This window comes from Prevotella sp. P2-180, assembly GCF_002251435.1.
Taxonomy (GTDB): Bacteria; Bacteroidota; Bacteroidia; order Bacteroidales; family Bacteroidaceae; genus Prevotella.
Genome location: NZ_NPJI01000110.1, coordinates 173,015 through 230,685 on the forward strand (window position 1 = coordinate 173,015; position 57,671 = coordinate 230,685).

A 57,671-nucleotide genomic window follows, 5' to 3' on the forward strand; every position below is an offset into this window, starting at 1 on the left:
AAAGGCACTGTTCAATACCTTTCAGACCTTAGTTAAACTATACTACAATATTAACTTCTGGTGGTGGAGGAGGTAATTCACTCATTGTTGTTGCTTCACAAGCAGTATCCTCTACAGATTTACTGCTTGTACTAATTGAAGCAGACACCCATTTGAAAAATGCCTTGATTGTGGCACTGTCAGCTGTATCAAGCTGTACGACATTCTCCGTGATTTGTTTAAGAGTGTCAGTGCTTGCTCCTTGTCCTGCGGCACAGGCCACAACCATACCACATTTTCTCTTCTTAAACTCAGCTAGTCCACTTGAAATATTATCAGTAGGCACACCATCAGTCATTATAAATATCAATGGACGCCAATCACCCTTAACCTCAGCTGTAGTTTTAGTGATTTCTGAATCCATTTTCTGTGAAAGCAGGTTAAGGGCCTCACCAAGAGCGGTGCAACCACTCGCCTCAATGTTTGGTTGTTGGAAAGCAGCCAATTCAGTCAGCGGTGTAACTTGTTGTGCTGACGAATTAAAAGTAATAATACTAATGTATGCCGTTTCCAAAGCATAAGGATCACTTCGCAATGTTGAAATCAGTGTCTGGACACCATTTTTCACTGCCTCAATTGGCTCACCATACATCGAACCAGATGTATCGAGCAAAAGATAAACGGGTAATCTTCTCATATATAATTCTTTTTATTTTGAATAATCTCTCATTACACGTCCAATAGTGTTTACTATTGAAGTATCTGGGAATGCATCACCAATTGCGGCAAATTTCCATTCACCATTTCTGCGATACAATTTGCCCATTACAAGAGCGCGCATACCCACACACTCTGTTTTCGTTGCAACATCGTATTGAGCGAACACTTGTTTTGGAGCCTTGTCTGGTGTACCCTCAAACATACGAATTGAAGCATAAGGAATACCGGAGAAGTCACCACTATAATCCTCATTATTATATATATTGAGGAAGAAAACAATAGAGTTTACATTACTGTCCACTCTGTTCAAGTCAACAGTGATAATCTCATTGTCAAGTCCGTCATCACCGTCTTGATCACCAGACCTATCATCTCCTGTATGATGCAAAGCCCTGTCTATTGAATCGAGTTTTCCATTGGGCAATCCTACATTACTATCTCCAAAGCGATACAAAGGAGACCATATATGGTCTATTGGTTTTCCATCAATGTCAAACATCAGACAGCTTAAGTCCAAGTCAACATCAACATTACTTGACAAGAGCCCAAATAATGACTTCTTTACTATAGCTCCCCAATTACAACCCACACAAAAGTTTGTGAGTTTCGCACCGCTTTCTTTTACAAGATTAATACGATGTCCTTTTTCTAGTCTTATTGCCATAATTTTTTTTTTTAATCTTTACTACCTGGTGAATAATTAAATCCCCAACCATAACATTTGTCGCAATCGCTATGAGAGTCATGGAATGTCAATAGTTTTTTTACTGTTATAGTGTTTTCTCCGCCAAAATCAAGTTCTGCAATTGCACAAAATCTCTTATCACTTGTTTGCTGACCCATTTCGACAATTACTTCCTCACTTCCTGGCACTTGAACTTTTACAACAGCATTGGTCTCCGACCACTTTGCAACACCTTCATAAATGAAGGTATAAACAATGATGCGCTTAATGTCATTAACTCCCTTCGGATTAACCAAAATGGTTTCACCTGACGAAGAACCACCTCCACGATCATCTCCCTTATGCCATATAAATGGAGTTTGGTCATAACAACCTTGTCGTGTCTGATGATGACGGTCACCACCCCTTCCATGAGAAAACTGCAAACCATCAATCAGCATCTTTTGCCCATTCCGCATCTCATAAAAACAACCTAAGTCCAAGTCGATGGCATTACCCCAAAGAGTCTTCCAAAAGCCGCCTTTGTTCCAGTCAAGATTAATAACTATCTCTCCAGTTAGGGTGTTACCGGTTTTCTTGTCTAGATTGATTCTATGCCTGTCACCACCTTTTTTGAGAACTATTGCCATACTACATAAATTTTGATGCGTATTTTCTACATATAGGTTCCAATCCATCCGCATGAGCTTCTCCTACGGCTTGGAACTTCCATTCAGAGCCTCGACGGTATAGACGTCCAAACTCAACTCCCTTATCGGTGGAGAAGTCTTCATCGAGATCATATCTGCAAATCACGTCTCCCGTTACGGCATTTTTGATTTGGATAAAAGCATCGCGCACCTGACCAAAGTTATACTTTCTACGTGGATCATTGATATTTGTTGGATCCCAATAAATACTAACGGTGAAAAGAATCTCCTTTACCGAATCGGAAGTTTTAGTGAGATCAACTTCGATTTCCTCATTGCCTTCGCCTTTATCATCGTCATCATCTCCCAGGTCATCTATTGAACCTATCACACTCTTATCCAAAGAACATGGACGTGTTTCACCATTTATCACAATTATATTTGTAGAGCCATAGAACACAAAATCTGCCTCATTTTCTATTTGTCCACTATTACCCAACAGAAATGTAGAAGCATCCAAATCGTATGGTGGGTCAGCATTCGGATTCACCTTCCAGCCCATTTCAACTACAAGCAGGGAGAGATTTGGCTCTATCTCAACTCTCTGCCCTTTTATCAGATTAATAGCCATACGCTAACCAACATATTTGTCAACAAAGAACTGCAAGCCTCCCTTATATCCTTGACCAACAGCTTCAAATTTCCACTCTCCATTTCTCTTGTAAAGTCTGCCAAATTCAACGGCCGTTTCAACGGAAAAGTCTTCATCAAGATCATATCGTGCTATTTCCTCATCGGAAACTGCATTATATATCCTAATGTACGAATTACGTACTTGACCAAAGTTTTGGCGACGTTCTTCTGCCTTATGAATTGTAACAGTAAAGATGATTTCCTTAATTCGAGCATCAATTTTTGTCAAATCAACAGAAAGAGTCTCGTCATCACCACCATCACTATTTCCACCTGTCATATCATCACCTGATGATTCTACTGCACTATCTGGAGATAATGGATTGTTGTAGAATACGAAAAATTCGTCTTGTGGCAATTTCCCGTTTTCACCCAACATGAATGCCGAAGCATCCAAGTCAAAATCATAACCTGTACTTTTGTTGGGATCCCATCCCAATCCTACACCTACTTTTGACAAACCAATTTCGATGCGTTGTCCTTTTTGAAGATTAATCATAACTATCTGTTTATTTAATAATATCTATCTGCAAAGATACAATAATCTTCAATATCCAATATCAAGAAGCAAAGGTTGCAACGATTCGCCAAGGTAGCATCTATGATATGGTTGCAAGGTTACAACGCCACAATACGGCGCCAAAACTCAGACTCTGCCGCATGCACTACGTCAGCATCATTACTACTTCTAAATAAACAAAGAGATGTATTCACATTGATACAATAATTTCCATATATGTTCCTTTTTATTAGATAGTCTTCCGCATGAGACAGGACACCATCTAATTTCATAATTTGGCGTTTGATTAAGGCAAACATTGGAAGCCTTATCTCGGGAATCTCTATATTCGGAGCTTTTTTTCTATCACCACCAAATTTTTCATATATCATCCCGTATTTTTTCATAACAATAGCCATCCTTTTATTGTATCTTTCCAATAGTTTTGCAGTCTTGGGTTTACTGAAGTTTATTCCTCCACTTGCAGATTCTAATATCAACAATGCATACAATGCCTTTTCTCTTCTATGTAGCTTATCCACTTTTACATCTGCATCAGGGAACGATATTTCCTCTTTAATTGTATCAATTAGTATAGAACTAACTATTCCCTTCTGAAGCATATGTATATCAAGAATCTGCTTGTAAAAGCCCGCATATACAAAACGTCCCTTTTCTTCCCGTAGATAATTTATCTCACGGGAATGGTATAATGTAGAAAATGTGTCTATGAATAATCTTATAGTATTAATTGCATCATTATCTAATCCAAGAATAAGAAAATTTGCATATTCCTTGTCATTGGCAGATGTTTCTCCTATTTTAATAAATAACGAAGGTTGCACATCATACATTTCATGAATAGTTAGTTTTGTCGATAACTGTTCTTTACAGAATTCTGACGTTGATAATGAAAAAAGTTTATCAATCACCATATTTAATTTATTCTCACTCGCGCTAGGATATAAAAACGAAATAATCTGAAATAGTTGTTCATGGCTTATAGAACGATAATGCTCTGATATTTGTGGCAAATAAACAAAATCAAATCCTGCCAAACGTGACTCTGATATTATTTCCCTATAATTTTCTCTAATGGATTTATTAGCCAATTCATCTTCACTACTTTCAACATACAACATTTGTGCATTTTCAAAAGTCAACCCATTATGTTCAACAGAAACCACATCAGCATCAACATTTAGTTTATCGGTCATAGTCGCCAACAAAGAAACTATTATCAAGGCTTCTGTCCTTGCACAATAATCATCAGAGAAGGCAATATTCATACAATCATTCAGAAAATCACGTTTCAAATTCTCTGGAGCTTGTACCAGTATTCTGATAGCTTGCGACAATGTCATATTTGAGACATACCTTTCATCATCTTTTTTTATGCCATACTTTTCCTTAATTGACATAAGAAACTTTATTTCCCTTGTGTCAATTATTGCATCCGCTTTTATCAAATCAGATACTATACGCATAATACTGGTACGTTCTTCCTGTTTCATATTTGAAAAAGTATAATGAGCCCGCTCCTAAACCCAATTGTTTTTAGTTATCTCATATACCAAAAAAAACGTGGAGCAAGTCCTCTGTCACTCGTTCCACGATCTATAGGCCTTCGCATTGCCCTTCTTGTCGAAACGAGCAACGCTGAAAGCCCCACGTATGTGTATATATAGAATACCAACATTAGCACTATAGTAAACTAATGCCAATGAGGGCTGCATATAATACACCCCATGAGGCGTTTCCGTTGCTTTGTTTTTGACAAGAAGTCTTGAAGGTGCGAAGTTCATAGATCGTCAAAACCAAAGCGTACAGTTACGCCTTTTATGTATATGTGTCTTGCCCGCCTCTACCCTATTGTGGGCTTTCAGCAAGCCTAAGACTGGGGGCAAAGTTAATAAAATTATTTAGTACAACAAAGAAAATTCCCAAAAATCTGCTCTTGTCAATAAAAAAAGACTATCCCATAATAAGTTCCTTAAGTTTCCCACCCCTTATGAGTGGTCTAAATATTTGTTTTGTGGTGCGACCGTCGAAAATACAATTAGGGTTATTCGCCTAATTTTTTGATTGATGGCAAATAAATATAAGGATGAATGTCGCTAAAACCCTACACCCTACATTGTTTCGGGCTAAATACCTGCCACTCAGATAATTACAGAATGTAGGGTACCTCTCAACCCTACATTCACCTTACACAAATTGAAATGCCAATGAATTGATCGGGCTATCGAAATGAAAAAATCGGTCATCGTGGAGACGCTTACAACCTACAGCGCGGATTCAACTAGCAAGTGCAAATTTACAACATCTTTTTGTAAAAGCACTCATTAGGAGTTAAGGAGTTATCGCTCCCTTTGGTCGCTGGAAGTTAAGACAATAGTTTTGATCGCAGAGTTCTAAGGCTTGGACATTCGTCTTAACTCCTTAACTACCAGTAATTTCCCTTACTTCCGAAAGTTGAGTTCATAATTTAACTTTCGGAAGTAAGGGAAGTTGAGTCTGTACATTAACCTGTTTTGGGGATTTTATTCCAAAAAAAAGTTATGACTTTTGGGGAATCTTATCCCATCAGAAAGAGGAGAAGGCACAGGACGTCGGACGACAACGACTCACGAAGCGTGGCTATTGCCTTTCGTTTCAGCGACTTCACCGTTTCGGAGGAAATCTGTAGTTGCTGGGCTATCTCGCGGTTCTTCTTTCCTTCCATACACAGCAGGAGCACCTCGCGCTGGCGGCGGGGTAGGGAGTTGATGGACAGGAGCAGCATGCGATAGACTTCCTCGGAGAAGAATTGCTCCTGACCGTCGTCGGTGAGTAGAAACTCGGTGTTCTCGTTTTTGTATGCCTGGGCATAGTTGTTGAGCACCGTTTCGTGGCGCAGGCAGTTTTTCACGGCATTGCCGACACTGTTGTAGAGATAGGACTTCAGCGAAGCCAATGACGAGAAGTCGAGCCGCCTTTCCCACAATGTGGAGAAAAGTTCCTGCACGATGTCTTCCGCCATTTCCTTTTCCACGCTCTGCATGGCATAGACAACCAAGGCAGCATAAAAATGGTCATAGAGCAACGCTATGGAATTGTTGTTCCACATGCAGATGTCGGTTATGCTTATGCCTTGATTCTTCATATTGTCGTGTATCCTTCTTCGCTTCTCAGTTGCAAAGTTAATGGAAAAGTTTCATATAATTGTCAATTTGACATTATTTTATATAAAAAGCATTAAAAATACCACAGCTTTGGTATATTGTCTAACCTTTTGTGCCATTTCAGGTGTTATAAATAATAGAAGCATGAACTAATGAAACAGAAAATGAAGAAAATGAAAACAATTCTTGCGGCATTGGTGTTTTCCGCCACTGCCGCACTGGCTCAGAACGGCCAGAAATTCACCTTCTCCGGTCAGCTTTCCGACGTAAACGACTCGCTTGAGATATGGGCGGTGACCGTTGGGGAGAACGATTTCGGAAAGTTTGCGGAGATTCCCTGCGAGAAGGGCAAGTTCTCTTTCACTACCGACATTGCCAAGGCGAAGTCTATTCAATTTTTCATTCCCTTGGCGCAGCAGCGCGCCAAGGGCAACCGAATGCTCGTAAGAGGATTGGCAACGGCAATTCCAGGTGAGCACCTGAATGTGGAGGGAAAATTGGAGGACTTCACCTTCGGAGGTTCGAAGATTTACCAAGACTACAACGAGGTGAACAGAATATTCACTGCGGCAAACAAGAGAAACATGAAGTTCTATGAGACTTATGTTGCCGCCATAAAGGCAGACTCGACGAAAAAGGACGAGGCTATGGAAACCATGAACAAGGCCTACGAGGCATCGGAGGCACAGACAGCTGCAGAACTGATGCAGTTCGTGCGTGCCAACGGCAACAACGAGGTTGTGGCATTGGCTCTTAACTCACTGAATGTTGACAGCATTCCCGCTGCCTTGAAACTGATTTCCGCCGATGTGAAGAACGGACGCATGGGCGTGTTTATAGAAAATGCCGAACAACGATACAAGACAAAGGTGATGAAGGACGAGGCGAAGAAGAAGGTGGCTGCTGGCAAAGAGGCTCCCGACTTCACGCTCAACGACATCAACGGCAAGCCTTTCTCCCTGTCGTCGCTGCGCGGCAAGTATGTGGTTCTCGACTTCTGGGGATCGTGGTGCGGATGGTGTATCAAGGGAATGCCCGACATGAAGAAATACTACGAGAAATACCGTGGCAAGTTTGAGATCGTGGGCATCGACTGCAACGACACCGAGGCAAAATGGAAGGATGCCGTGAAGAAGCATGAACTGCCATGGATTCACGTGAAGAGCGAGAAGGCAGACGCAACGCCTCAGAAATATGCCGTGGAAGGCTATCCCACAAAGGTTATCCTAAATCCCGACGGAACCATCTACAAGGTGATAGTAGGCGAAGACCCACAATTCTACAAAGAACTCGACTCTCTCTTTGGTAAGTAGTTGACAAGTGACGAGTTGACAAGTTAATAGTCCAACCGCAAAACAGCGGCAAAGGTATCACCTTGTCACCTTGTCAACTCGTTAACTCGTAAAGCGAAACTTAAAGTAATAACGAATAACAATGAAGAAAACAACTATTTTGGGGCTGTTGCTTGCCTTTGCCGCAAGCACGGCATCAGCGCAGAACACAGTTACCATAAACGGCAAGGTGGAGTTTGTGGGCAACGACAAGAAAGTGTCGGTAACGACCTACAAAGGTTTTGAGAAAATTACATTGGGAGAAACAGAGATAGCTCCCGATGGCACATATTCCCTCTCAGTGACAGTGGACAAGCCAACGAGAGCCTTCGTGACCTGCTGTCTTGAGCAGAGGGCGACAGCGTGGCTTGAGGACGAGAATCTCGGCATCGACTTCCGAGGCATAGACACGGCAAAAATAAAGATAAAGAATCCTCCTTACGTATATATAAGAGGTGGAGAGAAAAACGAACTGATGAACCTCGCCAACTTCATCGACTTCCGTGGTTACCAGATGGGCATCGCCGCCTCGCAGAACATCTACAAGCAGGACAGCCTCAGTTCAAATGTGAAGCAGAAGGTGTTTATGGAACTCTATGACGCAGTGAACGAAGACACCAAGGCATACTACAAATACTTGTTGGAGCACTACAGCCATCTCACCAGCTGTGTCTCGCTGCTTTCGCGCTTCAACTTCGACAAGGACTCGACACTGATCTTAAACGCACTCGCCAACATAGAGAAGAACAATCCCGGCACGACTGTGGCAAAGGACTGGTTGGCAGACTTGAGAGACCGTCAGGAGAAGACACGCCGCGCCGCAGTGGGTGCAATGGCTCCCGACTTCACCTTCCCTAACGAGAAGGGAAAGAATGTGTCGCTCAGCGACTTCAAGGGCAAGGTGGTGCTCGTGGACTTCTGGGCAAGCTGGTGTGGTCCGTGCCGTGCTGAGATTCCAAACGTGAAGAAATACTACGAGGAGTTTAAGAAGAACAAGAACGTGGTGTTCCTCAGCGTTTCCATCGACAGCAAGAAGGAGGCATGGGAGAAGGCTCTGAAGGAAGAGCAGATGCCGTGGCGACAGTTGCTCGCTCCAAACTCAGGACGTGACGCGATGGACAAGTACCAGTTCAACGGCATACCATATATCATAGTAATAGGCAAGGACGGAAAAATATTCCGCAACCATCTGCGTGGCGATGCCATCAGACAGGCAATCGTAGATGCGTTGGCAAAGTAAGCAGCCAGCATATTATAGCCAAGCCAAGGGTGTTAGGGAATGTACCTTAACACCCTTGTTCTGTTAAAAATGATATTTTTGTCGGTTTTTGTGGCTTTTTTCTAAATTCTTGTCACCTTTTTCGCCATTTAAGGTGTATTAAGGTTAAAAGGACAAATATATGAACGACAAAAGTAACATAAACGAACTTGTTGCAAGACACATTCTCGGAGTTTCAACTCCGGAAGAGGACAGGCTGCTCGAAAGCCTGCTCGACGAAGATCCCGAACTGAAGTCGAAGGTAGAAGGTATGTTGGACAACAAGGCTTTCGTCATGCGCTACAGGCAGTTTGCCTCCATAGACAAGAGGAAAGCCAAGAAACGGTTTTACGACAAACACGAGTCGCGTCCCGCATCAGCCGTTACCCATGCCGCAATCGTTTGGCTGAAGCGAATAGCAAGCGTGGCTGCCGTTGCCGTTGTAGGCATCGTGCTGTGGCATTTGGCTATGGCTGACAGGAAGACAGCAACCCCGCAGATTGACGAGGAGGCAATCGTAGCGATGGAGAAACTGGAGAAATCGGGCATCAACGAGGCTACGCTCCTCATCAAGGGTGCCAAGGCATCAAACGTCAGTTCTGCCACTGCCGCCGCCGAAATAATGCAGAACAACAGGGACGCGGCTGAGGAAGTGCAGGAAACAGACACACCCGAAGCAACGCTCGTAACCCACCACGACAAGGAGTTTTGGATGGTGCTCGACGACGGCACCCACGTACATCTTAACTACAACTCAAGCCTTACCTACCCGATGCACTTCAACGGCAAGGAACGCCGTGTGTTTCTCGAAGGCGAGGCATACTTTTTTGTGGCAAAGGACAACAGCCACCCGTTTGTTGTCTCCACTCCCTACGGAGACATACGCGACTACGGCACCGAGTTTTGTGTAAACACCAAACCACGACAGGGCTGCGCCAGCGTGGTGCTCGTGAAAGGAAAGGTGGGCGTGGTGACAAGCAATGGCAGGGAGACAATACTTCGCCCCGGCGAGAAAGCCGAGTTTACAGGCAATCACCGCGTCACGGTGTCGAAGGTGGATGTGGAGCCATACGTGGCGTGGAACACAGGACAGTTTTTCTTCGACGGCTGCTCGCTTGAGGAACTTACCGATGTATTTTCGCGGTGGTACAACATAGGCGTGGTGTTTGAGTCGGACGACATAAAGACGATGCGCTTCACGGGCGACATTAACAAGTATGACGACATACTTCCCACCATCCACGCCATAAAGGAAGTGACAGGAGTGGACATCACCCTTCGCGACGGAGTGATGACAATAAAGGGAAAGGAATAACGACAAGATACATTTATTTACAAAAAAGAGAGAATATGAAGCATTTCTTAACTTCCAAAAGGACGCTATGCTCGCTGCTTTTCGCATTGTGCGCCATGGCTCCATGGACTATTGAGGCTACGGCACAACGCAGCCCCAATGTGACGATCAAAATGACGTCAGCCACAGTGAAGAACTTTTTCGCCGAGCTGAAAAAGCAAACCGGCCTCGACTTCATCTGCAGCACCGACCTTGCCGAGTCGCTGCCAAAGGTGTCGCTCAACGCACAGGACAAGCCGGTACGCGAGGTGCTCGACGAAGTGATGGACAAGCTCAACTGCAGCTACTCCATTGAAGGAAACATAGTGACCATAAAGAAACGTCAGGCAGGCAACATGCTCACAGGACGCGTGGTTGACGAAAACGGCGAGGCACTTGTGGGTGTCTCCGTCACCATTCCCGGCACCAACGTAGGCACTGTTACAGATAGCGACGGTCGATTCGCCCTACGTGTGGCTCCTGCACAACGAGGAAAGAACGTCAGCGTTTCCTATCTCGGCATGAAGACCCAGACCTTGCCCATGCGTCGCCTGCAGACATCGAAGGTGATTACACTCGAACCCGACGCCAACATCATGGACGACGTGATTGTGACTGGTTATCAGACCATATCGAAGGAACGTGCCACGGGATCGTTCGGCACCATGACAAGCAAGCAGATTGACGGAAAGCTCAACGCCGACCTCACGCAGAAACTCGAAGGACAGATAGCAGGTGTGGTTCTCGACAAGGACGGAAATCTCTCTATCCGTGGTATCGCCACCTTGAACGCCGCCACACAGCCTCTCATCGTTGTCGATGGATATCCTACAGAGTGCCAGCTCAGCGAGCTCAACCCCGACAACATCGAGAACATCACCGTGCTTAAAGATGGTGTGGCAGCCTCAATCTACGGTTCTCGTTCTGCCAACGGTGTCATCATCGTCACCACGAAAAACGGTGCCGAGGGAAAGACAAGGCTCAGCTACCGAGGAAGCTTTAAGTTTGAGTCGAAGCCAAACCTCGACGACCTGCACATGGCGTCAACATCAGACTACATCGACGCCGAACTTGCGCTCTACGACCTCAATCCCAACAGCTCATCTTACAACATTGCCTACAGAACCGCTAACCAGAGCGACGTTGACTACCTGCTGACTCAGCGCAAGGCAGGAAAGATTAGCGATTCGGAATTTAATTCTGCCATCGACAAACTGCGTGGCAACAACGTGCTGCGCGACATGGAGAAATATATGTTACGCACTGCATTCACACAGACCCACAACATCGGCATCAGCGGCGGCAACAAGGTGAACAAATACAACCTTGCGGTAAACTATACAAAGAACCGTGCGTCTTACATAAACACCGACAACGACCGACTGCTCGTTGACCTTAGGAACGAATGGAATCCATATAAGTTCCTGACCGTAGGCGTGGCAGCCAACGTCAACTACTCACGTTCTAATTCGCCAAGAAACTCATTCCAGTCGTTCACCGACTATACCAGTTATCTGAAACCCTACTCCCGACTGGCAGACGACAACGGTAACCTCCTGAACATACGTACTGTCAGTGCCGCTACTGCCGACCTCTACAGTTCGGTCAGCGGACTTAAGGACACCGACTACAACCCCGTGACCGATGCCTACGAGGACTACAACAAGACCACCAGTTTCGCGGCACGCTTCAACGGTTTCCTGCGCTTCAAAATCATCGACGGGCTTACCGCTGAGGTGGGAGGCAACTGGACTCGAGGCAACTCTACGAGCAAGACCATATCGACAGCCAACAGTTACCGCATGCGCCTTGCCTTCAACAACGGTACCTCGATGAGCAACATCTCAAACCACTATGTTCCCGACGGCGACATGATTGACGAGACCCGCTACACCAACGAAAACTGGACAGTGCGCACACAGGTGAACTTCAACCGCACGTTCGGAAAGCACCGTGTAACTGCACTTGCAGGTAACGAGGTGCGCCGCATAACCTACGACAACAACACCTACGCCACTCGTCTCGGCTACAACTCAACGGCAGGCTCGTTCACGCCAGTCAACATCAAGGACTTCGTGTCAGGTGTTTACAACCAAGACATGCTCAACGGCAACGACCTTGCATGGTATCTCAAATATGGTAGCTACGGCATCAGCGACAACCGTTTCGTGTCGTGGTATTTCAACGGATCATACGAGTTCGACGACCGCTATATCATCAGCGGAAGTATTCGTGAGGACCTCACCAATTTCTTCGGCACCGACCCGAAATATCGCCACAAACCAATGTGGTCTGTGGGTGGAACATGGAAGGTGAAAAACGAGAAATTCTTCAACGTTGAATGGATCGACCGCTTGAATGTCCGTGCATCCTACGGCGTGAACGGTAATATCTCGCTCACCGACGGTCCTTACCTCATCCTCTCTGCCGGCTCCTTCAGCCCTATTACCGGCGGTGTGTCAAACAGTATATCTTCCTTCCCCAACAACTCCCTTCGCTGGGAGAAGACCACGACCAAGAACATCGGTATCGATATCAACGTGCTCAACAACCGATTGGGCTTCAGCTTCGACTACTATCACAAGAAGAGCACCGACCTGCTCGCCTCTGATGCTGTTGACCCGACTCTCGGCGTTTCGTCAATCAGAAAGAACGTAGGTTCTATACGCAACCAGGGATTCGAGTTCGCCATCAACGGCACTCCCGTAAAGTCGCGCTACTTCCGTTGGGACGTGACCTACAACCTCTCATTAAACAAGAACGAGGTGCTCGAATACAATGTCAACCGCAAATACCCGACATCTTGGGCTTGGGTGACACCAATTCATGCCGCAGGCTATCCTATGTACGGACTCTTCGGCTACAACTTCGCAGGACTCGACGACAAGGGACAGACCATGATCTTCGGAGCCGACGGCGAAAAGAAGCTCGCCTCTGCTTGTACTGTTGACGATGTTGTATATCTCGGCACCGCAGTGCCAAAGGCAGACATGGCGCTGACAAACAACTTCTCTTACAAGAACTGGAACCTCTCGTTCATGTTCATTGCCAAACTTGGCCATAAGTATCGTAAGGACGTGTTCCAAGGCTCCAACATCAACAGCCGCCACGTAGCAGAGCGTTGGCAGAAGGCAGGCGACGAGGCAACGAAAATCTATCCGGTGCTTAAGTCGTGGAACATGGACATGTTCTACTTCCCGTTCTGCGACATCAACATAGGCAACGCAAGCTATGCCAAGCTGCGTGACCTGACCCTCACCTACAACTTCGACAACTCGCTCACCAAACTCATCGGCATGAGCGACGCAAAGGTATATCTCCAGGCACGCAACCTCTTCCGCATTACGGCAAGCGACTGCGATATTGATCCTGAGACCTTCGAACTGAACTACAGCGGAGGAATGAACGACTCATCAAACGCAGGATATGCCTCACTGCCAATGAATCCGGAGTTCTACATCGGTCTTACATTCAGTTTCTAACCCTTACAACAGAACACTATGAAGAAATTAAAATATATCTTCGCGGCAACACTCGCCGCAACGCTCGCGTCCTGCGACAACTTCCTCGACGTGAAGCCCGTGGGAAAGATGATTCCCACAGAGGTGTCACAGTTTGAGAACATTCTCAACAACAGTCTCACCGTTGACCCTTACTTCATGATGGACAACAACCGCAGCTGCTTCTACGCTGCCATGGCTGACAACCTCACCATCACGGAGAACCTGGCAAAGTACCAATACACTGCCACCTTCCCAAACCTTGAGAACCTGGCTGCCTACATTTTCTACTCGCCAGTGCAGGATCCGATCAACACACCATTCACCTGGACCTACAGTTACAAGGCTCTCGGTTACTTCAACAACGTAATCGACGGAGTGACAGCCATCGACAGCGAGTCAGCTTACGCAAAAGGAGTCATCGCACAGGCACGCCTCGGACGCGCTTGGCAGATGATGAACATGGCCTTATGCTACGGTCCTATGTACCAGGCAGGAGGGGCCAACGACACCAAGGTGGTGCCATATCGACTCTCGGGCGACCCAACCGTAGGCAACGGCGACCTCAACACGACAGCCGAGATTTTCGAGCTTGCGAAGGCTGACCTCGACTATGCCTGCGAGAACTGCCCAAACACCGTGGCAAACCATAGCCGTGCCGACAGAGCCTGCGCCTACGCTCTGCGTGCAGAATACTATATGTACACACGCGACTGGCAGAACATGCTCGCCGACGCACAGAAGGCTTGGGAACTTGCCGTTGCCAACAGTGGCAGTGCCGACAAGCTCATCTACAACTACAACGACTTCTACTACGAGGCACTCACCGAAATCAACCCGCCAGAGGGCTGTTCACCGGAGCCTTTCATGACACTGCGCGGTCCTGACACCGACTTCGAGCAGACTACTCACCGTGAGATTCTGCTCTACCGTTCAGTGCCAAGCGGAACTACCACCACTAAGTATGTGCCTTCAGAAGACTGGAAGTCTATCTTCGACTTCGACCACGACCTCCGCTGCAAGAAGTTCTTCTTCATCGTGGAAGGCTATCACACCACCTACGGCGACATTACTGTTGACGATGGTCTGCAGATCAACGACTACCGTTCCTACAATATGCAGACCACCGAAGGCATCACCTATCCTCAGTTGTTGCTCGAAAAGGCAGAGGCAGAGGCACGCACAGGTAACACCTCAGCAGCCTTGCAGAGCCTTAACCTCCTGCGCAAATATCGCTATAACTACGGCGATGGCGTGAGCACCGACTTGAAGAACGGCAGTTCGATGTCTGCCGACCAGCTCCTTAACGAGATTCTGACCGAGCGCCGCCGCGAGCTTCCCCTCGTGTCGTTCCAGCGTATGCTCGACCTGAAGCGATATGCCTACGACACAGGCAAGCCATGGAGCAAGACCGTGATTGAGCACAAGATTGGCACCAAGATATATAGCAAGCCCATCACCGACGCTTACTTCCAGTCGCTGCCAATAGACAATGCCATCATAGAGTACAACCCGCAGTGGGGTCTGCAGACCAACACCACCGAGTATGCTCCTTACAGTGCATGGTAAAATATAGTTAGTTGACAAGTGGACGAGTTGACAAGTTGATAGTCAAAGCCAAAAGACTGCGGCATGAGTAATAACTTGTCTACTCGTCCACTCGTCAACTTGTCAACTCGTAGTTTTATGTTCTTTTTAGGGTCATAGGGGTCATAGGGACAGGTACCTTGGTTCATGTGCATATATGGAACACCAACATCTACATTGGGAGTGATCCAATGCCAATGAGGGCTGTATATAATACACCCCATGAGGCGTTCCCGTTGCTTTGTTCTTGACAATCCTTAGAGTGTGCGAAGTTCTTCTATCGTCAAAACCAAAGCGTACAGTTACGCCTTTTATGTATATGTGTCTTGCCCGCCTCTGCCCTATTGTGGGCTTTCAGCAAGCCTAAGACTGGGGGCAAAGTATATAAAATTATTTAGTACAACAAAGAAAATTCCCAAAAATCTGCTTTTATCAATAAAAAAAGACTATCGCAAAATAAGTTCCATAGTTTTGGGGTGTTCGCCTTGCTAAATTAAAGAACTTTAGTTTCCCACCCCTTATGAGTGGTCTAAATATTTGTTTTGTGGTGCGACCGTCGAAAATTCAATTAGGGTTATTTGCCTAATTTTAGATTGATGGCAAATAAATATAAGGATGAATGTCGCTAAAACCCTACACCCTACATTATTTCGGGCTAAACACCTGCCACTCAGGTAATTACAGTATGTAGGGTGCCTCTCAACCCTACATTCACCCTACATTCACCTTACACAAATTGAAACGCCAATGAATTGATCGGGCTATCGAAATGAAAAAAAACGGTCATCGCGGAGACGATTAATGAGACCATGAAAAAATTAATGTACGGATGATGTAGGGTTAATGTAGGGTTGAGAGGCACCCTACATTCATTAATCATCTGATTATCAAGATGCTGCTACGAAATAATGTAGGGTGTAGGGTGTTTGCGGAGCTGGCTTATACAACACGAAACGAGATGTCTTATGGCAACTGCAAGCCTAATGTCTTAGCCAAGACTGTCACAGTTATGACAGCCGACTGTCGTAGTTATGACAGCCGTCTGTCGTAAGGTGACAGTGCGCCCTTTGGTTAAATGCATTAGAAGAATGAAATGAAAAGTCCTCCATTGACACGCATTTGGGAAACACTCGCCCTACTACTAAAAGCTGAATTTCAGAGGGTTATATTGTGGTTGCAATGCTATAAAGGGTGAGGAACTTAAATTATATTAGATGTATTCATGCTGCAAAAATACATCTTTTATTTCTAAAAAACAAAGAAATTTCCTCTAAATCGCATGAAAATAGTGCGATTTAGAGGAAAAATATACGATAACTCATCTAAATCTTATAAAAATCATATGATTTTTACATAACTACTACCACAGTGTGGCTGCCCTCAGAATAAGGAATGACATTTCCACTTACGGGCTGTCCGTCGACTGTCATTGAACTTATGCCAGTCTGGCGTCCATCGGGATTCTTTACCGTGATGGTGTACTCAGCGTCGCGGAAACGGCGACGTACTGTATATTCATCAGCTGTAGAAGGAAGGCATGGACGTATGGCAAGACCTTCATAGTCGGGTTGTATGCCGAGGATGTACTGGCTGACGGTGAGCCACATCCATGCAGCAGTTCCGGTAAGCCATGAGTTCTTTCCCTCGCCAGGTTTGAAGGCATCTTTACCGGCTACCATCTGACAGTTGACGTAAGGCTCGACCTTATGCAGCGTTTGGTGTTTCTCCTCAACGTATGATGGAAGTATCTTTGTGTAATGCTCCCATGCGTCGTTGCCGCGTCCTGCCACGGTCATGCCTATGATGACCCAAGGGTTGTTGTGGCAGAAGATGCCGGCATTCTCCTTGTATCCCTCAGGATATGACGATATTTCTCCCATCTCGACATGGTATGTGGTGTAAGCTGGATTATTGAGCACAATGCCATGCTCGCAGTCCATCATGCGCTCTACAGAGTCGATGGCCTTGTCGCAGAGTCCTTCTTCGAGTCCGATGCCAGCCATTGTGCACCATCCCTGACTTTCGATGAAGATCTTTCCTTCCTCATTTTCGTTAGAGCCAATCTTGTTGCCATAGAAATCGTATGCGCGGAGGAACCATTCGCCGTCCCATCCATCTTTTTTCACTGCTTTCTCCATGGCTTCTACGGCAGCTGCCATAGTGTCGGCCTCTGTCTCGAAACTGTCGATGCCATATTTCTCAGCGTCCTCTCCTTGGCGTGCAAGCTGTCGGCAAAGGTTGATGTATTCTTTTCCGGTAACGACAAACAGGCCGGCAATCATGAGCGACTCAGCCTTGCTGCCTTCGCTCTTGTTTTCGGTGGTTTGGAAGCTCTCGTTGGGATCCCATGAGAAGCAGTTGAGGTTCAGGCAGTCGTTCCAGTCGGCACGGCCAATGAGCGGAAGGGCGTGAGGACCGAGGTTGCGTGTGACGTGTTCCATCGATATCTTCAGATGTTGGAATAGAGTCTTCTCGCTTCCTGGCTGATTGTCGAACGGAACAGGCTCGGTAAGGATGGAGAAGTCGCCTGTCTCCTTAAGATATGCTGCAGTGCCGAAGATGAGCCAGCAGGGATCGTCGTTGAATCCTCCGCCGATGTCGTTGTTGCCTCGTTTGGTGAGTGGCTGGTACTGGTGATAGCATCCTCCGTCGGGGAATTGTGTTGAGGCGATGTCGATGATGCGCTGGCGTGCGCGGCTTGGCACGAGGTGTACGAAGCCCACGAGGTCTTGGTTGGAGTCGCGGAAGCCCATGCCTCTGCCCACTCCACTTTCGAAGAACGATGCCGAGCGCGAGAAGTTGAAGGTGACCATACACTGGTACTGGTTCCAGATGTTGACCATACGGTCGAGTTTGTCGTTGCCACTTTCCACGGAGAAGTTTGAGAGCAGCTTGTCCCAGTAGGCACAGAGTTCAGCGAATGCGGCGTCCACTTTCTCGGTGGTGTTGAAACGTTCGATGAGCTGGTGAGCCTTCTCTTTATTGATAACCTTCTTAGCCTCAAATTTCTCTTCCTGTTTGTTTTCTACATATCCGAGCAGGAACACGAAGTCGCAGCTTTCTCCCGGAGCGAGTTCCACCTCTATATATTGTGAAGCTATGGGGCTCCATCCGTGGGCGTGGCTATTGCGTGGACGGCCTTCGACCACAGCGTCGGGTGCCGACTTCTCGCTATAGAGTCCTACAAAGGTCTCGCGGTCGGTGTCGAAGCCCTGTATCGGTGCGTTTACGGTATAGAAGGCATAATGGTTGCGGCGTTCGCGGTATTCAGTCTTATGATATATAGTGGAACCCTCTATCTCCACCTCTCCAGTAGAGAAGTTGCGCTGGAAGTTTTCCATGTCGGTGGCGGCGTTCCACAAGCACCATTCGGTAAACGAGAATAGCTTTAGCTGCTTTTTTTCCGAGGTGGTGTTGGTGAGTGTCAGTTTCTGTACCTCGCCCCATGTCTTGAGAGGCACGAAGAAGAGCACAGATGCTTCGACACCCAGTTTTTTTCCTGTGATGCGTGTATATCCCATACCATGACGACACTCGTATGAGTCGAGTGGTGTGCGGCAAGGCTTCCATCCTGGATTCCAAATCGTGTCGCCGTCTTTCAGGTAGAAGTATCGTCCGTCGTTGTCCATAGGCACGTTGTTGTAGCGATAACGTGTGATGCGTCGGAACTTGGCGTCCTTGTAGAAGCTGTAGCCTCCTGCAGTGTTAGAGATAAGGGAGAAGAAGTCTTCGTTGCCCAGATAATTGATCCAAGGCCATGGGGTCTTTGGATCAGTGATGACATACTCGCGCTGAGCGTCATCAAAATGTCCGTATCTTTTTTCCATTTCGTTAGTTATTGACTTTTTGTTTCCTTTTTTTCGCTACAAAGATAGTACGTTTTCATTTATCTACAAAACAAAATTCCAATTAATTACGTTGTGTTTATGACATTTGTTGATAAATATCATTCCAAATAGTTGTTTTTGATAAAATAGTATCAAAAGTTGATAATTATTATATTTGAATATCGAGAAAAAGACTTTATCTTTGCAAAAAAATAATTTATAATAACCAAAACAACTGAAACAATGCAAATGAAAAAAGTTATCTATCAAATGCTGATAGCTGTGATGGCCATGATTGTCACCGGGTCTTGCTCTTCTGTGAAGGACACGGAGGGTGACAAATTTGTGAAAGTGGTGGACGGACATTTCGTGCGCAACGGTAGTCCTTACTACTATGTGGGAACTAACTTCTGGTATGGTGCTATTCTTGGGTCGGAGGGACGTGGAGGCAACCGCACACGCCTTTGTCAGGAACTTGACGACATGAAGGCCATGGGAATCGACAATCTGAGAATACTCGTGGGCAGCGACGGAGAGGAGGGCGTGCTGACAAAGGTTGAGCCAACCTTGCAAAAGGCTCCTGGCGTGTATAACGATACCATATTAGCCGGATTGGACTACCTTCTCATGGAAATGGGGAAGCGCGACATGGTGGCAGTGCTGTATCTGAACAACTCATGGGAGTGGAGTGGGGGCTACGGCTTCTATCTCGAGCATGCTGGAGAAGGAAAGGCTCCACGTCCTAATGAAGATGGTTATCCTGCCTTTATGGATTTTATGCGTAAGTATGCCACATCTGAAAAAGCTCACCAGCTATTCTACGATTATGTGAGATTTATCCTGGGACGCACCAATCAATATACTGGTGTGAAATATACCGACGACCCAACAATCATGTCGTGGCAGATAGGCAACGAGCCCCGCGCTTTCGGCAAGGAGGAGCTAAAGCCGTTTGCGAAGTGGCTTGCCGAGACATCGGCCTTGATACGCAGTCTCGACACCAACCACCTCATCTCTATCGGTAGCGAGGGAGCATGGGGATGTGAGGGCGACTACCAGACCTACGAGACTATCTGCAAGGACAAGAACATAGACTACTGCAACATACACATCTGGCCTTACAACTGGAGTTGGGCCCGTCCTGATAGCCTTATAGCCGACTTGCCCGCAGCGTGCGACAGTACGAAGCAATACATAGAACGCCACCTTGAGATATGCGACCGTTTGGGCAAACCCTTGGTGATGGAGGAGTTTGGTTATCCGCGTGATGGATTTAAATATGACAAAGCCACCACGACACAAGGCCGCGATGGCTATTACAAGTATGTATTCTCACTGGTGGCCGACAATGCCGAGAATGGAGGGAAGTTTGCCGGATGCAACTTCTGGGCATGGGGAGGCCGCGCCAATCCGAAACACGAGCAGTGGCTGCCTGGTGACGATTATACCGGCGACCCGGCACAAGAGGCCCAAGGCCTTAACTCAGTATTCTCGACCGATTCCACCACACTCAACATTGTGAAGGAACAGGTGATGAGAATGGAGAAGCTAAAGAAAGCTAAACAATGATTTTCGTCTTATGGTAATACTCCCTGAACTCTGTGGGCGCACAACCTTTCTTGCGTTTGAACACACGGTTGAAATTGCTTAGGTTGTTGTAGCCGCAGAGGTAGCAGATGTCGGCAATGCTCTTGTTTGTGTCTACCAGCATTCGGGAAGCGAACCCAAGACGAATGTCGATGATATAGTCGCTCACGGTGCGTCCGGTGTGTAACTTAAAGAAGCGGCTGAAGGCTGTCTCGCTCATGCAAGCAAGGTCTGAGAGAGTCTTCAGCTTTATTTCTTTCATATAGTTGCTATTGATGAAGTTTTTCACCTTAAGGATGCGTGAACTGTCTTCTTCTATCACAACCTTGGCGTAGCTCGTAGTGGCAAGAGTGCGTGAGCCGTCGCTATTGGCTAGCACATTGAGTATGCGGAGGAAACTGATGAAGGCTTCGAAGGGGTCTTTGATGCTACTGAGCTTCTGAAGGTCGTTATAGATTTTCATAATGGTGTCCATGGAAAACACAAGACCTTTGCGGGCCTGGTTGAGCATGTGGTAGATGGACTTGAGAGGCGATGTGGCGAAAAAGCCTTCGGAAGAGAGGTCGAAGCGGAACTGCACGGTGATTTCGTGGATGTCGTCGCTCTTGCAATCGTTTTGCATCCATACATGTTCCAATTCAAGACTGGTAATGAGCACAAGGTCATATTCGCCGATTATCTCGCTGCTGTCGCCCACAATCCTTCTCACTCCAGCTCCGTGTTCCACGAAGTTTAGTTCAAACACTTGGTGGTTGTGTATTGGATATGTGAACTCTTTCTTATGACGGTCGGCTATGTACATCAGGTCGCCATCTCTCAACGGGGTTATCTCATGGAGAACGTGGTCGGTATTTTGATCTTGCTTCATAGTTTTTCTATTATTTCGATTTTCAGTAGTGAAGGAAGTTAACGAGGTCAGGTTATATTCTCTCAATAAGTTCGAGACACATTCTGCCATTATGGTATGGACACTTCCAGAATCCGGCTTTGTCGTCTTCAAGGTTCAGTGTTCCGTCAGCATGTCGGCTCCAGTACCATTCTCCGTTCTCGTTATCGATGAGGTTTTGCTTTATGTACTGCCAGCAGTGTGTAGCTTTCTCCAATGCCTGTTCGTCTCCAAAATATTGGTAGATATTGAAGAATCCTACCACGGCCTCTGCCTGTACCCACCAGTGTAGGTCATCGTCAACATGTCCTGTGTCAACATTAGCCTCGTGCACCATCGAGCCGTCGGCATTGAGACCTTTTTCCGATGCCTTTGCCACCAACTTCACTATCGGCTCCACCTTTCTCAGCACTTCCTCGTCGCCAAGCACCAGGGCTGCCTCATGCATGAGCCATGAGCACTCAATGTCGTGGCCATAGCTCTCAAGATGTCCGGCACCACGGGTCCAGTCGTTGTCGAAGAAGAGGTCGAGATGGTGAGTCTCCGGGTTGAGTATCTTGTCAGTGAAGATGTTGATGAGATTGCGCAATGCCTTTTCAAGACGCTCGTCTTTCCATATTCTGAACAGATTTGTATAAGGTTCGATGATGTGCAGATGAGTATTCTGCGACTTTGGATAATTGGCATCAAAGTCAGACAGTCTCATGTCTTCAATCTTGCCCCACTCTCTTGTGCAAGCTTCTATATATCCATTGTCTTTTCTGTCGAGTGAGTGTTGCTCGATGCATTCAAACAGGCGGATGGCATAGTCGAGCGCTTCGCGGTCGGCTGTGGCACGGGCATACTCGCTAAGTCCATAGATGGCGAAACCTATGGCGTAGAACTGCTTCTTTGTGTCTTTAGGGCGTCCAAGGCAGTCGAGCGACCAGTAAATGCCGCCAAACTCTTTGTCGTAGAAATGTTCGAGAATATAGTCCTTGGCACGTGTTGCGGCGGCAAGGTATTCCGGACGTTTCAGCACACGATAGGCAGCGCTGAAGGTCCAAAGTATGCGTGCGTTTAGTATCGCACCTTTCTCCGCATCGGGGTGAAGCACTCCGTGTCCGTCTATTCGTCCGTAAAAGCCGCGGTTTTCGCGGTCAATCATTTTGTCAAGCCAGAAGGGCAGGATGTTTGTCTGAAGCACATCCTGCACCTCCTGCTTCATCAGGTCAGTTTGTTTCATTGTTTCATAATAATTATCTTCTATTCCTGTTTTCTTGTCTTTTTCAGCTGGCGTGAAATGTTCTCCACTTCTTCTGTCGTAAGAGGATAGAAGTTTACGCAAATGATGCTGAGGAGAGCAACACAACAAGGAACGAATGTCATGAGATACCAAAGATAGTCTACTACTTCGGCAGGTTGCGTAACGCTGACACCTGCCTGCGGCTGTACATAGCCTACGGCGGCAAGAAGCCACATGACAGAGGCACCGCCTACTGCACCGCCAAACTTCTGTGCCATGGAGGCACTGGAGAAGATGAGTCCTGTGGAAGCGGTGTTGAACTTAAGCTCTGCATAGTCGGACACGTCGGCATACATACTCCAAATAAGAGGAGAGATGATGCCGGTGAAGATAGAAATGAGCACCTGCATCAACATCATGCCCCAAAGGCCTGCTACCGTATTTGCCGGCATAAAGAAGAACAGCACACTGAGTACTGCCAGTGCAATATTTGAATAGATGAAGGTGGCCTTTTTGCCAAAACGCTTAGCGATGGGTACAGTAAGTGCTACACCAATCATGTTGCTCACCTCGCCTACGCTGAGGAACAGTCCTGCATAGAATAATATTGAAAGTCCGAAGAAAGGCAGGCTCACGTCGCCGTCGACACAGATGACGTAGGTGAAGAAGTACGCCACCACCGAACCACGCACCGTATTGAAGAGGTTGCTGCCGAGGGCTGCACCGATGAGTATCCACCAAGGGCGGTTTTGGAGCAACGAGGAGAAGTCGCTGCCGATGCTAACCTTGCTCTCGCTCTTGATATGTTCGCGGGTGAGGGCAAAACAGAGCAGGAACAGGACAAGACATGCCGAGGCAATTGCCACCATGGCAAACTGTGTGCCAGCGGCTTTTGACCCGTCAAACATTGGAGTGAACATGTTGCAGAGCGGTTCCCATGCTGAAAGTGCGATAAACGAGCCGCCATAGGCGAAGAACATTCTGAATGACGAGAATACAGTCTTCTCGTTAGTATCTGATGTCATGACTCCAAGCATAGAGCCGTAAGGCACGTTGATGCCTGTGTATACGGTCATCATAAGGATGTAGGTCACGTATGCCCATACAAGTTTTGCGGCATATCCCCAGTCAGGTGTGGTGAACAGCAAGATACCGCAGATGGAGAACGGAGCTGCTATCCAAAGAAGATATGGGCGGTATTTTCCCCAGCGTGTCTTTGTACGGTCGGCGATGATTCCCATCATCGGGTCGCTTACTCCGTCCCAGATTCTTGTCACAAGCATTAATATTCCGGCATCTACAAGGCTTAGCCCAAAGATGTCGCTATAGAAAATAGGAAGATAATATGAAAAGATCTTCCAAAACATCGACGAAGACATGTCGCCGAATCCATAACCGATTTTCTCACTTAATTTAGCCATAATGATTTTTTAATGTTGAATGTTGAAGATTGAAAATTGAATATTGAATTGCTGCGCCAGGAAACAGTGCGCAGCAATTCAATTTTCAACTTTCAATTTTCCAAGTTCTTCTTTATTAGTTTCTTTATTGTTTCTACGCTCTCACCTGTGGTATAGCCATCGGCGGGAGTATTCATGCAGTAGTCTATCAGTCGGTCAATGGATGATGTAGCTACGTGCATACGTGTGTCTGACGATCCGTAGTATATGAACACCTTTCCGTCTTCGTCTGCAATCCAGCCATTGGCAAATACCACGTTCATCACGTCGCCGATATATTCACCGCCCTCAGGCACCATGAAGTAGCCGCCGGGTTGTGCAATGACACGTGTGGGATCGTCGAGAGCTGTCATATACATATATAAAACGTATCTCAAGCCGCTGGCGCATCCGCGTACTCCGTGTGCCAGGTGGAGCCATCCCTTAGGTGTCTTTATAGGATGAGGTCCTTCACCATTCTTAACTTCCATGATGGTATGGTAGTGGCGTGCATTGATGATTTTTTCCTCGGTAATCTCTGCATTAGTGATGTCGTCGACTAGTGCCCAGCCGATGCCGCCGCCTGAACCAGTGTCGATGAATCCGTCCTGTGGGCGGGTATAGAAAGCATACTTGCCGTCGACAAACTCAGGATGGAGCACCACGTTGCGTTGCTGGCTCTTTGTCTTCAGGTCAGGCAGACGTTCCCAGTTGACGAGGTCCTTAGTGCGTGCGATGGCGGCAGTGGCGGTAGCTGCAGAGAGGTCGCCCGGCTGTGAGTCGTCGTGACGCTCGGCACAGAAGACGCCATACACCCATCCGTCCTCGTGGGCTGTGAGTCGCATGTCATAGATATTTGTAGCGGGAATAGTATCTTCGGGCATGGTGATGGGCTCTGGCCAGAAGCGGAAGTTGTCAACACCGTTAGGACTTTCTGCCACGGCGAAGAAACTCTTGCGGTCGGCGCCTTCAACTCTCACTACAAGAACATATTTTCCGTTCCACTTGATTGCACCGGAGTTAAGGGTAGCGTTCATCATGATACGCTGCATGAGATATGGGTTGTCCTTCTCGTTGAAGTCATATCTCCATTCTAATGGAGTATGCTCAGCTGTGAGGATAGGGTTTTCATACTTTTCATAGATACCATTGCCGTATGGTAGAGGGTTGTTTTTTCTGCTTAGAAGAACCTCATGATGTGCTCGTAGGCTCTTCACCTTTTCTTGAAAATTATTCATAATGTCTTTTTATATTTGTTATTTCATTTTTTTTATGTCTTTATTCATAAGTATGCGCTTGTTCTTGCAGAGCTTCTTGAAGTCCTTGGCTGTAGGCAGGTTGGGAGCAGAGGCATACACTTCCTTTGGATTGTCCCATGCGTTACGCCAAAGAAGGGCGTAGCATAGTTTATATTCCTCAAGAACTGGCAGTAGTGTCTCGGTAAACCACTTTGGGTGCGACACTGTCTTATTGCCGGTTTCGGTCAGGGCAACCAGTTTGTTATGCTTTTCACCCACAATCTTCATCACGTCGAATTCTTTGCGCAGATCGCCTTGATATACGGAGTCAGCCGCCATCTGATAAACGTCGATGCCTATCAAGTCAACATATTCGTCGCCGGGATAATACTTCATGAAGTTCTCCTCGCTTTCGTTGCTTGCGAGGTTGGGAGAATATCCCCACACAAGGTTGTCGCACACTTTTTCAGAAATACGCTTGTGAGTGTACTGATACAGTTGTCGGTATTCTTCTGGGGTGCAATCCGAGGCTCCCCACCAGAACCATCCTCCGTTCATCTCGTGCCAAGGTCGGAAAAGTACGGGGATAACATCTCCGTTCTTGTCTTTCAACGACATTATGAATGATGCCACCTTGTCGAGCCATTTATTGAATTTTGGATTCAGTGCTCCGCCAGGAAGGATTGCCGTTACGGCATTGCCAGCAGGTTTAAACCAAGCGTCCTTTCCGTTGGTGGGATTGAAGGGATGCCAGCTAATGGCCACTATTCCCCCTCTTTCGTAATGATTCACTATTTCCTTGTGTATGCGTTCAAACGGCACCTTGTCAAGATTCTTGTCCCATCCGAGTTCAAGTCCGCCAAGGTCAAACTCCATAATTGCGGGATAGTCGCCTGCCGTTTCAAGTATATCACTGCGTCCCTCTTCCCATTTCCATGTGGTTCCATAGACTGGGTCGTCGTGATGTCCGAGCATTATGCCCTTCTCCTGAATCTTTTCAAGTCGTTTCAGAAGTTCACTCCTTAATGACGCTGCTGCATTGGCCACAATGGCAAATACAGCTAAAAACAAAATTATCTTTTTCATTCTTCACTGACTTCGTCGATGTCTGGCTTCACCTCAGCATAGCTCGAGCGAGCTCGGCTCTGCGTTCAGTTTGCGCAGCCATTCTTCATTCTTCACTCTTCATTCTTCATTCTTCATTCTTCACTCTTCATTCTTCATTCTTCATTCTTCATTCTTCATTTTTTTAATTCCTTCAATAGCCAAGCCACCCACTCGTCCCACTGCTCCTGATACCAGAAGTGTGCGGTTTGCTGATAAAGACTCATTTCCTTTGGGGCAGTTACTGTGTTGTATGTAGCCCATGCTGATGTTGGGGGCACTACCTCGTCGTTGTATCCGAAAGAGAACCATCCCTTGCACTTGATGCGTTTGGCGAAGTTGATGCCATCGAAATAGCCGGAGTTCTTCACCTTCTTCTCGTCGCGGGTTTTGTCGTAGTAGAAATAATGAGGCCAACCGCAAGCCTGTCCGTGGAGTGAGGCAGTATGATCGCACATGGCGGCATGTACCGCGCCATAGCATGTGACCCTACTGTCGAGTGCCGCGCAAACCAAGGATAGCATACCACCCTGACTGCTTCCGGTGACACCGAGGTTCTTGCCGTCCCATTCTGGTAGTGATGCTATATAGTCGATAGAACGGATGGCACCTGTGAAGATGCGTTTGTAAGGCATTTTTTCGCGATTGTCGAGATTGGCTTCCCAATACCCGTTGAGCGCACCGTTGTGTAGGCGGTCATAAACAACTTGGTTCATGGTCACTGGTATGCCGTGAATTCCTATTTCAAGAGTGATTACACCTTGTGATGCCATCCACACATCGCCTCCATAGGGACGGCAACCCGCTCCGGGTACACGAAGCAATGCAGGATATTTACCAGGCTTCACTGGCATACAGAGGATGCCGTATATCTTACTGCCCCATGCATTGTTGTTGTAGTTTACTTCATACACGTTGACATCCTTGGTGCATCTTTCGGGAAGGAGCTCGAGGTGCGGGTCAAGGTCCACCTTTCGTGCTTCGGCTAGAGTGTTGCTCCAGAACTCGTCGAAGTCGGCTGGGCATTCAGCCCATGGCTTAATTTTCTCAGGAGAGAAAGCCGCGGCGCAAGTGTTGCTGTATTTCTTTCCACCAATGGTGGCGCTTACATTCACGCGATAGAATCCAGGAGTGTTCATCTTGCCTTTAAGAGTCATTTCCCCGTTTTTCAGCGTAGCCTTTTTCTTGCCTCCCACGGGATACATCTCCGGTCCTTGTTCATATTCCACTTCCACATTCTCGATCGGAGTGTTTGAGCGCAATATGCGAACGGTGAATACAGCCGTTTCTCCTACCTTATAGTTCCAATCGTTATGATTGGGAGCTATTGTAACATTGATGTTGTTTCCCCTTATCTGAGCCTCAATGGCTACGGTGAAAAGTAGGGAAAGCAGTAATAAGCAAGTTTTCCTCATACTAATTATTAGTTGTATTATGTTTTAAGTTCTTCAGGTTGATGTTGGTAATAAAATGATGGTTCAAGCCTTTGTCTGAAGAGAGGGGACAAACACTTTTGCCCCCTTTGTTCTCTTACCTAACTACTAACTATAAACCTAATCAAATATATTCCGTGTTAATGCAATTTGTCAGCAGAACATAATGATTTGTTCTTTTTGACGGTGCAAAGTTAGCATTATTTTTTGAAATTATATGATACTATTTTATCAAAATAGAGCACTATTTTAGTTTTTTGTCAAACAATACGTTAATTAGCTCTTTTATTTTGCTTTTTTTGTCTTACTTACCTACAAATATCCTACCATAATATGGAATAATTGCAATTTTTCCTCTCACTTAATCTTCTCAAAAACAAATAATTGTATTATTCACACTATATCATTGCAAAATAAAGCAAAGTGGAGGGCAGTAATGATACTACCCTCCACTATCACTATACTATTTTAATATGAACATCATTATTACTTCCATGAAGGAAGTTCGTCGCGCGAGATGACATACTTGGAGTTCATCTGCGCATTGAAGAATGCGTCATCATTGTATGGTGCGTACATGAAGTCGCCATTCCACGGCATAAACCAACTCCACATATCACCACCTTGCATCATGTTGCCAATCTCGGGTACAGCACCACATTCGCTGAGCGTTATAATCTTCTTTCCGTTTGTTAGGTTGTAAAGAGCATCGAAATCGCTGATGAGAGAGAAGTGATACTTAGATGCGTCATTCTCATAATAGTCGCGTCCGATGATATCCACATATTCGTCGCCAGGATAGTAATCCTTGTCCTTGCCATCGGATGTCCATACCCATATAAGGTTGTTAACTCCTTTAGCCTTGAATGTATCAAACATCAGTTTCCATAGTTTCTTATACTGTGCCGCACCATCATTGCCCCACCAGAACCATGCTGTTCCGCCTTCATACTGATAGCGGTTGCCAGCAGCCTCGTGTAGTGGTCTCCACAATACCGATATACCCTTTGCCTGAAGGTCGAGCAGATAGTCGGCCACAACGTCGAGATGCTTCAGGGCAAGAGTGTTTTCCCACTTGCCGCTACGTACTGCATTCTTGCATGAGAACGGAGTATAAGACTTGCCTTCCTCACTAACATAGAAGTGGTATTTTTCGGGGTTGTTGATGTCTGCCTCTGTCTCTGGCATGTTCCAGTGCCACATAATGGATACTATACCATTGCCGTTTGCCCAGTTTTCCACAGGTGTGGTGTCGGTATAGTCAATCCAGTTGGCATTGCCCAGTGGTTTGCTCCAATGGAGGAAGAGATAGTCGAAGCAGGCAATGGCAGGATACTTGCCGGTGCGGTTGAATAAATCTTCGGCTGTGGATGTACCCCAACCTCTGTCTTCGTTGGAAGACGCTGTAGCCGAGAGCACGGTCTTGCCAAACTGTGACTTGAGGAACTGATAGAGCTTCACTGTCCCCTCGGTTGCATCGGGATTCACAGGCATATCGGCAATGTCAAATCTACTGATGTCAAATGTGTTGACAGGAGCTGTGGAGAACGAGAAAGAGAAATCGGAGGCGAAATTATAGCCTTCATCTCTCACGGTGGGTTTCATCACGGTCACCTTGTACGTGGTGTTACCCTTGGTGTCGTAGGTGAAGATGAGCTTGTTGCCCTCCACTGTAACAGCCGAGTCGGCCACGTATGAATCATTTATCTTGATGCTGGCATGCGGTGTACTGAAGATGGGTTTGTCATATTCTATGGTAAACACCTTGATGGTGTCGAGGTCGGTAGCACCATCCTGTGGGCTCACACTCACCACTACAGGAGCAACACCCTGACCACGGTCGGGCTGGTAGTTGGCATTGTTGTCGCTGTTCTCGGGATCGGAGCACGACACTGCCATACCCATTGCTACCAAAGCCATTATGCTAAAAAATATTTTCTTCATATCTTTCTGTTGTTTTTATCAGATTAATATTCTGCGGGTTCTATGCGGAACTGTCCGAAACTGTGGTCAATCTGCCAGTCTTCGTTAGAGTTGGGCTGGCATACAAACTCAAGACTTACCCACTGGTCGGGTTCTGTAGGCAGCACAGAACCTCCGAGGCAGTCAACGAGAGGCAGTGATATTGTTTGCCACTCTCCGTAGGTGTTGTTAAGACCATCGCTCACGGGGTCCCACTGGTTGCGTGTAGCTCCTCCATTTAGTGTAATCATATATCCTCCGTTGCGACTTCCTGCCTTACCATTGTCGCCATAGTTATAAAACGGTTTGGAGGATGCTGTGCACACCTCAAACTTGAGTACGTACTTTTCGGGGTTGGCAGATGCGTCAAGCCAGCGCCAGTTGCAACCCATACCAGTTGAGTTCCAGCTCCATGAACCGATAATTGACGATGAGAGATCCTGATTTTTCTGCAGACGGATAAACTGATAACCAAGGCATTTCGGGTCGCCACTGTTACCGCCCCATGTGAGCTGACTCTTCAGCCAGTCGTTCCACCATCCGAGGTCGCCCTCCATGCTGCTGAACATCAGTTGGTCGCTCATTCTATAAGGAATGGTCTTGGTTTTGCGTCCGTCCATACCGTCCCATTCGAATGTGATGAGCGAGTTGTCGGGAGCATCCTTCGGAATGAGAATACCCATATATGTCTCCGTGATGGAGTCGGTGGGAATAACTTCACTATACCCCAAATCGTCGTTGTGGATAGTGATAGTTGCAGTGTTCAGTTCTTCATCCTTGGAGAAACCATAGAGGTCGAAGTAGTCGCCCATCACTTGCACTTTGTCCCCCTGTAGCGTAAACTCGTTCTTGAGTCCGTCGAGCTGAAGGTTGGGGATGTTTACAGGGAAATCCACCGTCACAGTGCCCTGCTCAGTGGTGTAAACCAACTTGTTGGTCACCTCCTCGGGAATCTTTCTCGGGATGGTCACATTGCAGAAGTCGCGTTCAGCGTATGCTGCATGGCGCACATCCACCTCAAGTCCGTTGAATGATATACTCTTCACATGGCTCAGGTTTTTACCCTTAATCTTTATCATCTGGTTGAGCACACCACCAGTGATAGCCTGCGGAGTCTCCGACACATCCTGAGCGTCATAGATAGCCTCTATGACTGGTGCGCCGTCACAGGAGTAGGGGTCGTATGACGGGATATTCACCACATCGCTGCACGAAGCCATTGCCATGACAGTCATCAGTGCGATTCCCGCTCTCTTTAAATATATTGCTTTCATATTAATACCTTAATTTATATTATATATGTGATTAGTTCCATCCAGGGTTGTTCTCCTTAATGGCATCGTTGGCAGAGATTTCGTCGGCTGGGATAGGGTAGAGCAGGTTGCGCTCTGTACGGTTCTTGTTGATACCCGAGTCGTCGAAGCCTCCGATGGCGTTCATAGCGTCGAGATAGATACCCCAACGTATGAGATCCCAGCGGCGGTCGCCCTCGCAAGCCAACTCCTTGGCTCTCTCCTCAATGATAGAGCTGCGCAGGGAGTTCTTGCCAGGATTAGCATCCATCAGATGGGCATTGCTGCGCTGGCGCACTTGGTTGAGATACTTGATGGCATCTTCTGGCTGGTCTGTTTCGTTGAGAGCCTCTGACAGACAGAGCAATACGTCGGCATATCTCAGGAATGGCCACTGTGCGTCGGTATAGTCGGATGCACTGTTCTTGCAGTCCTCATATTTAGTGGTAAAGGCGAGACATTCCGAAGATGTGTTATTCTGGAAGTTATATCCCATATCCTTGTATTTCTGCTCCTGTTCATCGGGCACATAATTGCCATATAGGTCATATCCAGTGACGCGGGCACGCCATGCCTGGGGATAATAGAATGCGCCGTTGTAGCTTTCCTGATAGTAGTAGCGCCATACGTGGCGAACACCGTCGAGTATGCGAAGGTCGCTGTCGTCAAAGAGGGCATACCAGTTGTAGGTGCATCCCACCCAACCTCCGGAGTAGATAAACTCCGAGCTGGCACTTGCTTTATATCCGCTATAAAAGGTATGAACCTGGTTACGGTACTTTGTGTCGCCGTCGAGACACTCCACAGCCCACATAAACTCAGGAGCCTGACGGTTGGACGATTTCCACAGGTCGGCATAGTCGCTCAGATAATAGTTTCCATATTCACCAGCTACCAGTTTCTTGCCCCATTCTATAGCCTTGGCATAAAGCTCGGCTGAGTTGAGGTTCTCATATCCGCTCACAACCTGCTTTTTCAATGTGACGGCAGCAGGAGTGTTGCATACCTGGATGTCCTTTTGGCTCAGCTGGTCGAACACAGTGCGATATGGTTCACCTGTGCGGATGGTGATTGGAGTCTCGGCAGGCATTGCGGCTGAAGCCATGGTGCAATATACCTTCACAAGGAGTCCGGCAGCCGAACCGGCAGCCACATGTCCCTTCTGGTATCCGGCATCGTCAATCTTGTACATCTTGGATGCGGCATCCTCAAGCAATGAGATAATCTTCTCATACACCTCAGCCACTGGCATACGCGGGTCGTTGTATGAACCGCTCACAGTGACGTCGGTCTCCTTGAATGGCACTGGACCGTAGGCTCTAACGAGAAGGAAATATGCAAATGCTTTCTGAAATTCCATCTCGCCGATAGCATTGTTCTTATATTCATCGCTTACGTTGCCCATGGCCTGTATATAACGTATGGCCTTGTTGGCGTCGTTGATGAGGTTGTAAGGACCTTTCCACATCTTGTCGAGCGAACTCTCACCCTGGAAGTCGCCTGCACCAAGGTGGGCTAACAGCCAGTCTGGACCGGAGATATAGTCGCAGTCTAGCTCGAGCACGCGTGGGAACTCTCCCCAGCACATCATGTCGTAGAGCCAGTTGCTATATACACCTGTCACCCATTGGTCAACGGCTTCCTTGGAGTCGCCAAGGTTCTCCGGACCTATGAAACTTTCGGGGTCTGTGGTAAGCCAGTCGTTGCAAGATGTGGTCATCATTGCACTGCCACCCAACAGCATAGCCGAAATCAGTATTTTGTTTATTTTCATATTATATTCAAAATTATATTAATAACTTCATTCTTCACTCTTCATTCTTCACTCTTCATTCTTCACTCTTCATTCTTCACTCTTCATTTAAAAAGTAAGTCCCAATCCGAATGTGAATGTTCTCGAAGAAGGATAAGAATAGATATCCACACCGCGGCGAGAAGAGTCGCTACCAAAGGCGTTAACTTCGGGGTCATACCAGCTGTAGTTGCTGATAGTGAACACGTTGGTGGCGGTGAAGCTCAGCAGCACTTGCTCTATTCCAGGAATAGGACGAGGCAGGCGATAGTTGAGGGTGATATTCTTCAGTTTGAGATATGAACCATCCTCCACATATCGGTCGCTGAGTAGGAATGTACGGTTATAACCTGCAGTTGCCTTAGGCCATGCTGCATTCTCGTAGTTGTCGGCTGTCCAGCGGCTGTTATATACGTCGGTGGGGATATTACCGATATTGGCAACACTGACATCCATTAGGTTACCGTTGAAGATATCGTTGCCTACAGAGCCTTGGAGCAGGAAACTCAGAGAGAGGTTCTTCCATGAGATATTGTTGGTGAGACCAAAGGTGAAATCTGGGTTGGTGTCACCAATGATGGTGCGGTCGGCCTCTGTAATTGCACCATCGCCGTTAAGGTCGCGATACTTGATTTCTCCCACCTTCGACAGTACTACAGCATCCTTGGCTGTTGTGTATTGCGGGTCGGCTCTAACTTCTTGGATGTTATTGTAGAATCCGTCCTCCACATATCCGTAGATTGCACCGATAGGACAACCGTTGCGCTGGATGAAGATATTGTCGGCACCATACCAGAGTGTGCGAGCAAACTGGTCGCCCTCAAGACCTCCGATGGAGTTCTTGTTGAATGCGATGTTACCGTTGAGGTTCCACTTCCAGTCATTGCTGTCAATTGGTGTTGCACCGATGGTGATCTCAAGACCCTTGTTTGTCACATTACCAGTGTTGGTGAGCATGTTTGAGAATCCGTTTGATGGAGCGATAATCACTTCCTGCAGCAGGTCGCGGGTCTTCTTCCAATAGAAATCCACTGTAAGGGTAAGGCGGTTCTTAAACCATCCGAAGTCGATACCGGCATTCCACTGCTTGGTGGTCTCCCACTTGATGTTCGGATCGACAGGACCGCGCCATGCTATATCGGCGGCACCCGATGAGAGTGAACCTCCGAATGGGAAGTTTGCAGTGTCGAGCTGTGAGTTGATGCGGTATGAACCAATACCCTGGTTACCTGTCTCACCATAGCTTACACGGAACTTCAGGTTGCTGAAGATATTCAGGTCCTTGATAAACTGTTCCTCTGATGCACGCCAAGCGAGTGCTCCTGAGAGGAAGGTTGCCCACTTGTTCTCGTCGGTAAATTTCGAGCTACCGTCCGAACGGAAACTTGCTGTAAGGATATACTTGTCGGCAAGAGTATAGTTGACACGTCCGAGGAATGAGGCAAGACGCTGCTGTCCCTTGTCGCCCGAGAGTGTAGCCTTGTCGAGAGCGCGACTCATGTCGTTGGCACCTGTGAGGTCATCGGGGAAGTTGGTTGCCACCTGCTGGTCGTTGGCCCAATTGCTGCTTTCGAGTGTGAAGGCACCCATCACATTCACATGGTGTATCTTGGCAAAGGTGTTGTCGTAGGTGAGGATTGACTCAGCGGTGAGGCTCTTCCATGTGTTGTGTCCCACACTGGCCTTACCGTTGATTGGAGTCTTTCCTTCCTGTGTCTCACGTCCGTAGTAGCTCTTGCGGTCCTGCACGTTGTATCCAAGACCGAGGTTCTGACGGAATGTGAAATTCTTCAGGAACTTTATCTGCACGAATGAGCTGCTGAAATAATTCGAGCCGTTCAATTGGTCGATGGCACTGCGCACGTATGCACCGGGATTGGCAGCGAGCCAGTTGAGCTCGTCGGCAGTAGTGGTGTCCATATTAGGACCGTATGTCGGCGGGAAGAGAAGTGCCGAGCGCACAACACCGGTGTTGAAGCTCAGTGTGTTGGCGAAGTCGGTGGTAGAAGAGGTGAAACTCTGGTTGGTTCCCACCTCAAGCCAGTCGGTCACCCTGCGAGAGATATTGGCACGCAATGAATAACGCTTATAGCCCGAGTTCTTGATGATACCTTCCTGGTCGGCATAGTTGCCCGAGAAGCTGTAGTAGCCACGGTCGTCACCGCCGCTCACATTAATATTATAATCCTGCTGGAATGCATTCTGGAAGATTTCGTCTTGCCAGTCGGCAGTACCGAGCTGTGTGGCGTTTCCGTATTCGTCATAGAACCATCCTCCGTTGCGGTAGTCCTCCGGTGCACCGGTGTATTTACCAGTGTTGTAGTTGGGTTGACCGTCGGTATAGTACTGATAACCCCATGTTCCGGGATAAGGCAGAGTGTTTGACTTCGAACCATTGTAGTAGCGGTCGTTTAGATTCTGCTCGTTGATATAGGTGGCATAAGTCACTGGGTCGAGCATGTCAATCTTCTTTGAGATGTTCTGCCATCCCCATGTGGCGTTGAATTCCACCTTCGGCTTACCGGCCTTACCCTTCTTTGTCTGGATAAGAACGACACCGTTGGCACCACGCGAACCATAGATGGCTGTGGCTGAGGCATCTTTCAGTACCTCAATCGACTCAATGTCGTGGGGGTTGATGAAGCTCAGCGGGTTAGACTGCTGCTCGTTGGTGGTGGCACCGTTAGATGGTGTACTGCCCGACTCGAATGGCACACCGTCAACAATAAATAAAGGCTGCGAACTGGTAGAGAATGAGTTGGTACCACGCACCACGATACTCATACCTCCGCCTGGGGCACCGTCGCTTTGCTGGATGTTGACACCTGCAATCTTACCTTGCATACCATGTGCAATGTCAATCGAACCGCCTTTCATCATGTCCTCACCCTTGAGTTGGGAGAGAGCACCCGAGAGGTCGCTCTTCTTCATCTGTCCATAACCCACAACAACCACCTCGTCCATCATCTTGGAGTCTTCCTTGAGTTTGACAGTGATGTTGTTACGTCCAGACACATTGATGGTCTGGCTTTGATAACCAACGCTTGACACCACAACATGGGTCTTGCCCTTGGGCACATTCAGGGTGAAGTTGCCGTCGAAGTCGGCTACACATCCCACGGAAGTGCCCTTCACCATGATTGTCGCACCGATGAGCGGTTCGCCGAGGGTGGCGTCGAGCACCTTACCCTTGAGCGTTGTCTGCGCCATGAGTGTCATGCTAGTTATGAGTGCTAAGAATAGCAATGCAATTTTTCTCATACTTTATGTTATTTGAATTAATAATAAATTGTTATTTGCTTTACATTTATTTAGTGGTATAATGATTGTAATAAGTATGGTGCAAAGGTACGCAAAAACATCCATACTTAATGATATTATTTTGCTGATTTTTGATACTATATATTATATTATTTGCTTTTTTTGCGTAAAAGCTGTACTTTTTATTAAAAATACAGTGTATATTTACCACTTAAATGATACTTTTTCAATATTGTATCAAACTATACATATTCTTTTTATTTAACATAATGTATTGTGGAATGGTAATTAAAAATGGGTGGAATCATGCGATTCCACCCATTTATTTGATATTTAATAATACCTTATTGTATATTATTTCATGTACTTCTTGCCGTTCATGATATACATCTTGGCACCATTACCAACACGCTGACCAGCGAAGTTGTAGCGAACGTTGTTCTGAGCCTTAGGAGCAGCAATCATGTTGCTGATGCCAGTGGCAATATACTCCTCAAGGTAGGCGTTTGTGCAAACCATAGCATTCTTAAGTACATACTTAGAGCCAGCAGGTCCCTGGATGTAAATCTGCTTAACGCTATTCTTAGAGGTAGAGAGAGGGCATTTTACATTAGTAGCTCCTGCCTCAAATAAGCCTTCGTCACCATTACTTGTACCATCATTGTACTCAATAACAATTTTTCCATTAGCAGCTGTAGCTTCTAATTCTAAGTAGAAATAATCAAAGTCTGAATAATCTACATCACCAAGCCACCAGCCCTTTCCTGACCAGTCGTCTCCGATAGTTACAGTCTTGGTATCTGCATCATATGTACTATCACCCCATCCAGAGCCAAGGTCATTAAGGGAAAGATTTGCGTATGTCGGCTTGTTGCCCTCCAATGCTGCCTTATATTCTTCTTCTGTAGCAAAGTATGCATCAGTTATAACCATTTCACCTGCTGAACCTGGATCCTGCAAAGCTATCTGTGCCAGTTTGTCAGAACGGTCAGCATCAAGTTCTATACCGATAGCTCCACCTGTAGGGATTGGGTTCACCTTTACTGTCGTTGAGTTATAATTAGCACCCCACTGACCCCATGTTCCATCGCAGTTATACTGTACGATGGCTTGCATTGATGCACATGTGGCTGAACTATATTCAATAACGATATAGTCATAATTAGATGCGTCATAGTAAACCACCTCAGAGTCATCAGCCTTATCTGTGCCAACTTGTGTAGGTTGGCCTTGAGCAAGGTTAGAAATAGAATTCCATGACCAACCACCGAATGTTAATGTACCAGGTGTGAATCCAGGAATAGTTTCCTTTGCACTTACTGTCAAAGCGCAGAGCGCAGCTGCTACAATAGTAAATAATTTTTTCATAATCTTTAAATTTTTAATTAGTGTATAATTCTTGTTATGTTATTCGGTTGCAAAGGTACGCATAAATTTTGAAATGCATTGATACTATCTTGCTTTATTTTGATACTTTTAAAGCGGATGGTATTAATTCTGAATGTTTTAACATATTTTCTTGAAAAATTAATAGTGTAATTTTTCCACTCAACCAATACTATTTTATCCAATGCTGACACTATTGTGGTATTTGCTTGGATAATTAAAAATTATGTTTTATCTTTGCACCACCTTATTAATAATTATATAACAAAATCAAGTATGAAAAAAATTATTCTATCATTGGCGATGGCGGCAGCCATTGTCTCGTGCAACAGCTCAAAGACTGTTGACGACCCATTAGCTGAGAGCGGACGCACTCAACGCACTGAGAATCTACTTGCCAATCTGCGCAAGATATCCGCCAATGGCTATCTCATAGGTCATCAAGATGACCCCGTATATGGAGTGGGATGGGTAGGCGACAGTTGCCGCTCTGATGTGAAGAGCGTGTGCAACGACTATCCCGCCTTGATAGGCTTCGACCTCGGACATCTCGAACTGGGCGATTCGGTAAACCTCGACGGAGTGCCCTTTAACCGAATGCGCGAAGAGATAATACGCCAATATGACCGTGGCGGTATGGTGACACTGAGCTGGCATCTCGACAATCCTCTTACCAGAGGTTCGGCATGGGTGAAGCCCGACTCGCTCACCGACCAAGAGAAACAGACCGTAGCCTCGGTGCTCGAAGGCGGCGAGTGTCATGAGAAATTCCTCGGTTGGCTTGACACTCTTGCCTCTTTCCTCAACTCTCTTGAGACTCCATACGGTGTAAAAGTGCCAGTGCTTTTCCGTCCGTGGCATGAGCATACAGGAAGCTGGTTCTGGTGGGGACAGAATCTCTGTACCGCCGACCAGTATAAGGCCCTGTGGAAGCTTACAGAAGACCGCCTGAAGGAGAAGGGAGTCAACAATGTGCTATATGCTTATTCTCCTGGAACTGAATTTGCTGGCGATGCCGATAAATACCTCGAGCGCTGGCCTGGCGATGGGATGGTGGACGTGATAGGTTTCGATACATATTGCACCAACAATCCCGAGGACACTACAGCCATCAACAATTATCGCAATGGTCTCGATCTTGGTCTTAAGACCATCTGCGAGATTGCCAAGCAGCATAATGTAGTGCCTGCGCTGAGTGAGACAGGTATGGAGAGTCTGGGTATGGAAAACTGGTGGACTGAAGTGCTTATGCCGGTGCTCAACAAGTATCCCATAGCTTACGTCCTCCTTTGGCGTAACGCCCACGACAAGCCCGGCCATTTCTACATGCCTTATCCCGGACAGAAAACCGTAAGCGATTTCGTCAAGTTCTACAATGACAAGCGCACCCTTTTTGTCAAGGATATAAATGGTTTGTATCTGCAAGTAAATTAATCTTGCATTAAAAATCAAGGGTCAGCCCTTACATGTATAAAGAAAAGCCGCCCCATTGTTCACACAATAGGGCGGCTAACCAATATTAATAGAGAGAAATATATTATCTCTGAAGCGGATATACAAGTTCAGATGCCTTGCCACTATTCAACACCGGCTTGGTCAGTTCAGCATCGCCTACTATGATACTTGCGGGGGTGATGGTAGAATAGGTATAAGGTTGCACGTTGTTGCTCACAAACGGGCGGTCGGAGATGGCAGTAAACTTCTTCATCTGACTCTCAGTAGGCAATGTGATGCGGTTGTGCTTCACAAGCTTTCGCTCACCTGTCTTCACATCCACTTGATACAGACGCAACGAAGTGTAGCCACTCGGTGTGGTGACAACGTAAGCATAGTCGAGCTTCTGCTTCTTTGCCGCCTTGAGCAGTGTTTTCAGCATATTGTCGTCCTTGGTTGTGCCATCAGCCTTTACATGTAATGTGCCTACTCCTAAGAGAGGAATCGACTGGGCGGGGGAGTTGGCAAGGCGCGAGCTGGCTGTGCTCTTCTCGGCATACATAGCAGGAGTAGTGCGGTTGAGCATCGTCTTGAACACGCCTTTTTCTACGATAGAAAGTTCTGCCTCGGGCTTGAATCCATCGGCATCCACCTGATAGTGGCCGTAGAGTTTCTCACCATTGTATTCGGTTTTGTCTGTGGAGTTGACGATGCTAATACGCTCGTCGATTATCTTCTTTCCGAGTTTCTGTCCGAGAGACTTAGGATTCTCAGTATAGTTCTGCTGACCATAGAACTGGTCTGGAGCGAGATAAGTGGCGGTAATTACCTGTTTTGCAGCCTCATCCTCGTACATAACCGGACCCTTGTAATATTCCTCCATGACAGGGGCGTTGCGCATTTCCATACAGTCGTCGGCAAACTTGCGAACGCGTTCTACGAGTGCATCTATGGATGGAATCTCATCTGGATTCTCATAATGCAGTGTAAGATCGTCGGCAGTCTTAACCCTGTTGTCATCTTCAAATGTGGCGCTCACTTTTATTACCACGCTGTTGTGTGGCAACTTCAGGTTGACGTCTTCCGATGTTGAGCGGAAAGAAGTTATTTCGTTGCCATTAATCTTAACTACGGTGTTGAACAGGTATTTGTAGTTCTTGAACACGGCAGATAGTTGCTTGGCAATATCCTCCATTTTCTTCATATCCACGTTATATTTTTTCTCATTTTCCAAGTATGAAGTGGGAGCGGAACGCTGCAAGTCGGGAATTTTCTCCAACGCTGCTGGCAGAGGATATTGCGCAAGCATATTTTGCTTCTGTGCCATCATGTTCACGGCATTCTTGTATGCCATATCGCTTGATTCCCAAAGCGTGCGGCGCAGCGACGAGTAGTCGCATTCTATGGCAGAAGGCGTACCCACAATCAGCGGCTGGCCAGGGAAGTCGCTCGAACGCTTGAAGTTACCTATGGCAAGATGTACGGAAGCATTGTATGTGAAAGGTGTCTCTGAACTTGCGGAGATAGCTCCCAACTCGCCTGTGACATTAAACGAGCGATAGCGGTTTACGATGTATGAGGCGTAGAATGGAGTCTCGAGTCCAGCAACAGTGAGACTGTCGGTGGTGCGCTTCAGCTCGTCCTTCATGGCACTGAATATGACGTTGTCGTCAGCCTGCTTGTCTTGTGTGAATGCCGGCGCAGGAAGGATGTTTGGCAATGCCTGCTGGTTTTGGGCACGCTGTGTCTCTATCTGCGAGACGAATATGGCGGGAGAAGATGCCGTTACTGGTACCCATCCTGATTCGGCACCGCAACTGCCAGTGAACACACTTGGTGTGTCGCCACCAGCCACGATATGTGAGAACATGGCAAGCGGAGTACCAATCATGCTTACGCCACGAACCAGTTCGTCTGGACGTCCGTCGGTATATACACGATACACTTCCACTGGAGTAACATTAAACGAGTTGATGCTACCACCGTCGCCTGTGAGTGTAAATCCGCTTGTCACGGTCTTGAAAAAGTAGCCATATTCTTTGTCCTGCTTGCGAGCCTCGGCAATGAGCATGTCGCGCAGTTGTGCATCAGAATAAGGCTTTGTGGTCTCGATGACAAGGTTAGACTGTCGGCTCACAGGGTCGTTGCCCCCTGAGGTGCGTCCATGACCATTGCTTTCAGGGAATCCATCGAGTGGTACTCGGCTCATAAGGAATCCTTTCAGTACACCATCTACAACGTTATCCACACGGCGGGCTTTCACTCCTTCGCTGTCGTAGATGTAATGTCCGTTCATGTCGATACCGGCATACTGCTTCAACGTAGGGTCGCAATACACCTGGAACGGCTTCGGCAGTACTTCTTTGTCTATCATGTCCTTGAAAGTCTCTCCACCTTTTTTCATGCGGTGGCCTTCGAGACGATGACCGAAAATCTCGTGGAAGAACACTCCGCTGGCAGCTCCGGAGAGAATGGCGGGACCCGTATAAGGATTAGCTACAGGCGCTTTTTTCAGGGCCTGTATTCTTTCAAGCAGGTCTTTGGCTGCAGCTACTATCACATTCTGAGAGGGAAGGCTGTCGGGATTGAAGGCGAAGAAATCTTCGTTGAGTGGGAGTTGCATACCGTCTTCGGCAATGGCTGAGACGGAAAGCATGATGCGGGCTGAACGATGGTTCTGCACTATTTCAGTGCCGTCGGTATTGACAAAATAAGTGCGCTGCACCCGATAGTTAAGGCTCACGTCGGCAGTCTTGAGCGTAGGGTCGGCCTTGAACACCGCCGATACCTCGTCGAGACGCTTCTGCCATGCCTTGCCGTCGATTTTCATCTTGTCAAGGTCGTAAGGCTCTTCGTAGTAAACCTCAGCCTTGGCATCCGAGAAACAAGGAGCCTTGTCCTCGTTCTCTGTGCTTGTGGCAGCCTTGCTGCGTGCCTGTTCATAAGCAGCCACTGCATATTTGTAGCGGCTGAGTGTCGCATTCCATATATTGGTAGTGATACCTTCTGTGGCATTGTCGTCGAAAGGAATGGTAACGGTCTGTGCCGAGCGTCCGTCGCGGCTCTGCATGCCCTGCGAGTTGTACTTGAAGTTGTCGAGAGTCTTGTCGCCCAAGCGAATCTGTGGCGTGACGAGACGCTGGCGTTTCTCTTGGTTTGCCTGTGCCGTACCAAAACTGCTGGAAATGACATGGCTATACACGTCTTCAGCCCGATAACTCATAAAGTATGGCTTCTGTGGCTGTTTTTGCAACTGCTCGAAGTTATATTTCAGCTCGTCTTTTAGTATGCCAAGCAGTTTGTCTTGCTGCTTGGCGCTAAGTGACGAGAATACTAATAATAGTAATGAAGTTATAAAACACCTGTTTCTCATAATTATTATCTTTAATATACTCCTATTTCCGCTATTGATACCTGATAGTTTTTGAAGAACGTGGGCGTATTGACCACGATGCGCACATACTGAATGTCAGTGGCCTCGGCAAACTTGATGTAGTTCACCTCGCCTGTGCTGTAGCCAAGGGCCGTCTCCTCCAAGAAGGTTGCCAAAGGATAGTAAGAGCCGTTAACAGACTTATACACCTTGACCATAGAGGGAGAGAGCGAACGATATGTGGCCTTTGAGTCATCGTAATAGCTCTGCACCAGTCTTATGCCGTGCACCTTGTGTGTTGCCTTCATGTCGATGTCGAGGGTATATTCAACGCTCTTTTCCGACATATAGGGATTCCACAATGTAGTTTCGTCGCCATCAACGAGGAATTCAGGATGAGAGCTCCATCCCATTTCCACAAGTTCCTCGTCGTCAGCGGGCATCATGTGGACAGTGGCATTGCTCAGGTCGATCATATCCAACTTTGGCTCGCCGTCGTGATTGATTTCTTGGATATAGTCGGCTGCGGCAAGTTCCTTGTAATGCTTGTCGTAGCGGTTAACCTTCAGACCAGTAAGTTCGTGCATGGTTTTCAGTACCCAATCACACAGCTCGACATCCACAAGTTTGCTCTGTCCCTTCTCTTCGTCGTCACGCTGGTCGGCACGAACATATCGGTTCTTGCCGAGGTTGAGCGTTTTCAATTTCGGAAGTTTAAAGAGGTCGAGCAGATTGCTCATGTCCCAGTCGAGGTCGAATGTCTCAACATTGTCCGCCCAATCCTGTGGAACAATCTGGTCGTAGCCGAACTGGCGTTTCAGTTCGTCCTTGAACTCAGAGTCAAAAGCGATGTCGGTATTGAGCGTTATCGGGTCGTTGACAATAAGGTCTTCACATCCCTGCAGATAGCCGTTGCGATAGAGCTTGACGGGTTTTGTGCTGTCAACGTCAGGAATGTCGAGGTGCAGTGTGCCTACAATCTCTGGTGTCAGGTCAAATTCCATTTCCTTTCCCGTACTCTTTTGAGTGTAGGTGATGTATGCCTTATCCAATTCCTCTCCCCATCCCACGAAAGTGAGCAACAAGTGATTCTTAAGGAAATAGTTCTTGGCAACGATACGTGTGAATGCTTGCACAAGTTCGTGCTCAGGAGTGTACGCCCTTACGTAGGTTGTTTGCGCCATAGACTCGTTGAGATTCTTGTCCACCGACATCACGCTGATTTCGAGTGTAGAGCCGGATGTAATATTCTGGATATCATAATCGGTGGTACCTGCTGGCAGGAACACCGAGTCGCGCTTGTCGCCATCCACCCATTTCACCTCTACCTTATCAACGATAGGGTCCTGACTGTTGGTCCAGTTAACCTTGATGTGTTCCCATCCTGGTGTGGTGGTAAGGTTGGTCACCTTACCCACATATCTTATCTCACCGTCGCCTGCATAGTCCTTGTAGGTGTCGAACAGGCTTTCCCCACAAGAAGTCATCAGTGCCATGGTGGCTATTGCTACTATTTGTTTTTTCATAATCGTTGGTGTTTGCTTATTTCTTTGTATATACCTCAAGTTCATTGAAGGTGAGCACCTTCATCAAAGTGTTCGTTCCGTTGGCATATTCAGATGAAAGTCTGTAAGTGTCATTAAAGACGAGTTTCAGGTATCTGTAACCTTCTCCCTGTCCTGATGCCATAAACTTTATCTCAAGGTATTTGGGGTCTAGTGCCTTAACGTCCTCAGCTGTAGCGTCACCTTCATACCATCTTGTGTCGGTACAACCAAAGAACCAACAGCCACTCAGATTATCTTCCGCCACAGTGTTCGACTCCTTGTATTTGCCCAACTTCACCCATTTCATATTGTCAAAATCTTGGGTGTCGCCTGGTTCATTGCTTGCATATACATCTATGTCGCACGGCAATCTGTTGTAATAACATCTGTTTAGCAACTGTCCCACAAAGTTTGTCTCGACAAAGTTGCAATACGTGCTTCCGAAACATGGCGACCCTTCTCCACATACGCCCCAACCAGAACCTGTATATAAGTAGGCATACAATCTGACAGAAGCTGTCGGTGTGACTTCGCCAATGTCAACATACATAGGAGCGGAGCCTTCTCCTACACCACTCTTCTTAGAGATGAAGGTATAGAACTTATGGTCGTCCTGCGACTCAAACCATCTCCATCCGTTGGTGTCGCCATCAGTAAGGTATTCGAGACCTACTTTCTCGTTGTCGTCCTCAAGCGAGTTGGAATAATAGATTTTCTTGATATTGTGCTTGCCTGTCTGCATTGCCTCCACCTGCCATTGGCGTTGACCTACGATGTTGCCACGATAGTCTTCCGCCTTGATGATGATGTCGAGCTTAGCCTTCTCCTGCTTGGGCTGATAGATGATGGTGTCACCACCGGCAACAATACCTCTTGTCTCCATCAGCACCGTGTCTTCTTTCTGTGTATAGGCATTGGTGCCGAGATAGTAGATGTGGAACAAGCCCTTGACGTTCTCAGGGGCATCGTAGTTGATGGAGAATCCATCCCAACCCGACTCTACCTTCACCGATTTTATAAAATAGACGGGGTCGGAGTCGAGTGTGCTGAACGTGATGGGAATACCTGCACTTTCCGAACCGTTACGGAACTGTATAGTCACTTCGGCAGGCACGTTCTCTGTAGCCTCGTTGAAGCCTGTAAGCGTAAGCGAATCGGTCTGTGTGCTTGCCGTCCTCAATATCTGATTGCCATAACAATCGTTGTATCTTACGTGAATACCCGTAATGTCGGGGTCTTTGGGCAGGGCAAAATACAGCATTGCCCCACCTGCCGCAGGCTTGACGACGAGTGCGTTGTCAGCCAGGTTGACGTGTATCAGCTCTTTGTCGTCGCTACATGAGAAGATCGACAAGACAGCCAATAACAGAAATATTGTCTTTTTCATATTTTTCTTTTTATTATTTGGAGAGTTATAATTACCATCCCATGTTCTGCTTTATACCCGAGATAAGAATCTCCTCGGCATTGATGGGGAAGAAGTAGTCGCGCGGCGCGGTGAACGAGTGACTGTTGTCAACAACCTTCGGTCCGCGATAGTCGTTGTAGAACTTCTGGTCGGTTGTGCCGAAAATGTTCCATCCCATAATGCTCTGGTTGAGCTCTTCAGGGGCGGTCATCCACCGGCGCACGTTCCAGAAACGCTTACCCTCGAAGCAGAACTCGATGTCCTGTTCTTGACGAATGATGCTACGCATTCCCGCCTTTGTAGTGACGTTTTTCGGATTGCGGGCGTATGTTTCCCATGCCTCCCTTACAGGCAGGATACCTGCACGGCGGCGCACCTCATCGAGTGGTCCGTAAACGCGCTCGTCGGGCTGGTCGAGATATTCGTTCCATGCTTCCGCACTGGCAAGAAGCAAGTCGGGCAGTCGCCATAATATGTCGGCCTTGTCGCCTACTCTACCAACATAATACTGGTAGTTGTATTTTGACACGTCGCTTTGGTCGAACTTCTTGACGTAATAGCCCGTGATACACTGTGGGATATTAGAAACGAAGCGCGACTGGTTGGTGCCATACATCTCGCCCTTTAGCATGTTGCAGTCAATAGCCTCATACTTTGTTGACGAGCTTGACATCTTATGATACCAGCATGTTCCATGGGCAATGATGTTGGCATAGAAGCGTGGCTCGCGACGACGATGAAGATTGAGTATGGGCTTGTCGAAGTTGACCACATTCTTGTAACGCTCATTGGTTTCCTTTGATGCCTGATACATGTTTGCCATCCACTGTTTGTCTTCCGTGAGAGGGAGTCCATGTTCTGTATAGAATGTCTCCACAATCTTCAACGTTGGATAAACGCCACTCTCGCACGTCCAGTCGTAATACGCCTTGTACTGGCTTTCTACTTTGGGATGATAGAATGCTTCGAAAGTATTTAAGTGATTGTGAACAAGCACAAGGGCTTCCTTGTTGACATAATTGTAATCGCTGCATGAGTTCTCAATGTCGCGCATCACGTTCATGAAAGCTGTGGGGCGGTCGGTACTTCCCTTCATCAGCTCATGCCCGTTAGACTTTGCCAAGGTTATAGCCTCGTCGGCAGCTTCAGCCGCACGGCGCCATTTTTCCTTGTCGTATTCGGGAAACATGCGCTCACCGTTCTTGTTGGTGAACTTGGCGAACATCTCGTTGCCATTGAACAATGGCGAGGCGGCATAGAGCAGCAGCATAGCCTTCAGGGTTGCCGCTCCTTCCTTGCTATAGAAACAGAGCAGGTCGCTACTCAGACCGCTTTGGGGCGGAAGCACGGCAATGGCGCTGTCGAGCAGCTCAACCGTGGCATTGACACAGTCGTCGATAGACGAGCGTGGTATCTGCATCTCGCTGATTTCGGCATTGGCGGGAATGTTTTCCGGTACAAGCACTATCGGGCCGTAGCGGCGGATAAGCTCGAAATACATGTGCGCCTTGCACGCCTTGACTTGTGCCTTCCACATCGAGCGTTCCTCTTCCTCGATGTTGTACGTTTTGTCGATGTTCTCAAGGAAGATGTTGCAATAACGGATTCCTCCATAGAATTTGTTTCCGCTCCAAATGTTGCCGTAGGGATTCTGTGTCTTCTGCTTGCCTTCGGCTATCATGATGCCAGGAATTCTTTCCTTTGCTGCACCTATTCCTTCTATGTGGGTGTAGTCATCTGCAACTACCTCGTCTGACCCCCAAAATGCCGGGTTGTAGTATAATCCCGACAGGTCGTCGTCGCGCATCGACATGCAGGTTTTCATCCACTGTTCGGCATCCTCACGCTTCTCGAATGTGGTTTCGATGGTGGTGATGTCGTTCTTGGGCACAAGGTCGAGATAGTCGTTGCATGAACTGAATGCCACTGCGGCAACGGCTATCATTACGTTCGTTATATGTTTGTTTGCTTTCATCATTGTCATATTATCAGAAGTTTACATTTATACTTGCGGAATATGTGCGTTGGATAGGATAGTTGAAACCATCGCTGCCAAGCTCAACATCCCACAACTTGAAGTTGGTGAAGCAGAACGGGTTGTTGGTGGAAAGCGTGAACTTCACGTTCTGAAGACCCAATTTGTGGATGAACTTGCGAGACATGTTGTAGGCAAGTGATATTGATGTGCAACGCAGGAACGAGCACTCGCGCATGAAATAGGTCGATTTGCGGGTCTCGGCATTAGCTGTCCAGTCTTCCTGCGGGTTGTGCAGCACGATGTTGCTCGTTGAGAGTCGTGGCCAGAACGGACGTTCTGCCTGGTTGTCCTCGCTCCAGTGGCTGTCGGCAATGGCCTGAAGCATGGCATGGTCGCCATAGAATGGCGAGATGGCTTGTGCGTTTATGAAGAACGAACGCTTGCCAGAGCCTTGGAAGGAGGTGTTGAATTCGAAGTTCTTGTAGTTGACGAAGAGGCTCATACCGTAGATGAGTCGAGGTGTCTCGGGATATCCGATGAACACTGCGTCGTTGACGTCAATCTTGCCGTCGGCATTCACGTCGCGATATTTGATGTCACCGGGCATCACATCACCGTCCTGACGAGGCGAGTTGTCAATCTCAGCTTGGTCGCGGAAGAGACCTTCGGCTATATAACCCATTGCCTGACTGATCTCATGACCTGTCTTACGCTGCCATGCTGGCTTGTTGGTTGCTTCCTCAATATATTTGTACTTTGCCTTGTTGTATGTAAGAGTTCCGTTGAGGATAAACCAGAAGTCGTTGTTGAACATGTGCTGAAGCTTTGCAGAGAGGTCAATGCCTCGTGAGTCAACTTCGCCAATATTGTCTAACGGTGCAATTTCGATACCCACATTCTGTGGAATGACGTATCTTCTTGAAAGAATGTTGTGACGCAGCTCACGATAGATGTCTGCCTGGAACTCAAACAGTCCGCCAAAGAGCTTTGCCTCGATACCAAGGTTCATTTGCTCTGCCACTTCCCACTGTATGCCGGGGTCGCCGTAGAAGTTTATTCTGTTTCTGGCGAAACCATAAAATTCATTTGAGTTGACACCATTGTTCCACATTCCAACACCCTTAATGGCAATGTCCTGCAAATAGACATAACGAGGTGTGGAGATGATGCCGTCGTTACCCACCTTTCCCCACGAGAGGCGGAACTTGAGATAGGGCACCACCTTTTCAAGACCTTTCATCCAAGGCTCTGATGATGCTACCCAAGCACCTCCTAGAGCCGGGAAGAAACCCCAGCGGTGCTCTTTTGAGAATCGCTCCGAACCATTGTATCCGCAGCTTGCCTCGACAAAGTAGCGGTCGAGAAGTCCGTAAGAGAAACGTCCTGAGAATGTGACGTTGCGCTGTGGCAGACCGTTGAGCACCGACTCTATAGGAGTAAATGTCCTCTCATAAAGCTGTGCCACACCAGTGAATGATGTTTGGTGTAGATTATCCTCGTCTCCACCCCATGCGGCAGTATGATAGATGCGGCCTTCAAAGGTGGTACGCGTCTCCGTGGTGTGGTTGTCGGCTCCCTTTTCCAGTGTCTTTGACGCCATCCTGTTGTTTGGATCAGCACCCAGTGTAAATTCTCCTGTTTCGGGGATATAGCTGTTTAGATAATATTTATAAGGTTTTGTAGTAAACGTGTTGTCATAATAGCCACTCTGCACGATAGAGGCTATAAGGCGATATTCCAGTCCCTTTACGGCACGGTCGAGCTTGTGGATAAACTCGGCACGGTTGGTTGTGCTGTAGCGTGTGCGCTCGATGTAGCCTTGCTGGTTGAGCATATATGGATTGATAGCCTGGGCAGCAGTGGTTCCGAAACGGATGTGCGGGAAGGAATATACGCCATCGTCGGGATAGACAGGTGCAAAGTCAACAGGCGATGCGTTGAAGGCATAGTAATATGCCGACTTCTGGTCAACCACAGGACCATGATAGCGGTCGATGTTAGTGGCTGAATTTACTACCAACTGTATACCTGCATTAAGCTGAATGTTAAGGTTAGTGCGGAAGTTGAACTGGTTGTTGGTGATATTACAGTCAAAGTCGTTTAGCTTGTCGCTCTTCAGCATACCCTCATCGCGGTTGTAGTTGAACGAAGCGTAGTATTGCACTTTTGGCGAACCACCACGGATGGAGATACCGGCACGATGGTTGATGCTTCGCTGCTTGAACAAAATGTCATACCAGTCGTTGGCGGGATATGCCCAAGAGGGATAGTTGGGGTTGTTGGTGCGGGCGATACGCTCTTGTGTGTATTTTGGAGTTCCGTTGTTGCTGCGACCAATGATGGCCTGGTTGTAGTATTTCATATAGCTGATGGGGTCAACAACGTCGATTTCCTTTGTCGGCTCACTGATTACACACTCATAGCGAGTGGTGGTATATACATTTCCTTCTTCACCCTTTTTGGTGGTCACCATAATCACACCGTTGGCTCCACGGGCACCATACATCGCTGTAGCCGACGCGTCTTTCAGCACGTTGAAGCTCTCGATGTCTTCGGGAGCGAGGCGTGAGAGGTCGAGTTTCGACGACTCCACTCCGTCCAAAAGAATGAGAGGGTCGGTGTTGGCTCCTGTCTGGAATGAGGTGATACCACGAATATAGAACTTGGTGTTCATGTCTTCTTCGTTCAAGGCACCGGGCATACCGCCTGTCTGCCATGCTATCATGCCAGGAATTTTACCGGCAAACGACGTAGTGAGGTCGCTACTCGACACCTTCAGGTCCTTGGCATTTACTGTAGTGATGGCAGAAACCACACTTTCCTTCTTCTGGTTTCCGAATGCCACCACCTGTACTTCCTTCAGCACCTTTGAGTCTGGCTCGAGGTTTATCTTCAGTTCACGGTTAGGATTCTTTATTGAGGCGGTTTCTGTTTTATAGCCGATGAACGAGAAATTCAGAACGTCGCCACGGCGAGCCTTGATGGAGAAGCGTCCGTTGACATCGGTGCTCACGCCAGCCTTCGTTCCTTTAATGGTAACGCTTACGCCGGGGAGTTCCACGCCCACCTCGTCAACCACGCGTCCCTTTACTTCGTAGTATTCGCCGGTGCCGCTTGCCGTTTCCTTTTGTGTGGTCTTGCGTTTTGTTACGGTTATGAACTTGTCGTCCACCTTATAGGTGAGCGGCGTGCCTGAGAGAAGCTGGTTCATGGCTTCTTTGATGTCCTTGGCGCGGACATCGCGCTCCGCCTTGTATCCGCTCACTTCTTTTGTTTCGTACATCACCCTGTAGGGTGTTGCCTTTTCAAGTAGCTTGAATGCCTTGGGCAGAGTCTGGTTTTTTGTGTTGACCACTATCTCCTTTGTCTGCGCCGCCAATGGTTGTAGCGCGACAAAGGTCATGAGGAATGTCAACAGCAAAAATGCTTTAATTTTTCTCATACGCTTTTCTTGTAAATTAAGTTAATTACATCTATTATACCGAAAAGGTATAAGAAAAGTATACCAAAAAACTGGAAAAAATCACAAAAAAAGGCAGAAAAGTTACTTTCTGCCAAAATTTATCGTTATTTTTATGCTTTTTTATCGCTTATTAGTTGGATTTGTTTGTCCATTGGTGCTATCTTAATATAGGTAATATATGGTTCCTTTAGATTGCCAGTTCTTGTTTCTTTGCTCTTAATGACAAGAGTCAGATGATGCTGCATGGCATATTTCATCAATTCCACCGCAGCTTTTGATTGTTTTGAGTCGGCTACATAGTGAGGTCTTGCAGATGGCAATAACCCAATACACCACCTTTGTTTACTATCCTCATACGTAATATCTGTCACTATTGCAAGGGAACACTTATTGTCATCATCACAAATGGTATTATGCCCCATTGATGTCTGTTTGTTTATAGCTTTCGCAAATTCCAAATATATTTTGGTTTCTTCTTTCTGATAGAAATAGGCGGGTAAGATGCCTTCATAATAAGTGACATGACGCAGAAGGTTTTCTATTGCACCGTCGATTGCCCTACTGTTCTCGTCAGTGGCGAGAATACGGAAATAAAGAGGCAAGCCGTTTTTCTTTGTCGTCAACACCATCACGCAGTGAGAATATTTGCCAACCACAGGCTTATCGAGTTTCATCTTTGCTACAACAATAGTATCGGCATTGCAGCCAAAACGGTCGGCAAGAATCTCTTTTGTAGATGAACAAAAAATGTTTTTGGCAATGGAGTCGGCAAGCTGAACGACACCGGGGTATTGCCCTTTCTCCTTCAATGCGTAGGGCATGAGTGTGAATATGTAGGGCGAGGGATATTGAATGACCATGCCCCCTTCATCTGCCACAGCTTCTTGACCAATGGACATAGTATATATATTATAAGGTGAAGCCTGAAGTTTGTTGTCGGGGCGTTTCCACATGTTGAGTATGTCGGCATTTATTTCATCTGAAGCATCAACAATGCTGAATCCTTCCGGACATTCCCATTTCACAAAGCACTCCTTTTCAAGTACGCTTGCCAACTCTGCGAAAGAAAAGTCTCCGCAGTTACCCTTGTTAACCGATTGTCCTAAACTTGCAATAGTGCAAGCAAGCACGACTAATAAAAACGATGTTCTTTTCATATTCTTTTTGTTTACTGTTACTATATACATACCGAAAAGCTATAAGAAAAGGACACCAAAAAATAACAAATACTGACAGAAATCTTAGTTCCTTCCAAAATTTTTCTATAAAAATCATAGAGCATGACCTGCTACGAGCGATGCATACTGATAACTTGTATTCTCATAATACATTGAGCAGTTGTAGTCGTCTATTTTGCGCATAATCCATGAATCATAAACAGCAAACAAGGAATCAACAAAAGAAATGTTTTCACGCTTTGCCTTCTCGTAGATTAGTCTATACTTATCAATATTCTCACAATGATAAACCTCCGCGAGGTCTAAATAATGTGTTATTCCCTCGTGGCCCATGGCTTTGACTATTACCTTTCTCTCGTTTTTTGTTTGTCTTGCCACATATTCGATTAGACTACATACAAAAAACAGGTCGTTAAGCCTTGCTTCCTCACGTTCTTCCATTGCGACAAAGTCCTGGGACTTCGGTGCACATCGTTCGGCTATCAAAGCGCGAGATTGTGGGTTCTTTGTCGGCATGACCCATGCATAATCACGTCTGTAGTGGCAAGACTATCGTCAGATGGAGAAGCGAACTGCAAAATTAGTCAGCATCAATATTAGTTGCGGATTTTAGGTTTTGCACTGCTTTTTATATAAAGAGCCGATGAACGCCGAAGAATACTGCCGAAAACCCTTCACCCTTCACTTTTCGGACATAAGTCGTTGAGTTACAGGGGTATATCGGAGTGAAGGGTTGCTTCAGCCCTTCACCACCCTTCACTACCCTTCACTATCAGGAATCGGACGGTTTTCTCTCGTTGTTGACAAAACTGAAAATTATGTCAAGAAAGAGTTTTAGGTTAAACTATCGATTCGCCCCGAAAAATTCACAGTGAAGGGTGGTGAAGGGTAGTGAAGGGTTGTTGCAACCCTTCACCACATTAAGCTATTGATACTGAGATATTTACGCTTAAAAAGTGAAGGGTGAAGGGTTTTTGCGAATATTCTTCTGCATAGACAATCTTAGGCCTACAACAACTGCAGCTCCTATGGTGAGTTTTCCGTCAGAAGCCTTCTGACAAACATCCAAAGCCTTCTGACGAACATCCAAAGGCTTCTGACGAACAGCAGAAGTCTATTGACGAAGATTGCGCAGCTGCTTTAGGCGGACTCCTGTTTCAAGGGAGAATGTGTTGAGCTTGAAAAGGCAGGCAATAAGTCTTCCTTTGCTATAGTCACATATATATAAAAGGTTGCGCCGATGGACAAACAAATAGACCTGAAAAGTGATAAAGGCAAATAAAATACTTAAAAAATGAGGCAGAAAGTAACTTTTCTGCCTTTTTTGTGATTTTTTCCAGTTTTTTGGTATACTTTTCTTATACCTTTTCGGTATATTATAAGTAAGTCTAATTTTTTATTATAAAAGTCCTGACTGAATATAGAGGAATGTTTGTCATCCAGTCTTGTTCCTTGAAACCTTTCATCGAGAAGCGGATACCATGGAGGTTGTAGTCCTTGAAGTCATGCGTGATGCATGCCGCAAGAGATTTTGACTTAACATTCTCCTCTGCTTTTACTTCTATAGGATATATGATGTTGTCTTTCTGTACAACGAAGTCCAGTTCCTGTGTGGAATTGTCCTTACTGTAATAGTATGTTGGACGGTCAGGGATTGTGACGATTTGTTGCAATACATAGTTTTCAGTGAATGCACCTTTGTATTCGCTGAAGATATTGTCGCCTATGAGTATGCTTGCTGCGGGGGCATCGGTCATAGCACCCAGCAATCCAACGTCAAGCATATACAGTTTGAATGCATTTGAGTCGGAATAAAAGCGCAATGGCACTTTCAGGTCACGAACCCTGTTTACCTTATACACCAATCCTGCATCTACGAGCCATTGTATGGCTATTTCGAAGTCTTTGGCGCGTGCTCCCTTCCTGACTGCTCCATAGATGAATTTCTTGTTCTCGCGAGCCAACTGCTCTGGCACTGACTGCCACACCATCCTCACTCTCTGAGTCTCTGAGGCTGTGTGTTTGGCAATGTCTGCCTCGTATGCCGCAAGGATATTCTTCTGTATGGTGCGCACTGCGATGAGGTCTTTCGTCTCACTATATGTCCTCACGGCTTCGGGCATGCCGCCTGTGAAATAGTACTGGCGCAGAAGGTCGATAAACTTCGATGCGAACACGTCCGTCATTTGATGGTCGTTGGAATGGAGAATGTCCACGAGTTGCCCTTCGCCCATGGCATAGAGAAACTCCTCGAAAGACATGGGGTAGAGGTGCATTATGTCAACCTTGCCTACAGGAAATGACTCTCCCTGCATATTCATCACTCCGAGAAGCGAACCTGCTACAATGATGTGAATGTCCGGGCGGTTCTCGCAGAAATATTTTAATGTGGAGACAACCGGTGGAATCTCTTGTATCTCGTCGAGGAAGACAAGTGTCTTTCCCGGAACGATTGTCTTATGTGCCATAGATGATAATCCCACCAATATCCTGTCGATGTCGGCATTGCCGCTGAACAGGGTTTGGGCGAGGTCGTTTTTATAGCAGTTGACATATACGAGGCTGTCGTATTCTTGTTCGCCAAACTCCTTGATAATATATGTCTTACCCACTTGCCGAGCGCCATACATCATCAGTGGTTTGCGTGTCTCCGACTGCTTCCATTTTTTTAGTTCATCGTATATAAATCTCTTCATCTTTTACACTTTTCTGAGGGAATAATTACCATATTTCCACACTTTTATGAGGGAATGTCTTGTATGTTACTACACTTTTATTATTTCCTCCCAATCTTAAGCGTTTCGCCTTCGAACGAGGCGGAGAAGCTGTCGAAGCTGTTGAGGAGGTCGAGGGTACGGCGGAGAGACTCGTCGCGACGGCAGAAGAAACGGAACTTGAGGGATTCGAGCGACTTGTCGTCGAAACTTACATTGACGTTATACCATCGGCCAATTGCCAAGGCAATGTCGCGCAACGTGGCGTCGTCGAAATAGATATAGCCGTTGAGCCACTGCTCATAGCCTTCCATATCCTCGGCAGCCACTGCCACCGACTCATTGCCCGAGATGGTGGCTCCTTGTCCGGGCTGCAGGCGCACTGCCTTTGCCGAAGACTTCGGCTTTACCTCTACTGAACCATTTATCAGTGCCACGTGGCTCGATGCCCCGTCGTAACACGATACGTTAAGTTCGGTGCCAAGCACTCGCGCCTCGGCATTGTCGGTAGTGATGACAAAAGGCTTTGACGCATCCTTTGCCACCTTGAAATATGCCTCGCCCTGAAGATATACATTTCGCTCGTCGCCTATGAACTGGGACGGATAGGTGAGATGACTGCCTGCATAGAGAAACACCTGGGTGCCGTCGGCAAGTGTGATGGAGTAGCTCTTGCCAGAGGGAATGCTGATGGTGTAGCGCTCGGTGGGAACATTGTCGGTCTCATAGCCCAACGCCTGCATCACCTTGCTGCGCTGCGCCCTTGGCATGGTGGCTACGGCAATGTTTTGCGAGTCGCCTTCTACGACAACTTGTTTATTGCCAGCCTTCATTACCACGGTCTTGGGTGTGTCGGCAATGCGGGTATATGCAAACCTTGTTGAAGAGTCGGTGGAAGAAGGCAACAGAAATCTTATGCCAAAGACAATAAGCAACATGGCGGCTATGCCTGCCACAGCATATATCGCCATATGAAGCCGAGGCCTACGCTTTTCTTCGGCAATGTCAAGACGCGAGGCCACTTCCTCCCATTCCTTGTCGGCATCGAAGGGCACGACAATGCCTTGCCGCTCCATCTCCCGGGCAGCCTTCTGCACTTTCTGAGCCAGTTCTTCGTCGGTTGGCTCATTTCCTGCATCGAGCATGTCGACCAATTGGTCAAGCTTATCGTCTTCTATTGACATAAATATCTATTCCTTTTATATATAATACGTAATACCAACAATAATGAACACTGAAACGATGAATTATTTACACCTTTTTAACCATCGGGTCGCCATCGGGTCCTGAACAGTATCAGGGCTTTTGCCACGTGTTTCTTAACGCTGCTGAGGCTTATGCCCAGTTCTTCTGCAACCTCGGCATAGTGGCGGTTGTTCCTGAAAAATCGCTCAATGATGGTGCGTGTGGTAGACGGGAGCTCCTCCATTACCTCGTTCACGAGTTGCTGTTTCCTTATGTCGGTGTCGGCGTCATATTCCGCATTTGCTATTCCCGCCATGTTCATCTTGCGGTAGAACTCCGCATAGCGGTTACGTGCAGCCTCCTTGCGTATGTGGTCTACACATCGGTTGTGTACCATCCGGTAGAAAAAAGAGAGACGGCGCGACGGCTCTGTCACATCCCGCTTCGCCCACGCTATCTCGAAGGCGTCGCTGATGATGTCACGACACAATTCATCATCCTTCACTATCTGTTTTGCATAATAGTAAAGGCTGTCGAAGTTGTTTTTGAACAGCAGTTCGTATTCTCTCTCAATCGCCATGGGTGCAAAAGTACTGAAAATAAACGTAACTACAAAGAAAAAAACGAAGAAATTTCTTCATGGAAGTTTTATTTGCCAGTTAGCAATAATATGGTAGCGTATTGGCGAGAGCCTTCGGTTCGATGTGAATGCTCTTGCAATCGAAAGTCTGCCCTTCGGGCATCTTACGTATCTCTTCTATGGTATATCTCATATCAAATCTGCGAAAGAAAAGTTTCCGCCATTGAAACGTTAATTTATTGGAAAAGCGGACAAAAACTTTGTAAAACGTATTGGAAAAGCGGACAAAATTATGTATTTTTGCATTGGAAAAGCGGACAAAACCGAAGTAAAATATATTGGAAAAACGGACAAATTATGATAAAACGCAAGATAATCAGCAGGTTACGTGATTATTATTACAGTACCAACAAGGCATTGCTTCTCACCGGGGCAAGACAGACGGGCAAGTCGTACTCTGCCCGCCATTTCGGTATGACCTATTTCAAGCATTTCATTGAGATAAACTTCATAGAGGCTCCTTCGGCACGGACCATCTTTGTAAATGCCACCGATGCCAAGGACATATTGGTAAGACTGTCAGCCTATACTTCCGAGCCGCTCGTAAAGGGTGAGACACTCATTCTCCTTGATGAAATACAGGAATGTCCAGAAGCTCTTACGGCAATGAAATTTCTTGTAGAAGAGGGAAGCTATAGATATATTATGAGTGGCTCGCTGTTAGGGATAGAGATGAAAGACCTCCGGTCGGCTCCAGTTGGATATATCGACATTTGGGAAATGTATCCGCTCGACCTTGAGGAGTTTTTTGGTGCCGTAGGAGTTTCAGATACCGTAATGGACCACATAAAGGAGTCGTGGAACGGAATGAAACCAGTGGACAAAGTGGTACACGCCAAACTGATGTCAATTGTCAGGCTCTATCTTATTGTCGGCGGAATGCCTGCTGTCGTGGAGAAATATCTTGAAACAAACAATCTGCAGTCTGTAATGGAAGTGCA

At 46.9% G+C, this 57,671-nt stretch carries 38 protein-coding genes (1 of these 38 cut by a window edge); 9 read left to right on the forward strand and 29 right to left on the reverse strand.

All coding sequences use genetic code 11. The annotated features are described in order from the left end of the window. Positions 1-37: 37 nt before the first annotated feature. From CIK98_RS15965 to CIK98_RS16000, 7 genes are all read right to left on the reverse strand, one after another. Positions 38-676 (reverse strand): VWA domain-containing protein, encoded by a 639-nt coding sequence (locus CIK98_RS15965; protein ID WP_094385997.1) that lies wholly within the window; start codon positions 674-676, stop codon positions 38-40. A 12-nt stretch (positions 677-688) separates the two neighbouring features. After that, positions 689-1,363, reverse strand: coding sequence for a TerD family protein (locus tag CIK98_RS15970; protein WP_094385999.1), 675 nt, complete (start codon positions 1,361-1,363; stop codon positions 689-691). A gap of 11 nt (positions 1,364-1,374) precedes the next feature. Then, the gene (locus CIK98_RS15975; RefSeq protein ID WP_094386001.1) at positions 1,375-2,013 is read right to left on the reverse strand and encodes a stress protein; all 639 of its coding nucleotides are present in this window, start codon (positions 2,011-2,013) and stop codon (positions 1,375-1,377) included. A gap of 1 nt (position 2,014) precedes the next feature. Beyond that, positions 2,015-2,644: a TerD family protein gene (locus CIK98_RS15980; RefSeq protein WP_094386003.1), complete on the reverse strand. Its 630-nt coding sequence runs from the start codon at positions 2,642-2,644 to the stop codon at positions 2,015-2,017. A gap of 3 nt (positions 2,645-2,647) precedes the next feature. Then, on the reverse strand, positions 2,648-3,211 hold the full coding sequence (locus CIK98_RS15985; RefSeq protein WP_371683284.1) for a TerD family protein: 564 nt from the start codon (positions 3,209-3,211) through the stop codon (positions 2,648-2,650). 113 nt (positions 3,212-3,324) lie between these two features. Further along, positions 3,325-4,719 (reverse strand): hypothetical protein, encoded by a 1,395-nt coding sequence (locus CIK98_RS15990; RefSeq protein WP_094386006.1) that lies wholly within the window; start codon positions 4,717-4,719, stop codon positions 3,325-3,327. Positions 4,720-5,783: 1,064 nt separating this feature from the next. After that, on the reverse strand, positions 5,784-6,350 hold the full coding sequence (locus CIK98_RS16000; RefSeq protein ID WP_094386010.1) for an RNA polymerase sigma-70 factor: 567 nt from the start codon (positions 6,348-6,350) through the stop codon (positions 5,784-5,786). A gap of 192 nt (positions 6,351-6,542) precedes the next feature. Here CIK98_RS16000 and CIK98_RS16005 point away from each other — a divergent pair, with 192 nt between their 5' ends. The 6 genes from CIK98_RS16005 to CIK98_RS18415 all read left to right on the forward strand — a co-directional run bounded on the left by CIK98_RS16005 (position 6,543) and on the right by CIK98_RS18415 (position 16,429). Next, positions 6,543-7,682 carry a TlpA disulfide reductase family protein gene (locus CIK98_RS16005; protein WP_172409997.1) on the forward strand — a complete coding sequence of 380 codons (1,140 nt, stop codon included), beginning with the start codon at positions 6,543-6,545 and terminating at the stop codon, positions 7,680-7,682. A gap of 121 nt (positions 7,683-7,803) precedes the next feature. After that, positions 7,804-8,940 carry a redoxin domain-containing protein gene (locus CIK98_RS16010; protein WP_094386014.1) on the forward strand — a complete coding sequence of 379 codons (1,137 nt, stop codon included), beginning with the start codon at positions 7,804-7,806 and terminating at the stop codon, positions 8,938-8,940. 160 nt (positions 8,941-9,100) lie between these two features. Then, the gene (locus tag CIK98_RS16015; protein WP_094386016.1) at positions 9,101-10,273 is read left to right on the forward strand and encodes a FecR family protein; all 1,173 of its coding nucleotides are present in this window, start codon (positions 9,101-9,103) and stop codon (positions 10,271-10,273) included. 35 nt (positions 10,274-10,308) lie between these two features. After that, on the forward strand, positions 10,309-13,773 hold the full coding sequence (locus CIK98_RS16020) for a SusC/RagA family TonB-linked outer membrane protein (protein ID WP_094386018.1): 3,465 nt from the start codon (positions 10,309-10,311) through the stop codon (positions 13,771-13,773). Positions 13,774-13,791: 18 nt separating this feature from the next. Then, positions 13,792-15,360 carry a RagB/SusD family nutrient uptake outer membrane protein gene (locus CIK98_RS16025; RefSeq protein ID WP_094386020.1) on the forward strand — a complete coding sequence of 523 codons (1,569 nt, stop codon included), beginning with the start codon at positions 13,792-13,794 and terminating at the stop codon, positions 15,358-15,360. A gap of 910 nt (positions 15,361-16,270) precedes the next feature. Continuing rightward, the gene (locus CIK98_RS18415) at positions 16,271-16,429 is read left to right on the forward strand and encodes a hypothetical protein (RefSeq protein WP_172409829.1); all 159 of its coding nucleotides are present in this window, start codon (positions 16,271-16,273) and stop codon (positions 16,427-16,429) included. A 298-nt stretch (positions 16,430-16,727) separates the two neighbouring features. Here the strand turns inward: CIK98_RS18415 and CIK98_RS16030 are convergent, their stop codons facing one another. Next, positions 16,728-19,205 (reverse strand): GH36-type glycosyl hydrolase domain-containing protein, encoded by a 2,478-nt coding sequence (locus tag CIK98_RS16030; protein WP_094386022.1) that lies wholly within the window; start codon positions 19,203-19,205, stop codon positions 16,728-16,730. Between the two features lie 291 nt (positions 19,206-19,496). Between CIK98_RS16030 and CIK98_RS16035 the strand changes: the two genes are divergently transcribed. Next, on the forward strand, positions 19,497-20,774 hold the full coding sequence (locus tag CIK98_RS16035; RefSeq protein ID WP_253249770.1) for a cellulase family glycosylhydrolase: 1,278 nt from the start codon (positions 19,497-19,499) through the stop codon (positions 20,772-20,774). Here the strand turns inward: CIK98_RS16035 and CIK98_RS16040 are convergent. The 11 genes from CIK98_RS16040 to CIK98_RS16095 form a co-directional block, all read right to left on the reverse strand. Beyond that, entirely contained in the window at positions 20,764-21,660 is an 897-nt protein-coding gene (locus CIK98_RS16040; protein WP_094386026.1) for an AraC family transcriptional regulator, read from the reverse strand. The genes CIK98_RS16035 and CIK98_RS16040 overlap by 11 nt on opposite strands. A 52-nt stretch (positions 21,661-21,712) precedes the next feature. Further along, positions 21,713-22,903, reverse strand: a complete 1,191-nt coding sequence (locus CIK98_RS16045) for an AGE family epimerase/isomerase (protein ID WP_172409998.1) — start codon at positions 22,901-22,903, stop codon at positions 21,713-21,715. A gap of 20 nt (positions 22,904-22,923) precedes the next feature. Further along, complete coding sequence (locus tag CIK98_RS16050; RefSeq protein ID WP_094386028.1) at positions 22,924-24,324, reverse strand: MFS transporter; 1,401 nt, start codon at positions 24,322-24,324, stop codon at positions 22,924-22,926. 92 nt (positions 24,325-24,416) lie between these two features. Continuing rightward, complete coding sequence (locus CIK98_RS16055) at positions 24,417-25,580, reverse strand: glycosidase (RefSeq protein WP_094386030.1); 1,164 nt, start codon at positions 25,578-25,580, stop codon at positions 24,417-24,419. Positions 25,581-25,598: 18 nt separating this feature from the next. Beyond that, positions 25,599-26,666, reverse strand: a complete 1,068-nt coding sequence (locus tag CIK98_RS16060) for a glycoside hydrolase family 26 protein (protein WP_094386032.1) — start codon at positions 26,664-26,666, stop codon at positions 25,599-25,601. Positions 26,667-26,821: 155 nt separating this feature from the next. After that, the gene (locus CIK98_RS16065) at positions 26,822-28,099 is read right to left on the reverse strand and encodes an acetylxylan esterase (RefSeq protein ID WP_094386033.1); all 1,278 of its coding nucleotides are present in this window, start codon (positions 28,097-28,099) and stop codon (positions 26,822-26,824) included. 504 nt (positions 28,100-28,603) lie between these two features. Continuing rightward, a complete protein-coding gene (locus CIK98_RS16070) occupies positions 28,604-30,061 on the reverse strand; it encodes a glycosyl hydrolase (RefSeq protein ID WP_094386035.1) in 1,458 nt (485 codons plus the stop codon). Between the two features lie 23 nt (positions 30,062-30,084). Continuing rightward, positions 30,085-31,353, reverse strand: coding sequence for a glycan-binding surface protein (locus CIK98_RS16075; protein ID WP_141210573.1), 1,269 nt, complete (start codon positions 31,351-31,353; stop codon positions 30,085-30,087). Between the two features lie 31 nt (positions 31,354-31,384). Continuing rightward, positions 31,385-33,145, reverse strand: a complete 1,761-nt coding sequence (locus CIK98_RS16080; protein WP_094386039.1) for a RagB/SusD family nutrient uptake outer membrane protein — start codon at positions 33,143-33,145, stop codon at positions 31,385-31,387. A gap of 87 nt (positions 33,146-33,232) precedes the next feature. Further along, complete coding sequence (locus tag CIK98_RS16085; protein WP_094386041.1) at positions 33,233-36,424, reverse strand: TonB-dependent receptor; 3,192 nt, start codon at positions 36,422-36,424, stop codon at positions 33,233-33,235. 354 nt (positions 36,425-36,778) lie between these two features. Further along, a complete protein-coding gene (locus CIK98_RS16095; RefSeq protein ID WP_141210574.1) occupies positions 36,779-37,792 on the reverse strand; it encodes a hypothetical protein in 1,014 nt (337 codons plus the stop codon). Positions 37,793-38,086: 294 nt separating this feature from the next. On the opposite strand from CIK98_RS16095, the gene CIK98_RS16100 reads away from it, so the two are divergent. Next, the gene (locus CIK98_RS16100; protein WP_094386047.1) at positions 38,087-39,244 is read left to right on the forward strand and encodes a glycosyl hydrolase; all 1,158 of its coding nucleotides are present in this window, start codon (positions 38,087-38,089) and stop codon (positions 39,242-39,244) included. A gap of 103 nt (positions 39,245-39,347) precedes the next feature. Here CIK98_RS16100 and CIK98_RS16105 read toward each other — a convergent pair whose 3' ends face one another. The 10 genes from CIK98_RS16105 to CIK98_RS16150 all read right to left on the reverse strand — a co-directional run bounded on the left by CIK98_RS16105 (position 39,348) and on the right by CIK98_RS16150 (position 56,670). Next, entirely contained in the window at positions 39,348-42,617 is a 3,270-nt protein-coding gene (locus tag CIK98_RS16105; RefSeq protein WP_094386049.1) for a metallopeptidase TldD-related protein, read from the reverse strand. A gap of 11 nt (positions 42,618-42,628) precedes the next feature. Then, positions 42,629-44,143, reverse strand: a complete 1,515-nt coding sequence (locus CIK98_RS16110; RefSeq protein WP_172409999.1) for a DUF4998 domain-containing protein — start codon at positions 44,141-44,143, stop codon at positions 42,629-42,631. Between the two features lie 16 nt (positions 44,144-44,159). Next, entirely contained in the window at positions 44,160-45,551 is a 1,392-nt protein-coding gene (locus tag CIK98_RS16115) for a DUF4959 domain-containing protein (RefSeq protein ID WP_094386053.1), read from the reverse strand. A 31-nt stretch (positions 45,552-45,582) separates the two neighbouring features. Then, a complete protein-coding gene (locus CIK98_RS16120) occupies positions 45,583-47,550 on the reverse strand; it encodes a RagB/SusD family nutrient uptake outer membrane protein (protein ID WP_172410000.1) in 1,968 nt (655 codons plus the stop codon). Positions 47,551-47,560: 10 nt separating this feature from the next. Continuing rightward, complete coding sequence (locus CIK98_RS16125; RefSeq protein WP_094386055.1) at positions 47,561-50,992, reverse strand: TonB-dependent receptor; 3,432 nt, start codon at positions 50,990-50,992, stop codon at positions 47,561-47,563. A gap of 131 nt (positions 50,993-51,123) precedes the next feature. Next, complete coding sequence (locus tag CIK98_RS16130) at positions 51,124-52,170, reverse strand: hypothetical protein (protein ID WP_141210575.1); 1,047 nt, start codon at positions 52,168-52,170, stop codon at positions 51,124-51,126. A 114-nt stretch (positions 52,171-52,284) separates the two neighbouring features. Next, positions 52,285-52,707 (reverse strand): hypothetical protein, encoded by a 423-nt coding sequence (locus tag CIK98_RS16135; protein ID WP_253249763.1) that lies wholly within the window; start codon positions 52,705-52,707, stop codon positions 52,285-52,287. Positions 52,708-53,579: 872 nt separating this feature from the next. Further along, on the reverse strand, positions 53,580-54,887 hold the full coding sequence (locus CIK98_RS16140; RefSeq protein WP_094386061.1) for an ATP-binding protein: 1,308 nt from the start codon (positions 54,885-54,887) through the stop codon (positions 53,580-53,582). A gap of 80 nt (positions 54,888-54,967) precedes the next feature. Continuing rightward, positions 54,968-56,089, reverse strand: coding sequence for a FecR family protein (locus CIK98_RS16145; RefSeq protein WP_094386063.1), 1,122 nt, complete (start codon positions 56,087-56,089; stop codon positions 54,968-54,970). Positions 56,090-56,166: 77 nt separating this feature from the next. Continuing rightward, positions 56,167-56,670 (reverse strand): sigma-70 family RNA polymerase sigma factor, encoded by a 504-nt coding sequence (locus CIK98_RS16150; RefSeq protein ID WP_094386065.1) that lies wholly within the window; start codon positions 56,668-56,670, stop codon positions 56,167-56,169. A 357-nt stretch (positions 56,671-57,027) separates the two neighbouring features. On the opposite strand from CIK98_RS16150, the gene CIK98_RS16155 reads away from it, so the two are divergent. Continuing rightward, positions 57,028-57,671, forward strand: partial view of an ATP-binding protein gene (locus CIK98_RS16155; RefSeq protein ID WP_094386234.1) — the beginning only. The gene runs 703 nt beyond the window's last position; only the first 644 of its 1,347 coding nucleotides appear in the window; the start codon lies at positions 57,028-57,030; its stop codon lies beyond the right edge, outside the window.

What these genes read in the sequence shown, in the direction of transcription:
- CIK98_RS16020 (WP_094386018.1), top strand. Translation starts at nt 10,309, where the DNA reads ATGAAGCATTTCTTAACTTCCAAAAGGACGCTATGCTCGCTGCTTTTC.
- CIK98_RS16010 (WP_094386014.1), top strand. Translation starts at nt 7,804, where the DNA reads ATGAAGAAAACAACTATTTTGGGGCTGTTGCTTGCCTTTGCCGCAAGC.
- CIK98_RS16100 (WP_094386047.1), top strand. Translation starts at nt 38,087, where the DNA reads ATGAAAAAAATTATTCTATCATTGGCGATGGCGGCAGCCATTGTCTCG.
- CIK98_RS16040 (WP_094386026.1), bottom strand. Translation starts at nt 21,660, where the DNA reads ATGAAGCAAGATCAAAATACCGACCACGTTCTCCATGAGATAACCCCG.
- CIK98_RS15970 (WP_094385999.1), bottom strand. Translation starts at nt 1,363, where the DNA reads ATGGCAATAAGACTAGAAAAAGGACATCGTATTAATCTTGTAAAAGAA.
- CIK98_RS16130 (WP_141210575.1), bottom strand. Translation starts at nt 52,170, where the DNA reads ATGAAAAGAACATCGTTTTTATTAGTCGTGCTTGCTTGCACTATTGCA.
- CIK98_RS16085 (WP_094386041.1), bottom strand. Translation starts at nt 36,424, where the DNA reads ATGAGAAAAATTGCATTGCTATTCTTAGCACTCATAACTAGCATGACA.
- CIK98_RS15975 (WP_094386001.1), bottom strand. Translation starts at nt 2,013, where the DNA reads ATGGCAATAGTTCTCAAAAAAGGTGGTGACAGGCATAGAATCAATCTA.
- CIK98_RS16005 (WP_172409997.1), top strand. Translation starts at nt 6,543, where the DNA reads ATGAAAACAATTCTTGCGGCATTGGTGTTTTCCGCCACTGCCGCACTG.
- CIK98_RS16140 (WP_094386061.1), bottom strand. Translation starts at nt 54,887, where the DNA reads ATGAAGAGATTTATATACGATGAACTAAAAAAATGGAAGCAGTCGGAG.
- CIK98_RS16080 (WP_094386039.1), bottom strand. Translation starts at nt 33,145, where the DNA reads ATGAAAATAAACAAAATACTGATTTCGGCTATGCTGTTGGGTGGCAGT.
- CIK98_RS15965 (WP_094385997.1), bottom strand. Translation starts at nt 676, where the DNA reads ATGAGAAGATTACCCGTTTATCTTTTGCTCGATACATCTGGTTCGATG.
- CIK98_RS16000 (WP_094386010.1), bottom strand. Translation starts at nt 6,350, where the DNA reads ATGAAGAATCAAGGCATAAGCATAACCGACATCTGCATGTGGAACAAC.
- CIK98_RS16095 (WP_141210574.1), bottom strand. Translation starts at nt 37,792, where the DNA reads ATGAAAAAATTATTTACTATTGTAGCAGCTGCGCTCTGCGCTTTGACA.
- CIK98_RS16145 (WP_094386063.1), bottom strand. Translation starts at nt 56,089, where the DNA reads ATGTCAATAGAAGACGATAAGCTTGACCAATTGGTCGACATGCTCGAT.
- CIK98_RS16055 (WP_094386030.1), bottom strand. Translation starts at nt 25,580, where the DNA reads ATGAATAATTTTCAAGAAAAGGTGAAGAGCCTACGAGCACATCATGAG.
- CIK98_RS16125 (WP_094386055.1), bottom strand. Translation starts at nt 50,992, where the DNA reads ATGAGAAAAATTAAAGCATTTTTGCTGTTGACATTCCTCATGACCTTT.
- CIK98_RS16150 (WP_094386065.1), bottom strand. Translation starts at nt 56,670, where the DNA reads ATGGCGATTGAGAGAGAATACGAACTGCTGTTCAAAAACAACTTCGAC.
- CIK98_RS15990 (WP_094386006.1), bottom strand. Translation starts at nt 4,719, where the DNA reads ATGAAACAGGAAGAACGTACCAGTATTATGCGTATAGTATCTGATTTG.
- CIK98_RS16030 (WP_094386022.1), bottom strand. Translation starts at nt 19,205, where the DNA reads ATGGAAAAAAGATACGGACATTTTGATGACGCTCAGCGCGAGTATGTC.
- CIK98_RS16110 (WP_172409999.1), bottom strand. Translation starts at nt 44,143, where the DNA reads ATGAAAAAACAAATAGTAGCAATAGCCACCATGGCACTGATGACTTCT.
- CIK98_RS16015 (WP_094386016.1), top strand. Translation starts at nt 9,101, where the DNA reads ATGAACGACAAAAGTAACATAAACGAACTTGTTGCAAGACACATTCTC.
- CIK98_RS16045 (WP_172409998.1), bottom strand. Translation starts at nt 22,903, where the DNA reads ATGAAACAAACTGACCTGATGAAGCAGGAGGTGCAGGATGTGCTTCAG.
- CIK98_RS16035 (WP_253249770.1), top strand. Translation starts at nt 19,497, where the DNA reads ATGATTGTCACCGGGTCTTGCTCTTCTGTGAAGGACACGGAGGGTGAC.
- CIK98_RS16135 (WP_253249763.1), bottom strand. Translation starts at nt 52,707, where the DNA reads ATGCCGACAAAGAACCCACAATCTCGCGCTTTGATAGCCGAACGATGT.
- CIK98_RS16120 (WP_172410000.1), bottom strand. Translation starts at nt 47,550, where the DNA reads ATGATGAAAGCAAACAAACATATAACGAACGTAATGATAGCCGTTGCC.
- CIK98_RS16115 (WP_094386053.1), bottom strand. Translation starts at nt 45,551, where the DNA reads ATGAAAAAGACAATATTTCTGTTATTGGCTGTCTTGTCGATCTTCTCA.
- CIK98_RS16060 (WP_094386032.1), bottom strand. Translation starts at nt 26,666, where the DNA reads ATGAAAAAGATAATTTTGTTTTTAGCTGTATTTGCCATTGTGGCCAAT.
- CIK98_RS16075 (WP_141210573.1), bottom strand. Translation starts at nt 31,353, where the DNA reads ATGAAAGCAATATATTTAAAGAGAGCGGGAATCGCACTGATGACTGTC.
- CIK98_RS16050 (WP_094386028.1), bottom strand. Translation starts at nt 24,324, where the DNA reads ATGGCTAAATTAAGTGAGAAAATCGGTTATGGATTCGGCGACATGTCT.
- CIK98_RS16070 (WP_094386035.1), bottom strand. Translation starts at nt 30,061, where the DNA reads ATGAAGAAAATATTTTTTAGCATAATGGCTTTGGTAGCAATGGGTATG.
- CIK98_RS16065 (WP_094386033.1), bottom strand. Translation starts at nt 28,099, where the DNA reads ATGAGGAAAACTTGCTTATTACTGCTTTCCCTACTTTTCACCGTAGCC.
- CIK98_RS16105 (WP_094386049.1), bottom strand. Translation starts at nt 42,617, where the DNA reads ATGAGAAACAGGTGTTTTATAACTTCATTACTATTATTAGTATTCTCG.
- CIK98_RS15980 (WP_094386003.1), bottom strand. Translation starts at nt 2,644, where the DNA reads ATGGCTATTAATCTGATAAAAGGGCAGAGAGTTGAGATAGAGCCAAAT.
- CIK98_RS16025 (WP_094386020.1), top strand. Translation starts at nt 13,792, where the DNA reads ATGAAGAAATTAAAATATATCTTCGCGGCAACACTCGCCGCAACGCTC.
- CIK98_RS18415 (WP_172409829.1), top strand. Translation starts at nt 16,271, where the DNA reads ATGCTGCTACGAAATAATGTAGGGTGTAGGGTGTTTGCGGAGCTGGCT.